General features: G+C 71.4%; 45 protein-coding genes and 2 pseudogenes (2 of these 47 running past the window's edge). 26 read left to right on the top strand and 21 right to left on the bottom strand.

Annotated elements, in window-relative coordinates:
• The 3 genes from AC3CH1_RS05650 to AC3CH1_RS05640 form a co-directional block, all read right to left on the bottom strand.
• A protein-coding gene (locus AC3CH1_RS05650) for an endonuclease/exonuclease/phosphatase family protein (RefSeq protein ID WP_488461847.1) crosses the window boundary here: on the bottom strand, window positions 1–1068 show its beginning. It extends 1341 nt beyond the left edge of the window; only the first 1068 of its 2409 coding nucleotides appear in the window; its start codon is at window positions 1066–1068; its stop codon lies off the left edge, out of view.
• 189 nt (window positions 1069–1257) lie between these two features.
• Window positions 1258–2337, bottom strand: coding sequence for a glycoside hydrolase family 5 protein (locus AC3CH1_RS05645; RefSeq protein ID WP_488461846.1), 1080 nt, complete (start codon window positions 2335–2337; stop codon window positions 1258–1260).
• A gap of 203 nt (window positions 2338–2540) precedes the next feature.
• Entirely contained in the window at window positions 2541–2936 is a 396-nt protein-coding gene (locus AC3CH1_RS05640) for a VOC family protein (RefSeq protein ID WP_403755637.1), read from the bottom strand.
• A 128-nt stretch (window positions 2937–3064) separates the two neighbouring features.
• Between AC3CH1_RS05640 and AC3CH1_RS05635 the strand changes: the two genes are divergently transcribed.
• From AC3CH1_RS05635 to AC3CH1_RS05625, 3 genes are all read left to right on the top strand, one after another.
• Window positions 3065–4564, top strand: a complete 1500-nt coding sequence (locus tag AC3CH1_RS05635; RefSeq protein WP_488461845.1) for an MFS transporter — start codon at window positions 3065–3067, stop codon at window positions 4562–4564.
• Entirely contained in the window at window positions 4561–5598 is a 1038-nt protein-coding gene (locus AC3CH1_RS05630; protein WP_488461844.1) for a glutathione S-transferase family protein, read from the top strand. The genes AC3CH1_RS05635 and AC3CH1_RS05630 overlap by 4 nt, the downstream gene beginning before the upstream one ends.
• A 94-nt stretch (window positions 5599–5692) precedes the next feature.
• Window positions 5693–6829 carry a winged helix DNA-binding domain-containing protein gene (locus tag AC3CH1_RS05625; protein WP_488461843.1) on the top strand — a complete coding sequence of 379 codons (1137 nt, stop codon included), beginning with the start codon at window positions 5693–5695 and terminating at the stop codon, window positions 6827–6829.
• A 35-nt stretch (window positions 6830–6864) separates the two neighbouring features.
• Here AC3CH1_RS05625 and AC3CH1_RS05620 read toward each other — a convergent pair whose 3' ends face one another.
• Complete coding sequence (locus AC3CH1_RS05620) at window positions 6865–7707, bottom strand: response regulator transcription factor (protein WP_488461842.1); 843 nt, start codon at window positions 7705–7707, stop codon at window positions 6865–6867.
• 132 nt (window positions 7708–7839) lie between these two features.
• Here AC3CH1_RS05620 and AC3CH1_RS05615 point away from each other — a divergent pair, with 132 nt between their 5' ends.
• Both AC3CH1_RS05615 and AC3CH1_RS05610 read left to right on the top strand, forming a co-directional pair.
• Window positions 7840–9516, top strand: a complete 1677-nt coding sequence (locus AC3CH1_RS05615; RefSeq protein ID WP_488461841.1) for an AMP-binding protein — start codon at window positions 7840–7842, stop codon at window positions 9514–9516.
• Window positions 9513–11153 (top strand): AMP-binding protein, encoded by a 1641-nt coding sequence (locus AC3CH1_RS05610; protein ID WP_488461840.1) that lies wholly within the window; start codon window positions 9513–9515, stop codon window positions 11151–11153. Before AC3CH1_RS05615 ends, AC3CH1_RS05610 begins: the two co-directional genes overlap by 4 nt.
• 218 nt (window positions 11154–11371) lie before the next feature.
• On the opposite strand, the pseudogene AC3CH1_RS05605 reads toward AC3CH1_RS05610, so the two are convergent.
• The 4 genes and pseudogenes from AC3CH1_RS05605 to AC3CH1_RS05590 form a co-directional block, all read right to left on the bottom strand.
• Window positions 11372–13176 (bottom strand): annotated as a pseudogene (locus AC3CH1_RS05605) (ATP-binding SpoIIE family protein phosphatase).
• Between the two features lie 627 nt (window positions 13177–13803).
• Window positions 13804–14001, bottom strand: coding sequence for a hypothetical protein (locus AC3CH1_RS05600; protein ID WP_488461839.1), 198 nt, complete (start codon window positions 13999–14001; stop codon window positions 13804–13806).
• A gap of 9 nt (window positions 14002–14010) precedes the next feature.
• Window positions 14011–14640: a GNAT family N-acetyltransferase gene (locus AC3CH1_RS05595; protein WP_488461838.1), complete on the bottom strand. Its 630-nt coding sequence runs from the start codon at window positions 14638–14640 to the stop codon at window positions 14011–14013.
• A gap of 218 nt (window positions 14641–14858) precedes the next feature.
• Window positions 14859–15569: a hypothetical protein gene (locus tag AC3CH1_RS05590; RefSeq protein WP_488461837.1), complete on the bottom strand. Its 711-nt coding sequence runs from the start codon at window positions 15567–15569 to the stop codon at window positions 14859–14861.
• A gap of 262 nt (window positions 15570–15831) precedes the next feature.
• On the opposite strand from AC3CH1_RS05590, the gene gcl reads away from it, so the two are divergent.
• On the top strand, window positions 15832–17616 hold the full coding sequence (gcl, locus tag AC3CH1_RS05585; RefSeq protein ID WP_488461836.1) for a glyoxylate carboligase: 1785 nt from the start codon (window positions 15832–15834) through the stop codon (window positions 17614–17616).
• A 711-nt stretch (window positions 17617–18327) separates the two neighbouring features.
• Window positions 18328–19185 (top strand): choice-of-anchor K domain-containing protein, encoded by an 858-nt coding sequence (locus AC3CH1_RS05580; RefSeq protein ID WP_488461835.1) that lies wholly within the window; start codon window positions 18328–18330, stop codon window positions 19183–19185.
• 281 nt (window positions 19186–19466) lie between these two features.
• Here the strand turns inward: AC3CH1_RS05580 and AC3CH1_RS05575 are convergent, their stop codons facing one another.
• The 8 genes from AC3CH1_RS05575 to AC3CH1_RS05540 form a co-directional block, all read right to left on the bottom strand.
• Window positions 19467–20924, bottom strand: coding sequence for a catalase (locus AC3CH1_RS05575; RefSeq protein ID WP_488461834.1), 1458 nt, complete (start codon window positions 20922–20924; stop codon window positions 19467–19469).
• A gap of 226 nt (window positions 20925–21150) precedes the next feature.
• Complete coding sequence (locus tag AC3CH1_RS05570) at window positions 21151–22044, bottom strand: 2-hydroxy-3-oxopropionate reductase (RefSeq protein ID WP_488461833.1); 894 nt, start codon at window positions 22042–22044, stop codon at window positions 21151–21153.
• Window positions 22045–22123: 79 nt separating this feature from the next.
• Window positions 22124–22963, bottom strand: coding sequence for a TIM barrel protein (locus tag AC3CH1_RS05565; protein ID WP_488461832.1), 840 nt, complete (start codon window positions 22961–22963; stop codon window positions 22124–22126).
• Window positions 22964–23177: 214 nt separating this feature from the next.
• The gene (locus tag AC3CH1_RS05560; RefSeq protein ID WP_488461831.1) at window positions 23178–24614 is read right to left on the bottom strand and encodes a cellulose binding domain-containing protein; all 1437 of its coding nucleotides are present in this window, start codon (window positions 24612–24614) and stop codon (window positions 23178–23180) included.
• A gap of 37 nt (window positions 24615–24651) precedes the next feature.
• Window positions 24652–26268 carry a beta-N-acetylhexosaminidase gene (locus AC3CH1_RS05555; protein ID WP_488461830.1) on the bottom strand — a complete coding sequence of 539 codons (1617 nt, stop codon included), beginning with the start codon at window positions 26266–26268 and terminating at the stop codon, window positions 24652–24654.
• A gap of 54 nt (window positions 26269–26322) precedes the next feature.
• Window positions 26323–27171, bottom strand: coding sequence for a carbohydrate ABC transporter permease (locus AC3CH1_RS05550; protein ID WP_488461829.1), 849 nt, complete (start codon window positions 27169–27171; stop codon window positions 26323–26325).
• Window positions 27168–28151, bottom strand: a complete 984-nt coding sequence (locus tag AC3CH1_RS05545; RefSeq protein WP_488461828.1) for a carbohydrate ABC transporter permease — start codon at window positions 28149–28151, stop codon at window positions 27168–27170. The genes AC3CH1_RS05550 and AC3CH1_RS05545 overlap by 4 nt, the downstream gene beginning before the upstream one ends.
• Window positions 28152–28227: 76 nt before the next feature.
• Complete coding sequence (locus AC3CH1_RS05540) at window positions 28228–29496, bottom strand: extracellular solute-binding protein (protein ID WP_488461827.1); 1269 nt, start codon at window positions 29494–29496, stop codon at window positions 28228–28230.
• A 281-nt stretch (window positions 29497–29777) separates the two neighbouring features.
• Between AC3CH1_RS05540 and AC3CH1_RS05535 the strand changes: the two genes are divergently transcribed.
• The 15 genes and pseudogenes from AC3CH1_RS05535 (at window position 29778) to AC3CH1_RS05465 (ending at window position 48791) form a co-directional block, all read left to right on the top strand.
• On the top strand, window positions 29778–30617 hold the full coding sequence (locus tag AC3CH1_RS05535; protein WP_488461826.1) for a GntR family transcriptional regulator: 840 nt from the start codon (window positions 29778–29780) through the stop codon (window positions 30615–30617).
• A gap of 124 nt (window positions 30618–30741) precedes the next feature.
• Window positions 30742–32028, top strand: coding sequence for a lactonase family protein (locus tag AC3CH1_RS05530; RefSeq protein WP_488461825.1), 1287 nt, complete (start codon window positions 30742–30744; stop codon window positions 32026–32028).
• Window positions 32029–32136: 108 nt separating this feature from the next.
• Entirely contained in the window at window positions 32137–32388 is a 252-nt protein-coding gene (locus tag AC3CH1_RS05525; protein ID WP_215110004.1) for a YkoF family thiamine-binding protein, read from the top strand.
• Between the two features lie 113 nt (window positions 32389–32501).
• On the top strand, window positions 32502–32822 hold the full coding sequence (locus AC3CH1_RS05520) for a helix-turn-helix domain-containing protein (protein WP_488462155.1): 321 nt from the start codon (window positions 32502–32504) through the stop codon (window positions 32820–32822).
• Window positions 32823–32986: 164 nt separating this feature from the next.
• Window positions 32987–33523 carry a 2-oxo-4-hydroxy-4-carboxy-5-ureidoimidazoline decarboxylase gene (uraD, locus tag AC3CH1_RS05515; RefSeq protein WP_488461824.1) on the top strand — a complete coding sequence of 179 codons (537 nt, stop codon included), beginning with the start codon at window positions 32987–32989 and terminating at the stop codon, window positions 33521–33523.
• Window positions 33524–33543: 20 nt separating this feature from the next.
• Entirely contained in the window at window positions 33544–33933 is a 390-nt protein-coding gene (uraH, locus tag AC3CH1_RS05510; RefSeq protein WP_488461823.1) for a hydroxyisourate hydrolase, read from the top strand.
• A gap of 7 nt (window positions 33934–33940) precedes the next feature.
• A complete protein-coding gene (pucL, locus tag AC3CH1_RS05505) occupies window positions 33941–34864 on the top strand; it encodes a factor-independent urate hydroxylase (RefSeq protein ID WP_488461822.1) in 924 nt (307 codons plus the stop codon).
• A 68-nt stretch (window positions 34865–34932) separates the two neighbouring features.
• Window positions 34933–36336 carry a nucleobase:cation symporter-2 family protein gene (locus AC3CH1_RS05500; protein WP_488461821.1) on the top strand — a complete coding sequence of 468 codons (1404 nt, stop codon included), beginning with the start codon at window positions 34933–34935 and terminating at the stop codon, window positions 36334–36336.
• Window positions 36337–36381: 45 nt separating this feature from the next.
• Entirely contained in the window at window positions 36382–37770 is a 1389-nt protein-coding gene (locus AC3CH1_RS05495) for an 8-oxoguanine deaminase (protein ID WP_488461820.1), read from the top strand.
• A gap of 374 nt (window positions 37771–38144) precedes the next feature.
• Complete coding sequence (locus tag AC3CH1_RS05490) at window positions 38145–39602, top strand: nucleobase:cation symporter-2 family protein (RefSeq protein ID WP_488461819.1); 1458 nt, start codon at window positions 38145–38147, stop codon at window positions 39600–39602.
• 91 nt (window positions 39603–39693) lie between these two features.
• Window positions 39694–40377, top strand: coding sequence for an alpha/beta fold hydrolase (locus AC3CH1_RS05485; protein ID WP_488461818.1), 684 nt, complete (start codon window positions 39694–39696; stop codon window positions 40375–40377).
• A gap of 301 nt (window positions 40378–40678) precedes the next feature.
• A pseudogene (locus tag AC3CH1_RS05480) lies at window positions 40679–41670 on the top strand (fibronectin type III domain-containing protein).
• A gap of 91 nt (window positions 41671–41761) precedes the next feature.
• A complete protein-coding gene (locus AC3CH1_RS05475; RefSeq protein WP_488461817.1) occupies window positions 41762–42064 on the top strand; it encodes a hypothetical protein in 303 nt (100 codons plus the stop codon).
• Window positions 42061–43593, top strand: a complete 1533-nt coding sequence (locus AC3CH1_RS05470) for a YfcC family protein (protein ID WP_488461816.1) — start codon at window positions 42061–42063, stop codon at window positions 43591–43593. The genes AC3CH1_RS05475 and AC3CH1_RS05470 overlap by 4 nt, the downstream gene beginning before the upstream one ends.
• A gap of 227 nt (window positions 43594–43820) precedes the next feature.
• Entirely contained in the window at window positions 43821–48791 is a 4971-nt protein-coding gene (locus AC3CH1_RS05465) for a DUF3320 domain-containing protein (protein ID WP_488461815.1), read from the top strand.
• A gap of 216 nt (window positions 48792–49007) precedes the next feature.
• Here the strand turns inward: AC3CH1_RS05465 and aceB are convergent, their stop codons facing one another.
• Both aceB and AC3CH1_RS05455 read right to left on the bottom strand, forming a co-directional pair.
• Entirely contained in the window at window positions 49008–50627 is a 1620-nt protein-coding gene (gene aceB / locus AC3CH1_RS05460; protein WP_488461814.1) for a malate synthase A, read from the bottom strand.
• Between the two features lie 261 nt (window positions 50628–50888).
• Entirely contained in the window at window positions 50889–51494 is a 606-nt protein-coding gene (locus AC3CH1_RS05455) for a nucleotidyltransferase family protein (protein WP_488461813.1), read from the bottom strand.
• A gap of 249 nt (window positions 51495–51743) precedes the next feature.
• On the opposite strand from AC3CH1_RS05455, the gene AC3CH1_RS05450 reads away from it, so the two are divergent.
• Window positions 51744–52046 (top strand): DUF5955 family protein, encoded by a 303-nt coding sequence (locus tag AC3CH1_RS05450; RefSeq protein WP_488461812.1) that lies wholly within the window; start codon window positions 51744–51746, stop codon window positions 52044–52046.
• Window positions 52047–52187: 141 nt separating this feature from the next.
• Here AC3CH1_RS05450 and AC3CH1_RS05445 read toward each other — a convergent pair whose 3' ends face one another.
• Both AC3CH1_RS05445 and AC3CH1_RS05440 read right to left on the bottom strand, forming a co-directional pair.
• Complete coding sequence (locus AC3CH1_RS05445; RefSeq protein WP_488461811.1) at window positions 52188–52829, bottom strand: response regulator; 642 nt, start codon at window positions 52827–52829, stop codon at window positions 52188–52190.
• Window positions 52826–54025, bottom strand: coding sequence for a sensor histidine kinase (locus AC3CH1_RS05440; protein WP_488461810.1), 1200 nt, complete (start codon window positions 54023–54025; stop codon window positions 52826–52828). Before AC3CH1_RS05440 ends, AC3CH1_RS05445 begins: the two co-directional genes overlap by 4 nt.
• 110 nt (window positions 54026–54135) lie before the next feature.
• Between AC3CH1_RS05440 and AC3CH1_RS05435 the strand changes: the two genes are divergently transcribed.
• On the top strand, window positions 54136–55218 hold the full coding sequence (locus AC3CH1_RS05435; RefSeq protein ID WP_488461809.1) for an ABC transporter permease: 1083 nt from the start codon (window positions 54136–54138) through the stop codon (window positions 55216–55218).
• Window positions 55215–55895: an ABC transporter ATP-binding protein gene (locus tag AC3CH1_RS05430; protein ID WP_488461808.1), complete on the top strand. Its 681-nt coding sequence runs from the start codon at window positions 55215–55217 to the stop codon at window positions 55893–55895. Before AC3CH1_RS05435 ends, AC3CH1_RS05430 begins: the two co-directional genes overlap by 4 nt.
• 63 nt (window positions 55896–55958) lie before the next feature.
• Here the strand turns inward: AC3CH1_RS05430 and AC3CH1_RS05425 are convergent, their stop codons facing one another.
• The gene (locus AC3CH1_RS05425) at window positions 55959–56762 is read right to left on the bottom strand and encodes an IclR family transcriptional regulator (protein WP_488461807.1); all 804 of its coding nucleotides are present in this window, start codon (window positions 56760–56762) and stop codon (window positions 55959–55961) included.
• A 352-nt stretch (window positions 56763–57114) separates the two neighbouring features.
• Here AC3CH1_RS05425 and allB point away from each other — a divergent pair, with 352 nt between their 5' ends.
• Window positions 57115–57671: the beginning of an allantoinase AllB gene (gene allB, locus AC3CH1_RS05420; protein WP_488461806.1), read on the top strand. Its footprint extends 787 nt past the window's final position; 557 of the gene's 1344 nt are visible here — the first part of the coding sequence; its start codon is at window positions 57115–57117; the stop codon falls past the right edge of the window.

Below are 57671 nucleotides of genomic sequence, written 5' to 3'. Positions count from 1 at the left end.
CGCCGAGGGCACGTAACGGCCGGGCACCGAACGGGCGTCGAGGACGACCGGGGCGGGCAGCGCGTTGCCGGAGGACAGGACGGTGGTGCGGGGCGCGGTGATCTGGGTGAGGGACTGGGTGCCGGTGCCCGGGTAGTACTCGGCCACCTTTCCGCTGACCAGGACCGCGTCGCCGGCCTTCACGGCCGGCGCGGTGGACCCGGTGTAGACGAACAGGCCCTCGCCGGTGCGCGGGTCGCCGTCGGGGGCCGCGTCCTGGATCCAGAAGCCCCGCGAGCCACTGGCCCGCACTCCGGTGACGATGCCCGGGACGCCGGTCACCGCCTTGCCGTCGAGCGGGGAGACCCGGGTGGTGCCCTGGATGTCGTGGATCCGTACGTCGCCGGGCTCGGTGGGGCCGGGTTCCTCCGGCTCCTGCCCGCCGCCGGACGTCTCGCCCTTGGCGTTGACCGGCGTCGGGGCGCCCGCGGCGAGGTCGGCCGCGTTGTCGTCGGTGTCGGCGAGCGAGGCGGCCCGCGCGACGGACGCGGTGGCCGACGCGCCGGAGACCGGGCCGCCGCCCTCCCGGACGACCGCGGAACCGTAACCGACCAGGTCGACGATCCGGGCGTCCGCCGCACAGTCCGCCGCCGACGTGCAGGTGAGCGGGGCCGTTCCGGAGACCAGGGCGACGGTGCCGCTCCCCGCCGCCATGGCCACCGTGCCGGTGGCGTCGGCGGTGGGCAGCGCGACGGTTCCGCCGGTGCCCGCGGCCTGGGCGACCAGGTAGCGGCCGCGGGGCGCGATCGACCCGGACAGCTCGGAGACCTGCCACCGCGAGCCGGCCGACGGGCTGCCCGGCAGGTACTGGACGCTGAGGCCGCCGACCTCGAAGGGCGTGGAGCCGGCGTTGGCCAGCTCGACGAAGTCCCGGGTCAGCGTCGCGCCGGAGTTGCCCCCGCCGCCGTACACCTCGGAGATGACGGCGGTGGCCGACGGGGCCGCCTGGGCGGCGGGCAGGGCGGTCACCGCGAGAGCGACGGCGACGGCGCCGGTCAGCAGGACGGAACCGGATCTGTGTAGCTGCACGGGAGGTGCCCCCAACTGAACTGAGTAGGAGGGGCAAAAGCTATGCGCGTAGAACAAGCATGACAAGGCGTGGGAGGTTAATTTCGGGCGTATCCGGGGTGAGCGCCGCGAACTGGCGCCCGGTGCGGTCCGGGTGAGGACCGCACCGGGCGGGTCATGAGCGTGTGCGTCCCGGCCGGGCGGCGGGGGTCACTGGCGGATGCGGTCGCGGATCCAGACGCCGGCCTCCTTGAGGACCCCGGTCCCCGTCCAGTTGGTCCCGTCGCAGGTGCCGGTCTTGAAGACGGCTCCGGAACGGTGGTCGTCGGAGTAGTTCCAGTTGGTCCACGAGATCTTCTTGCGCTTCATCAGATCCAGGTAGCGCTGCGACATGGTGAAGTCGTTGGCGCCCTCGCCCGCGTAGTTCTGCGTGCCGAACTCGGTGACGAACACGGGCAGTTTGTTGGAGGCCCGGTCGAGCGCGCTCAGATACTCCTCGCGGTGCGAGGCCGCGTAGAAGTGGAAGGTGTACATGATGTTCGAGGCGCGGACGGGGTTGTTCACGACCTCCGACTCGCCTGAGCCCTCGGATACGCCGAAGGACGACCAGGCGCGCGTCCCGACCAGGACCACCGCGTCGGGGTCCTGGGCCCGGATCACCGGGATGATCTGCTCGGCGTACGACTTGATGCCCGACCAGCTCACCCCCGAGGGCTCGTTGGCGATCTCGTAGAGCACCCCCGGGTGGTTCTTGTACTTCTTCGCCATCGCCGTGAAGAAGGTCTTCGCCCGCGCCAGGTTCGCGTTCGGGTCGCCCGGGGAGAGCATGTGCCAGTCGATGACCGCGTACATGCCGCGAGCGTGCGCCGCGTCGACGAACTTCTGCGCACGGGCGGTGAATCCGGCGGGGTCGGTCTCGTACCCGCCTTCCTGCACGTAGGTGGAGACGCGCAGCACGTCGGCGCGCCAGTCCTGGGCCAGGGCGTCGAGCGATCCGTTGGTGACGCACTGGGCGTACCACTGGGTGCCGTGCGTGCTCATCCCGTTGAGGGCGATGGCCTGGCCGGAGGCGTTGCAGAGCTGTCGGCCGCAGACGGAGAGCTGTCCGTTGGCGGCGAGCGGGGTGGCGGCGGTGGGGGAGACGGGAGCCGGGGCGGCTCCCGCCCGGACGGGAGCCATCAGCGCGGTGACGACACCGAGCGCGGACGCGGCGAGCAGGGCCTTGCGGGCCATTCCGCGTCGGCCGGTCGTGGGGGTGGAACCGGTGGGGGGCGTGGTGCGCTGGTGCATGGTGGTGCTCCCTTCGGAGGGGGGTGGGAGACGCCATGTCGGCAGAACTGAAAGTAAAGCTTCCTTCCAATTGCCGTCAACAGCGTTGGGAAACTTTCCTGCCTATTAACGCGCTCGGCGGAAGGGCCTGTTGGGACCCTTCCGCCGAGCGCGCTCCCTTGTGCGCCGTTATACCCGTGTCCCGCCCGGCCCTCCCGGGGCGCTCAGCCCTGTGGCAGCGGATAGACCGCCAGCGAGAACGAGTGGCCCGCCGGGTCCCCGTACACCCTCACGTCCCGGGGGCCGCTGTTGCTGTCGCCGGTGTCGACGGGCCGGGCCCCCAGCCCGATCGCCTCCCGCTCGGCCTCGTCGATGTTCTCCGGGCCGACCAGGATCCGCAGATGCGCCTGCTGCGAGTCCTCCGGGCGCGGCCAGCTCGGCGGCGCGTAGCCGTGATCGCGGCGGATCGCCAGCCGGACTCCGTCGTTGCCGACGATCTCGACGAAATCCGGGTCGGAGCCGATCCGTATCTCCGCGTCGAGCAGAGCGGCGTAGAACTCGGCCAGCTCGATGGGTTCGGCGCAGTCCAGGACGAGGACGCTCGTTTTCTCCACAGTCATGCGGGAACCAGTACCCCCACCGGGCGCTGCCACGCCGCCACGGGCCCGTCCGGGAATCCGGAATCCGGGCCACCGGCGCGGACGCGTCCCGGGTGAGGAAACATCCCACGCGACCTAAGGTGCGAACCATGGCACGGAGCGCGGAGCATCCCGGGCCGGCCGGGGGCGACGCCACCCCGGACGGACCCGACCCCCGGCGTTGGCGGGCCCTGGCCGTCTGCCTGGTGGCGGGCTTCATGACCCTGCTGGACGTCTCCATCGTCAACGTGGCCCTTCCCTCGATCCGGGAGGGCCTGAACACCCCCGAGTCCGACCTCCAATGGGTGCTCTCCGGCTACGCCCTCGCCTTCGGGCTCTTCCTCATCCCCGCCGGACGCCTGGGCGACGCGCGGGGCCGCCGGGCGGTCTTCATGGCGGGGCTGGCCCTCTTCACCCTGGCCTCCGCCGCCTGCGGGGCCGCCCAGTCCAGCCTGTGGCTGGTCGTCGCCCGCCTGGTGCAGGGCATCGCGGGCGGTCTGATCTCCCCGCAGATCTCCGCCCTGATCCAGCAGATGTTCTCCGGGCGCGAGCGCGGCCGGGCCTTCGGCATGTTCGGCACCGTCGTCGGCATCTCCACCGCCGTGGGCCCGCTGCTCGGCGGCCTGCTCATCCAGGCCGCCGGACCGGAACACGGCTGGCGCTGGGTCTTCTACGTCAACCTCCCGCTCGGCGCCGTCTGCCTCCTGCTCGCCCACCGGCTGCTCCCGGACACCCCGTCGGCCGGCCGGGTGAGGCCACGCGACCTGGACCCGGTGGGCGTCGCCCTGCTCGGGGCCGGCGTGCTCGCGCTGCTGCTGCCGTTCGTCCAGGCCCAGCAGTGGCCCGGAAACGGAAAATGGCTCCTGCTCCTCCTGGCCGGGGCCCTGTTCGCCGCGTTCACGGCCTGGGAGTCGCGGTGCACGGGCGGACGCACCCACCCGGTCCTGGACCTGTCGCTGTTCCGGCTGCGCTCCTACTGGCTGGGCTGCCTGCTGATCCTGCTCTACTTCGCCGGGTTCACCTCGATCTTCTTCGTCACGACCCTCTACCTCCAGTCCGGCCTGGGCTACTCCGCCCTCCTGGCCGGGCTCGCCATCACCCCCTTCGCCCTCGGCTCCGGCGTCGCCGCGTCCATCGGCGGCCGGCTCGTCGGGCGCTTCGGCCGCCCCCTCGTGGCGGCGGGCCTGGCCATGGTCGCGCTCGGCCTCGCCGGCACCGCCCTCGCCGTCCACCTGGTCCCGGGCACCGGCGCGGGCTGGGCGATGGCCGCCCCGCTGCTCCTGGCCGGCCTCGGCAGCGGCCTGGTCATCGCCCCGAACCAGACGCTGACCCTCGCGGAGGTCCCGGTGAACCGGGCCGGCAGCGCCGGGGGCACCCTCCAGACCGGCCAACGGGTCGGCTCCGCGATCGGGATCGCCGCCGTCGGCGCGGTGTTCTTCGCCCAGGTCGGCCCGGACGGCTGGGCCGACGCCTACGACCACGGGCTCGTCGTCTCCGTCGCCTTCGTCCTCGCCGCCCTGATCGTGGCGCTGGCGGAGGTCGGAGCCGACCGACGGGGCAGACGACGCACAGCACACGAACCGAACGAGGCATCGAGGAGCGCGGCATGAGCGACACGACAACGGACAGCGCCGGGAGCGACGGCAACACCTCCTACGGCCACAAGCCCTTCAAGCGGTCCCGGAGCCACTTCGCCGACCGGATCACCGCCGACGGGCGCGATGGATGGCCCGTGGAGCCGGGCCGCTACCGGCTCGTCGTCAGCCGCGCCTGCCCCTGGGCGAGCCGCGCCCTGGTCTCCCGGCGGCTCCTCGGCCTGGAGGACGCGCTGTCGCTCGCCGTCGCCGACCCGATCCAGGACGACCGCAGCTGGCGCTTCACCCTCGACCCGGGCGGCCAGGACCCGGTCCTCGGCATCCGCTATCTCAGCGAGGCCTACGACGCCCGGGAGGACGGCTACCCCGGAGGCGTCAGCGTGCCCGCGATCGTGGACGTACCGAGCGGGAAACTGGTCACCAACGACTACCAGCGAATCACCCTCGACCTCGCCACCGAATGGACCGCCCTGCACCGGCCCGGCGCCCCCGACCTCTACCCCGAACCGCTGCGCGACGAGATCGACGAGGTCATGGAGGGCATCTACCGGGACGTCAACAACGGCGTGTACCGCGCGGGGTTCGCCAGCTCCCAGGAGGAGTACGAGGAGGCGTACGCCGCCCTGTTCCGCCGCCTCGACCTGGTCTCCGCCCGCCTCGCGGACCGTCGCTACCTGGTCGGCGACACCATCACCGAGGCCGACATCCGGCTCTTCACCACCCTGGTCCGCTTCGACGCCGTCTACCACGGCCACTTCAAGTGCAACCGGAACAAACTGACCGAGGACCGCGTCCTGTGGGGTTACGTCCGCGACCTCTTCCAGACACCCGGATTCGGCGACACGGTCGACTTCGACCACATCAAGCGGCACTACTACCAGGTGCACACGGGCATCAACCCCACCGGCATCGTCCCCGTCGGCCCCGACCTCTCCGGCTGGAGTGCTCCGCACCACCGCGAACAACTCGGCGGTCGCCCGTTCGGCGACGGCACACCCCCGGGCCCCGTGCCCCCGGGCGAGCGGGTCACCCCCGTGCCTCCCGCCTGACCGGGCGCGCGGCGCACGGGCCCGGTGGGCGTGACGCGCGCCCGCCGCTCCTTGCGGACCGTAACTGTCCGCAAGCCCCGGTACCGTGCGGACCATGGCAGCGAAGACGCACCGCACCGCCGCACAGCCCGCCGTCCTCTCCGCGCGGGCGCTGAACCGGGCGACCCTGGACCGACAGCTCCTGCTGCACCGGTCGCCGATGTCCGCGAAGGACGCCGTCGCCCACCTCCTCGGGCTCCAGGCCCAGAACACCAAGCCACCGTACTTCCAGCTGTACGCCCGCCTCGCGGACTTCGACCCCGAAGAGCTGTCCGCCCTGATGGCGTCCCGCGAGGTGGTCCGGATCGTCACCCTCCGCTCCACCCTCCACACCCATACGGCGGACGACGCGCTCACCCTGCGCCCCCTGGTGCAGGCGGCGCGCGAGCGGGAGCTGAAGACCTTCCGGCGCGGACTGGAGGGCGTGGACCTGGACCGGCTCGCCGCGGTGGCCGAGGAGCTGGTCGTGGAGCGCCCGCGCCCGGTGAAGGAGTTGCGGGAGGAGCTCCTCGCCCGCTGGCCGGACGCCGACCCCCTCGCGCTCACCGTCGCCGCCCGCTGTCTGCTGCCCCTGGTCCAGGTCACCCCGCGTGGACTGTGGGGACGCGGCGGACAGGTCGCCCTGACCACCGTGGAGCACTGGCTGGGCCGGCCCGCCGAACCGGTGCCCGCACCCGACGCCACCGTGCTGCGCTACCTGGGGGCGTTCGGCCCCGCCTCGGTGATGGACTTCCAGTCATGGGCGGGACTCACCCGCACGAAGGAGGTCTTCGAACGGCTCAGGCCCCGGCTGCTCACCTTCCGGGACGAGAGGGGCGTCGAGCTCTTCGACCTCCCGGACGCCCCGCGCCCCGACCCCGACACCCCGGCCCCGCCGCGCTTCCTGCCCGAGTTCGACAACCTCCTCCTCGGCCACGCCGACCGCACCCGCGTGATCGCCCCGGTGAACAAGGGGCGCAACGGGGTGGGCAACCAGGCGTACGGGTCCGTGCTGATCGACGGATTCTTCGACGCGGTCTGGCGCGTCGAACGCGAGGGCGCAACCGCGATCCTGACCGTCCAACCGCTGCGGAGCCTGGTCCGCGCCGAGCGCGCGGAGATCACCGAGGAGGCGGCGCGGATGCTGACCGTGATGATGGACGCGACGGACCACGACGTCCGGTTCGGCACGTTCCTGGACTACGGCGACTGAGACCCCCGCGGGTCCCGTGGCCCGCAGGCCAGGGATCAGGGCAGCAGCCCCGCCCGGCGGGCCGCCACCACGGCCTCCAGCCGCGTGTGCGCCCCCAACTTCCTCATCGCGGACCGCAGATACCCCTTCACCGTCTCCGGCCGCAGCCCCAGCCGCTCGGCGGCCGCCGCGTTCGTCGCGCCCGCCGCCACACACGCCACCACGTCCACCTCGCGCGGCGCGAGGCGGACCTCCCGGGCCGCGGGCGCCTTGGCCCCCGCCGCCGAGGCCAACCGCCCGCAGACGTCCAGCAACTCGGCACGCAGGGCCGGGTCCAGGACCCTAGGGACCAGCGCGCGCAGTTCGCGGTGGGCCTCGCGCACGTCCTCCCAGGCGCCGGGCGCCGTGTCCGGATCGGTCACCTGCTCCCGGCCCGCCGCCAACAACCGCCGCACCTCGTCCCGCACCGCGAGCGACTGCTCCACGTCACGGGCCGCCGCCACCATCGCGTCGAACGTCCGGTCGCCCAGCGAGACCGGCGTACGCAGCGCCCCGTACAGCACGCCCCGCACCGCGCGCCGTACGACGACGGGGACCGCGACGACCGAGCGCAGCCCCTCCGCCGCCACCGCCGCGTCGTACTCGTGGCTGATGTGGCGCGAAGAGGCGTAGTCCGTCACGGCACAGGGCCGGGCCAGCGCGATGGCCTTGCCGCCCAAACCGCTCCCGGCGGAGACGACGAGCCCCCGCAGCGCACTGGTCTGCGCCCCGTTCAGCTCGGCGATCCGGGCATGGCGTGCGTCGGACAGCAGGCCGCCGAAGACCACGGGAAGCCCGCTCGTGCGGCGCAGCCTCAACAGCGCGGCCTGCATCTCGACCGCGTCGACCGGTTCCGGCACTCCGATGTCCTCCCACCCGGCCCGTGCCGCTCCCCCTCTCATGGGGGAGCGGACCACCCCCGTCCGGGGGTGGTATGACCTGGGTCACTGTTTACATGATGGCAGGCGACCGGTCCGTAATGAGGAGGGCACATGTCGGCAACCAGTGCTACCGAGAGGTTCCGGGCGGCCCGGGACTTCCTGCTGGAGCACCGCGAGGACTACGAGCGGGCCTACGCCGGCTTCCGCTGGCCCCGGCCGGACCACTTCAACTGGGCCCTTGACTGGTTCGACGTCATCGCCGAGAACAACGACCGCACCGCCCTGCACATCGTGGAGGAGGACGGGCGGCGCACCGAGGTGTCCTTCGCGGCGATGTCGGAGCGCTCCGACCGGGCCGCCAACTGGCTGAAGGCACAGGGCGTACGGGCGGGCGACCGCGTCCTCGTGATGCTCGGCAACCAGGTCGAGCTGTGGGAGACCGCCCTCGCCGCGATGAAGCTGCGCGCCGTCGTCATCCCCGCCACCCCGCTCCTCGGCCCCGCCGACCTGCGCGACCGGGTGGAGCGCGGCCGGGTGCGCCATGTGCTGGCGCGGGACGCGGACACCGCGAAGTTCGACGAGGTCCCCGGGGACTACACCCGGATCGCGGTCGGCGAGGAGGTGGCGGGCTGGTTGCCGTACGCGGGGGCGGCCGAGGCGTCCGCCGCGTTCACACCGGGCCGGGAGACGGACGCGGACGAGCCGCTGATGCTCTACTTCACCTCCGGCACCACCGCCAGCCCCAAGCTGGTCGAGCACACCCATGTGTCCTACCCCGTGGGCCACCTGTCGACGATGTACTGGATCGGACTGAGGCCGGGCGACGTCCATCTGAACATCTCCTCGCCCGGCTGGGCCAAGCACGCCTGGTCCAACCTCTTCGCCCCGTGGACGGCCGAGGCCACCGTCTTCATCTTCAACTACTCCCGCTTCGACGCGGGCCGCCTGATGGCCGAGATGGACCGCTCGGGCATCACGAGCTTCTGCGCCCCGCCGACCGTCTGGCGCATGCTCATCCAGGCCGACCTGAGCCAGCTGAAGGTCCCGCCGCGCGAGGTCGTCGCGGCCGGTGAGCCGCTGAACCCGGAGGTCATCGAGACGGTCCGGCGGGAGTGGGGCGTCACCATCCGCGACGGGTTCGGCCAGACGGAGACCGCTGTCCAGGTCGCCAACACCCCCGGTCAGCTCCTCAAGACCGGCTCCATGGGACGGCCGAGCCCCGGCTTCACCGTCGAACTGCTCGACCCGGTCAGCGGACAGCCCGGGGCGGCCGAGGGCGAGATCTCCCTCGATCTGGCCGACCGCCCCGTCGGCCTGATGACCGGCTACCACGGCGACCCGGACCGCACCGCCGAGGCGATGGCGGGCGGCTACTACCGCACCGGGGACATCGGCGCCCGTGACGCGGACGGCTACATCACCTATGTGGGCCGCGCCGACGACGTGTTCAAGGCCTCCGACTACAAGATCTCCCCGTTCGAGCTGGAGAGCGCCCTGCTGGAGCACGAGGCGGTCGCCGAGGCCGCCGTCGTACCCGCCCCCGACCCGCTCCGCCTCTCTGTCCCCAAGGCGTACGTCGTCCTCGCGGAGGGCTGGGAGCCGGGACCGGACACCGCGAAGGTCCTCTTCGAGCACTCCCGGGCGGTCCTCGCCCCGTACAAACGCGTCCGCAGGCTGGAGTTCGCGGAGCTGCCCAAGACCGTGTCGGGCAAGATCCGCCGCATCGAACTGCGGGAACGCACCGCCCTGGGCTCCGGCGCCGAGTTCGACGAGGGGGACCTCACGTGAGCACCCAGTCGTACGCGCACGGCGTCGGCTCCACCGCGCTGCTCGGCGACACCATCGGCCGCGACCTCGACCGGACGGCCGCGGCACATGGCGACCGGGAGGCGCTGGTCGACATGGCCTCGGGCCGACGCTGGACGTACACCCAATTCGTTTCGGACGTCCACGTGTTGGCCCGCGCCCTGATGGCGTCGGGGGTGGCGAAGGGCGACCGGGTCGGCATCTGGGCGGTCAATTGCCCGGAGTGGGTGCTCGTGCAGTACGCCACGGCCCGGATCGGGGCCGTCATGGTCACCATCAACCCCGCCTACCGCGCCCACGAGGTGGAATTCGTCCTCCAGCAGGCCGGCGTCTCCTTGCTGGTCGCTTCCCTCTCCCACCGCACCAGCGACTACCGCGCCCTCGTGGAACAGGTCCGCTCCACCTGCCCCGACCTGCGCGCCGTCCACTACATCGGCGACCCGTCCTGGGACGAGCTGACCGCGGCCGCGCCCGCCGTCACCCGGGCGCAACTGGCAGCCCGTGAGGCGGAGTTGTCATGCGACGACCCGATCAACATCCAGTACACCTCCGGCACCACGGGCTTCCCCAAAGGGGCGACGCTTTCCCACCACAACATCCTCAACAACGGGTATTTCGTCGGGGAGACGATCGCGTACACGGAGGCCGACCGGATCTGTCTCCCGGTCCCCTTCTACCACTGCTTCGGCATGGTGATGGGGAATCTCGCCAGCACCTCGCATGGTGCCTGCATCGTGATCCCCGGGCCGTCCTTCGAGCCCGCAGCCGTGCTGACCGCCGTCCAGCAGGAGCGCTGCACCTCGCTGTACGGCGTGCCCACCATGTTCATCGCCGAGCTGAATCTGCCGGACTTCGCCGGGTACGACCTCTCCTCGCTGCGCACCGGGATCATGGCCGGTTCGCCCTGTCCGGCCGAGGTGATGAAGCGGGTCGTCGCCGAGATGCACATGGCCGAGGTGTCCATCTGCTACGGGATGACGGAGACGTCCCCGGTCTCCACCCAGACCCGCCGCGAGGACGACCTCGATCGCCGCACCGGCACGGTGGGCCGCGCGCTGCCGCACATCGAGGTCAAGGTCGTCGACCCGGCCACTGGTGTCACGCTGCCGCGCGGCACCGCCGGCGAGCTGCGCACCCGCGGCTACAGCGTGATGCTCGGCTACTGGGACCAGCCCGACCGTACCGCTGAAGTCGTCGACGCCGGGCGGTGGATGCACACGGGGGACCTTGCGGTGATGCGCGAGGACGGATACGTCCAGGTTGTCGGCCGGATCAAGGACATGATCATCCGGGGCGGCGAGAACGTGTACCCGCGGGAGATCGAGGAGTTCCTGTACGGCCATCCAAAGGTCGCCGACGTCCAGGTGGTCGGGGTGCCGCACGAGCGCTACGGCGAGGAGATCCTGGCCTGCGTCATCCCCCGGGACCCCGCCGACCCGCCCACCCTCGAGGAGATCGCCGCATACTGCCGGGAGCGGCTCGCGCACTACAAGATTCCGCGCGGGCTGCGGATCCCGGAGGCCTTCCCGATGACGGTGAGCGGAAAGGTCCGCAAGATCGAACTGCGCGAGGCGTACGCGGACTGGGAACCCGGGTCCGATCCTGGTGCGTCATGCTGACCCCATGACGAGTAGGGGGTGGGCCGTAGCAGCCATGGCCTGGAGCGTGATGACGATGCTGTTCGTGGGGGTAACGTCTAAGCGGTGCTCAGCTCAACCACGTGGACGTCCAGCATCACCCTGAGACACCTCGGGGAGCACACCGCGGCCCCGCCCGGCATCCCGCCCCGCCTAAGCAGAACCGGGCCCTACACCGACTTCGACGCTGGGGCTCCGGCCTATGAGCTGCGGTCCAAGACCGAGGACGGCATGTTCTGTTCCGCCCAGACCACCTTGCCGGTGACCGTGCGGGACGAACCCCAGCGGCGGCACAGCATGTTGATGAGCTGAAGGCCCCGTCCGCCCTCGTCGCTGAGGCCCGCGTGCTGGATCTGGGGCAGGTCGGGGCCGGTGTCCGACACCTCGACGACGAAGCGTTCCCCGCGCAGCAGCCGCAGCTCGCCGGGGCCGTTCCCGTAGCGCAGTGCGTTGCCGACCAGTTCGGAGACGACGAGCTCGGAGACGTCGGCGAGTTCATCGAGCCCCCATGCGGCGAGCTGGCCCGTGACGAGACCACGGGCGACCGAGGCGGCCCGGCCGTCCTGCGGCAGCTCCCACACCCGCAGGTCCCCGGCCGGGAGTGCGGCGCTCGTGGTGACGAGGAGCACCGCCTCGTCGAACCGGGCGGCGGCGGCCGGGGCGCGCTCCACCAAGCCGCCCTTCTCCAGCGACCCGGGCGGCAGGCTCAGCGCCGCCGCACGCAGCCGGTCCAACTGGGCGTCCACGTCCTCGTCCCGGGACTTGATCAGGCCGTCCGTGTACATGACCAGGTGGGCGCCGTCCGGGACGCGCAGCCGCAGGGGTCGTACGGGATCACGCCCGCTCCCAGCGGCGCGCCGGTCGGCACCGGGACGAGGTCGGCGGCGCCCTGCCCGTCGAGGAGCAGCGGCGGCAGGTGCCCGGCGCTCGCCAGCGTGTAGGAGGAGTCGGCGGGGTCGTAGACCGCGCACAGGCAGGTGGAGACCTGCTCGTCCTCCAGGTCGCGGGTGGCCAGGTCGAGCCGCGCGAGGATCCGCTCGGGGGCCATGTCCAGGGTCATCAGCGTGCGGGCCACCGTCCGCAGGCGCCCCATGGTGGCGGCGGCGGGCAGCCCGTGCCCCATCACGTCGCCCACCATCAGGGCCGTCCGTCCGCCGGGCAGGGCCATCACGTCGTACCAGTCCCCGCCCACGCCTTGATGCGCCGCCGCGGGCGCGTACTCGGAGTGCACCCGCAGGCCCGGCGTCGCCGGGGTGCCGCGCGGTAGCAGGGAGCGCTGCAAGGAGACGACGTGCTCGCGCTCCCGCCCGTACAGACGTGCGTTGTCGATGAAGACCGCCGCCTTGGAGGCGAGCTGCTCCGCCAGCGCCAGGTCGGTGGTGGAGAACGGCGGGGTTCCGCGGCCGCGCACGAAGTCGGCGCTGCCGAGCAGCAGCCCCCGGGCGATCAGGGGCACGGCCAGGTAGCTGTGCACGCCGGCGGCACGCAACTGCGCGGCGGCGCTCGCGGTGGGTGCGACGTGGATGAAGTCGTCGTCGCGCATCCTGCTCAGCAGCACCGGCTTGCCCTGCCGGAGGACGTACCGGTGGAGCAGCGTCTCGTGCGGCTGCTTGGCGTGCACGAAGATCTCGCCCACCGGGGTCGGCTCCAGGTTGGAGAGCTCCTCGATGGCGCACAGCGCCGTGGCCCGCATCTGTGGGATGCCGCGTTCGGTCCTTCGGGAGCCCTCGTCGCCCCGCAGGACGCTCTCGAGGATGTCCACGGCCGCCCCGTCGGCGAAGCCGGGCACGGTGAACTCGGCGAGTTCTTGTGCGGTGCGCTCCAGGTCCAGGGTCGTGCCGATGCGGGAATCGGCGGAATTCAGCCAGGCGAGACGGCTGCGCGTGGTGAACCGGTCCGGCGGCAGGACGCCTCTGCCCCGGCGGAACCGCACGTTCGCGCCGACCGCGCGTCGCCCGGCGGAGCCCCGGCCGGGCAGGCGCCGTCTACCACTGCCGGCGTTCACTCTTCCGCCTCCAAAGAGGATTCGACGCCTCTTGGAGCCCAGTGTGCACCGGAAACGGCTGCGGCACCTCCGGGTATCCCTGATGTGGCTCACCTGTGCGGGGACCGTGACCCGGCGCCTGTTGCTGGCCCCCCCTTATCTGGCTCCCGGATTCGACTTCCACGACGAGATGATGAGCGGTGGCGACCGACCACAACGGTCACGATCCGTACAACGGCACATCGGAGGCGGCCACGCATGCGGACCGTGCCGTGGGGGACCTGCTCTTCTTCTGCCCCGCAGAGACCGGGGCGGTCGACGACCTCCTCGCGGCAGCCCTGCCGCGCCGGTCGGGCAGGCGTTCGCGGCGTACCTGTTCATGCTCGGCCCGAAGCCGACGGACGCCGCAGCGGCACGGCGGCCCTTCACGGACTTCGCCGCCGGTCTCGACCCGAGGGGGCCACCGCCGCGGGAGCGCCCGCACACCGCCGCCCCGCGTCGCGCGGGTACGCGATGGCTATCGACTGGTCCTCAGCACTCTCAACTGGACCAACTCCTGACCTGCGGAAGATGGAGGACAGTACGGTCCTTCTCCTGGGGTCGCAGGTCGTAGAAGAAGCTGCGCGGGGGAGCGTGGCGGGGGGCGGGTCAGGCGGCTTCGATGATGTCGGGGCCGCCCCGGGTCGCCGTCGCCCACTCGATGAGCAGCACTTCGTAGGTCGCCGCCTCCACCTCGGACCAGTCCTGTCCGGAGGCGTCGACGAGGGCGCGGATGGCCTCGTTGGCGTGCTCGGCGGCGGGCGCGGGGCGGTCTGCGGGGTGGGAGCTGTCCGGGAGTAAAGCCATGCGCACAGCTTACGTGCCACCACTGACAGCCACGGCTTCCGAAGCCTCCGGGGACCCCGAGGCGTTCGGCACACGCGGGATCCTCCCGGCCCCCGCGGCGCCCGACGGCCGGGCGGTGGAGGTCAGTTCGCGGCGCATGCAGACCCGGGGCCAGCGGTCCAGGCCGTGCTGGGCCTCCTCGGCGCGGATCGCGCGCAGTCCGTCGGTGAGTTCCCGCTCGGCCAGGACGTGGAAGCCGATACGGGCGTAGTACGGCGCGTTCCACGGCACATCGGTGAACGTGGTCAGGGTGAGGGCCGCCATGCCCCGGGCCGCGGCCAGGGCGGCGAGGTGGGCGATCAGCTCCCGGCCGATGCCCCGGCGGGCGGCGGCGGGGTCGACCGAGACCTGCTCGATGTGCAGGGCGTCGTCGACGGGGTCGGCGAGCACGTAGCCGAGCGGCCGGTCGCCGGTGGCGGAGAGGGGATCGGAGGCCACCCAGCAGCGGCCTGCCAGCCGGTAGCTCTCCAGCAGGTCGAGCGGGGGCGGATCGTCGTCGGCCACGAAGGCCATGCCCAGGTCCCGGAACGGTTCCCCTGCGGCGCGCTCGATGTCCTGGAGCAGCGGGAGATCCGAGCGTCTGGCGGAGCGGATACGCATGTACTCAGTGTGCCGCGCCGGGCGGCGGACCGGTACGCCGTGGCCGGATATGGATGTCCGGCCGACAGCACCCGGGCACGAGCGTGCTCCCCGGAGCTCCTTACGGAGTCGCACCCCGAGCTCCTTACGGAGTCGCACCCCGAGCTCCTTACGGAGTCGCACCCCGGGATCCTCGCGTTCGGCACCGCGCCACCCGGCCCTTCGCCGTTGCCGCCGCATCACGCGCCCGTGCTCACCAGCTCGTCCGCGGGGCAGTTCACCGGCTGCGGGGTCCCGGTGAGGTCCATGACGAAGAGCGGGAGGCCGACGCCGTCCGCGCGGTCCCGAGCCTCGGCCCCGTATCCCGCGAGGGAGAAGAACACGCCGGTCACCGACGCGCCCAGCGCGTTGAGCCAGAGGGTCTCGACCGCGCGCAGCCTCGTCGGCCGGGTGCTGGAGTCGACCCGCGCGATCAGCCCGTCGGCCCGCAGGTCGATGCCGGAGGCCGGGCCCGCCCCGGGCCGGCCGACGTCGCGGTAGCCCAGCCAGGTCAGATAGAGGCCGGCCGCGCTCACCGCGTCGTGGCCCGTGCGGATCGTCATCGGCCGGAAGGCCGGGCGCGGGTGCGCGGCAGTGCGCGGGAGAGGGATGTGAGCGGGGGAGACCGGCGGGGCCGGGGCCGGCGCGGCGGCCACCGGGCGCACCGGTATCCGCAGGACGGTCCCGCACGGACAGCACAGCTCGGGCTGGGGCCACTGATTCTCCCGGGCGCAGGACGCGCAGCGGACGGTCACCCACGCGTCGTTCCAGCTGCGGTGGGTGACCAGGACCGCCGGGGCGTCCCGCAGCAGCGGCGGTGCGCCGGGCGTCCCGCACGGGCAGGGGTAGGCCGGTGTGCTGTACGCGTGGTCCCGGCCGCAGACAGGGCACCGTACCGGCACGAACTCCACGATCGTCTCCCTCCGGCACGGACGGCGCGGCCGACTGCGCTCCGTGCCTCCCTCGTTACGCCATCGTCCCCCAGTAGCGAGGCCCTGGGGAGGGGGTTTGCGGACTTCCATGGGGGCGGGCGGCCGTCCGCGCCCTTGACGGGGGTCGCCGCACGTTTTAGATTGCTTCCGTATAGCAGAACTGAATTTCCGTAATGCGGAATTGGTGCTCTCAGGTGGCGCGACAGAGCCCGACTCCACCAATCCCGAGCAGGAGCACTCAATGCCTCGTATGACCGCTGCCCGAGCGGCAGTTGAGATCCTCAAGCGCGAAGGCGTCAGCAACGCGTTCGGTGTGCCGGGTGCGGCGATCAACCCCTTCTACGCGGCCCTCAAGGCCTCCGGCGGGGTGCAGCACACACTGGCCCGGCACGTCGAGGGCGCCTCCCACATGGCCGAGGGCTACACCCGGGCCAAGGCCGGCAACATCGGCGTCTGCATCGGCACATCGGGCCCGGCGGGCACCGACATGATCACCGGTCTGTACTCCGCCATCGCCGACTCCATCCCGATCCTCTGCATCACCGGCCAGGCCCCGACCGCCGTGCTGCACAAGGAGGACTTCCAGGCCGTCGACATCGCGTCGATCGCCAAGCCGGTCACCAAGGCGGCGACGACCGTCCTGGAGGCCGCGCAGGTCCCCGGCGTCTTCCAGCAGGCCTTCCACCTGATGCGCACCGGCCGGCCCGGCCCGGTCCTCATCGACCTGCCGATCGACGTCCAGCTCACGGAGATCGAGTTCGACCCCGAGCTGTACGAACCCCTCCCGGTCCACAAGCCCGCGGCCTCCCGCAAGCAGATCGAGCGGGCGATCCAGATGCTGAACGCCTCGGAGCGCCCGGTGCTCGTCGCGGGCGGCGGCATCATCAACGCCGACGCCTCCGAACTCCTGGTGGAGTTCGCCGAGTTGACCGGCGTCCCGGTCATCCCGACGCTGATGGGCTGGGGCATCCTCCCCGACGACCACGATCTGAACGCCGGCATGGTGGGCCTCCAGACCTCGCACCGCTACGGCAACGCGAATTTCCTGGAGTCCGACTTCGTCCTCGGCATCGGCAACCGCTGGGCCAACCGCCACACCGGCAAGCTGGACGTCTACACCCAGGGCCGCACCTTCGTGCACGTCGACATCGAGCCCACCCAGCTCGGCAGGATCTTCGCCCCGGACCTCGGCATCGCCTCGGACGCCAAGGCCGCGCTGACGCTCTTCGTCGAGGTGGCGCGCGAGCTGAAGGCCGCGGGCGAGCTGAAGGACCGCTCGGCGTGGGCCGCCTCCACGCAGGAGCGCAGGGCGACCCTCCAGCGCCGGACCCACTTCGACAACGTGCCGCTCAAGCCGCAGCGCGTGTACGAGGAGATGAACCGGGCGTTCGGCCCCGAGACCCGTTACGTCACCACGATCGGGCTCTCCCAGATCGCCGGCGCGCAGATGCTGCACGTCTACAAGCCGCGTCACTGGATCAACTGCGGCCAGGCGGGCCCCCTCGGCTGGACGATCCCGGCCGCGCTGGGCGTCGCCACCGCGGACCCGGACGGCACGGTCGTCGCGCTCTCCGGCGACTACGACTTCCAGTTCATGCTGGAGGAGCTGGCCGTCGGCGCGCAGCACCGCATCCCGTACGTCCACGTCCTGGTGAACAACTCCTACCTGGGGCTCATCCGCCAGGCGCAGCGCAACTTCGACATCGACTTCCAGGTCAACCTGGAGTTCGAGAACCTCAACTCCCCGGAGCTGGGCGTCTACGGCGTCGACCACGTCAAGGTCGTCGAGGGACTCGGCTGCAAGGCGATCCGGGTCACCGAGCCGGACCAGCTGCTGCCGGCCTTCGAGGAGGCGAAGAAGCTCGCCGCGGAATTCCGGGTGCCGGTGGTCGTGGAGGCGATCCTGGAGCGGGTCACGAACATCGCGATGAGCGGCAGTGACATCGCGTCGGTCAACGAGTTCGAGGACATCGCCACGGACGCGTCCCACGCGCCCACCGCGATCCGCCCCCTGACGGCGTCCTGACGGACCCGTCCCCCGACGAGGGCCCCTGCCCCGGAGCGAACCTCCGGGGCAGGGGCCCCAAGGGCTGTCCCCCAATTCCCGGCGGGCGCGCGACGACAGCTACGGCACCTCGCCGCGTTGTCGGAACATCCGCATACATCCAGTATGCGGACGTCCCTCCGCCTTGCGATGCACCGCATCTGACGCCGCGCGCTGATCCACCGGGAATTGAGGGACAGCCCTTGGCCATGTCCCGGGCCTTCCGACAACCCACCCGGCGGCATGATGACCCGGGCCAGGACTTCGGCCCTCCACGTCCTTCCCTCCACCGCAGAGCGCCCTATCACTCGAACGAGGGACGCAACATCGGGCCATGCTCGCGCGGTAGCGGAGGTGGCCTACGAGCCACCCTCCGTGCGGGCACTCCGCTACTCCGGACGAACGGCAGCGGTCACCTGCCGGGGGGATCCGCCGGCGCCGGGCCGAGGACCGCGCGATTCAGGCCTGCTGCGGCCTCCTCGCACGTGACCGGATTACGGCGCCCGTGCGGCGGGACGCGGTGTCCTGGTCAGGAACGCGGATTCTCCGCGGGAACCGCTGGGGAGGGTGTCGGACGCGGTCGGGCGGAGGCAGCTCCCGGAGTCGGCCCGACGCCACCCGTCGACCCCCGACGCGTCCCAGGCGCCCGCCCAACGGGCGGCGACGCACAACCGAAGAAGGAGATGTCCAAGCATGTCCACAGTCACGACGTCCGGAACCTGGACCGCTGTCAGCCCTGCCCCGCCCAACCTCTCGGGTCTCAGCACCGACCATGTCCAGTGGGGTGTTCCCGTCGGCGGAGGCAAGAGCGGCTACGTGTTCGCCGGCGGGACGATCGAGGTGAAGGCCGACGGCTCCGAGTTCACGCTGGGCACCTTCACCCACCAGAACTTCCCCATCCAGGGCGGGGCGAACAACCAGTTCGACGTCGATCTCGCGGTGCGCGTCCGGTTCGAGGAGGACGACACCGACCGCGACTTCAGCTTCCGTTTCCACCACTTCGAGACGCCCAACGACGGCCCCACCCCCGACGACGAGGTCGACCTGCCCACCAGGGTCTCCCCGGAGAGCGTGACCATCGACGGCGAGGAGTACGCCGTCGTGATCACGGGCTTCAAGCAGAACGGCCAGATCGTCAACAAGTTCATCAGCCCGGAGAACGGCGCCAACAGCGCCCACATCGTCGCCGCGCTCTCTCGGGTGGGTGCCCCGGACGTGGTCATCTCCGACATCCACTACAAGGGTGCGGTCAAGCGCACGCAGGCCGACGAGTACGTCGAGATCGTCAACCGGGGCACGGCCGCCGCGGACATCTCCGGCTGGACCCTCTTCGCCGATGACCCCGGCCAGAACTTCGCCTTCCCGCCGAACACCGTGCTCCAGCCCGGCCAGCGGATCCGCATCTACACCAACGAAGTGCACCCGGAGTGGGGTGGTTACGTCTACGGCAGTGGACGCCCCCTCTGGAACGACAAGGGCGACACCGCCCGCCTCCGCGACACCGACGACACGGTCGTCTCCGACTACAGCTACGGCGCCGGGGCCCCCTGATCCCGGGGCTCGGGCCCATACGCGCGAAAGGGCGCGGAGTACGGGACCGTATCCGTACTCCGCGCCCTCGTTCGGGGAGCGACAGAGGTGTCGCCGGGTGACAGGGACCGCGGCGGCGGCGATCGGCCCGGGGGAGGGCGTCTCCTTCAGGTCAGGAGACGGTCCCCGGGTCCTTCACCACCGCACTGGCATCGCTCGACCGCCGCGGCCTCGTCGTCCTGCCCGTGCCGCGCGGCACCCCTCATCCGGGTGCGCGGTACGGGCAGGGTCCAGGGGGAAGCTCAGTCCTCGCGCAGCGCGCGGACGGCCTCCTCGACACGCTTGCCGTAGTCGGCGTCGGCGGCGTGGAAGTGGGCGAGGTTCTTCTCGATCACGTCGTCGCGGGTGACCTGCGAGAGGCCTCCGGCGATGTTCGCGACCAGGCGGCCCTTCTCGTCCTCCGACATGAGCCGGAAGAGTTCGCCCGCCTGGAAGAAGTCGTCGTCCTTGGTGTGAGCGGGCGCCTCGTGCGTGCCCGTCCAGCCGTGGATCGCCAGCGGGGCGGCGAGCGCCGCGTCGGTCTGCGCCGGACCGGCGTACGAGTTGGGCTCGTAGTTCTTGTCGTGGCGCGAGCCGTTGCGGGTCGCGTGGACGCCGTCGCGGCCGTAGTTGTCGACGACGGCGGTGCGCGGCGCGTTCACCGGCAGGTGGGTGTGGTTGACGCCCAGGCGGTAGCGGTGCGCGTCCGCGTAGGCGAACAGCCGGCCCTGGAGCATCTTGTCCGGGGACGGGCCGATGCCGGGCACGAAGTTGTTCGGGGAGAACGCGGCCTGCTCGACCTCGGCGAAGACGTTGTCCGGGTTGCGGTCCAGGACCAGGCGGCCGACCCGCTGAAGCGGGTAGTCGCCGTGCGGCCACACCTTGGTGAGGTCGAACGGGTTGAACCGGTAGTCGGCGGCGTCGGCGGCCGGCATCACCTGGACGTGCAGCGTCCAGGAGGGGTTGACGCCGCGCTCGATGGCCTGGAGCAGGTCCGTCTGGTGGGAGTTGGCGTCCTTGCCGACGAGCTCGGCGGCCTGCTCGCTGGAGAGGGAGCGCACGCCCTGGTTCGTCTTGAAGTGGTACTTGACGAAGAAGGCCTCGCCCGCGGCGTTCGTCCACTGGTAGGTGTGCGACCCGAAGCCGTTCATGTGACGGTACGAGGCGGGGATGCCGCGGTCGCCCATCAGCCAGGTGACCTGGTGGGTGGCTTCGGGGGAGTGGCCCCAGAAGTCCCAGACGTTGTCCGGCTCCTGCTTGCCCGTGAACGGGTCGCGCTTCTGCGAGTGGATGAAGTCGGGGAACTTGATGGGGTCCTTGATGAAGAACACCGGGGTGTTGTTCCCGACCAGGTCGTAATTGCCCTCGTCCGTATAGAACTTGAGGGCGAAACCGCGCGGGTCGCGGACCGCGTCCGCGCCGCCGAGCGAGTCGGCGACGGTCGAGAAGCGGATGAACGTCTCGGTGCGCTTGCCCACCTCGGAGAGGAAGTCGGCGCGGGTGAAGCCCGTGACGTCGTCGGTGACCTCGAAGTAGCCGTACGCGCCGGAACCGCGGGCGTGCACCACGCGCTCCGGGATGCGCTCACGGTTGAAACGGGCGAGCTTCTCCAGGAGGTGCTGGTCCTGGAGGAGGATCGGTCCACCCGCACCGGCGGTGGCGGAGTTCTGGTTGTCGGCGACCGGGGCGCCTGACTCGGTCGTGAGCACACGCTTAGCCATGTGGCGGGATGACCTTTCGTACGAGCTGCTGACGGCTTGAGGAGCGTAGATTCGCCGCGAGACAACGTCAACAGTTTGTTGAAAACGAAGTGTGTGGTTCCGGGCCGCGGCAGCGCCTGGGCGCGACAGGACAGGTGTCAGCGCCACCGCGGCCCGGAGATCAGGGGGCCCGTCGTGCGGGCCGTGGCCCCGTACGAGGCCAGGGGCTCCTCGCGGAGCGAGGTGGTCAGACCTGGGAGCCGGACAGCCGCTCGACCGAGCGCAGCAGCGCCGAGTGGTCCAGGCCGCCGTCGCCCTGGGCGCGCAGCGAGGCGACCAGCTGGGCGACCACGCCGCCGACGGGCAGGGCCGCGCCGACGTTGCGGGCGGCGTCCGTGACGATGCCCATGTCCTTGTGGTGCAGGTCGATCCGGAAGCCGGGGGCGAAGTCCCGCTTCAGGAAGTTGTCCTTCTTGCGGGTCAGCACGGTCGAGCCGGCGAGGCCGCCGTTGAGGACGTCCAGGGCGGCGGCGAGGTCGACGCCGGACTTCTCCAGGAAGACCACGGCCTCGGCGCAGGCCTGGATGTTGACCGCGACGATCAGCTGGTTGGCCGCCTTCACCGTCTGGCCGGACCCGTGCGGGCCGCAGAGCACGATGGTCTTGCCCAGTGCCTCCAGCAGCGGCTTCGCGGCGTCGAAGTCCGCCTGCTCACCGCCGACCATGATGGACAGGACCGCCTCGATGGCGCCGGCCTCGCCGCCGGAGACCGGCGCGTCCAGGACCCGGATGCCCTTCTCGGCCGCGTTCTTGGCGAGGTCCACGGAGGTCTGCGGGGTGATGGAGGACATGTCCACCAGCAGGGCGCCGCGCTTGGCGTTCTCCAGGATGCCGTCGGGGCCGTAGGCGATGGCCTCGACCTGCGGGGAGGCGGGCACCATCGTGATGACGACGTCCGCGTCCTTGACCGCGTCCGCGATCGAGGAGGCGCCGTTGCCGCCGGCCGCGACCAGGCGGTCGACCTTGTCCTGCTCCAGGGTGTATCCGGTGACGTCGTAACCGGCCTTGACCAGGTTCTCGGACATGGGGGAGCCCATGATGCCGAGGCCGATCCACGCAACCTTGGGGAGGTTGTTGCTCATGAGGGTGCCTTCCTGAAAAACGTGTTTACGTAAGGGGGTTGGGCGCGACGCAGGGTCGGCCCGGCCCGCCCGCGACCGGTCAGCGGGCCGCTCGGGCCGACGCCGGGAGCCAGTCGAAGGACTCCGCGCTCGGCCGGTCGCCGGGCTTGTACTCCAGGCCGACCCAGCCCGCGTACCCGGCGTCCTTCAGCTCGTCGAGGAGCTGCTCCAGCGGCAGCGAGCCGGTGCCCGGCGCGCCGCGGCCAGGGTTGTCGGCGATCTGGACGTGGCCGGTCTTCGCGGCATACGCCTTGACGACCTGGCTCAGGGCCTCGCCGTTCATCGAGAGGTGGTACAGGTCCAGCAGGAACTTGGCGTTCCCGAGACCCGTCGCGGCGTTCACCTTGTCGACGACTTCGATCGCGGCCGGTGCGCTGACCAGCGGATAGAGCGGCGACTCCGGCTTGTTGAGGGTCTCGACGAGGAGGATCGCCCCGATCCGGTCCGCCGCGCGGGCGGCCAGCACCAGGTTCTCCAGGGCGAGCGCGTCCTGCACCTGCGGGTCCGCGCCCTCGACGCGGTTGCCGTACAGCGCGTTGAGCGCCGTGCAGCCGACCGAGGCGGCGAAGTCGGCCGCCACCTCGATGTTGGCCCGGAAGCGGTCCGACTCCGTGCCGGGCACGGAGAGCGCCCCGCGGTCGGGGCCGGGCAGCTGTCCGGCGTAGAAGTTCAGCCCCACCAGCTGGGTGCCGGCGTCGTCGAGCGCCTTCTTGAGGGCGTCGAGCTCAGCCTGCGGAGGGGTGGGGGTCTCGATCCAGGGCCACCACAGCTCGACCGCCGTGAAGCCCGCCGCGGCGGCTGCCGCGGGTCGCTCCAGGAGCGGGAGTTCCGTGAAGAGGATCGAAAGGTTCACATCGAAGCGCTGGTCCGGGTATCCCATGAGGATGTCGGCGCTCCTTCCGTATTGCGGAAGTTAGTTTCTGCTTAACGGAAGATTGCCCGGAGGGTGGCGGGGCTGTCAAGGGGTGCCGGAAAATTCGCCCCGGCCGACGGCGTACGGAATCGGTGGCGCGGGTGCCTTTGGGCATACGAAAGCGGGGCGGGGGCCGCCCTCGACCCCCGCCCCGCCCGGCTCTCACGCCGTACGGCCCCCGCTATCCGGCCGGAACCGTGTCCTCGAAGCTTGTCCCCGCACCCCGGTACGCCCCGACCATCGCGTTGACCTGTGCCGGAGTGAGCACCTGGTCCTTCACGTGCAGGACGTAGTCCACCTGCTGGTCGTAGGCGCGGGGCGTGGTGCTCGGCTGCCCCTGCAGGTCGATCAGCCACTGGTTGAAGTTGATCGACATCGGCCGCTCGGGCAGGTAGGCCGCCCCGTGCGTCCCGAAGTGCTGCCCGTCGACGTAGTACGTGATCCGGTCGTCGTCGATGGTCACCACCAGGTCGTGCCAGCCCGCGTACGACTGCCGGACCTCGCTGTGCGCGTTGACCGCCTCCCACGGGTCGGGCCGGTAGGTCTCCCACGACGTCGCGTAGAAGATGTTCGCGGGCTCGCCCCAGCCGCCGTTGGGCAGATACTCGAAGTCGTACTCCGCGTAGTCGTCCGCCATCGGCGCCTTCAGATCGTTGATCGTGAAGAACGTCTGCACGATCCGGTCGCCGTCCGGACCCGAGCGCGGCGCGTCACTGAACTTCACCCGGGACGCGTACGTCCCGTTCTTGAACTTCATCGACTTGGTCAGGATCTCGGTGTGCTTCGTCGAGGCCCCCGTGCCGGCCGTCGATGTCTCCAGGTTCATCACCGAGTTTCCGCCCTGGTCGGCGAAGGTCACGTTCTCCGGGGCCCAGGTCGCGCCCGGAACCCCGGGGCCGCCGGAGTTGGACCGGACGCTCCAGCCGTTCGCGTTGATCTCGGGGTCGGTGTGGGAGCCGTAGTCGAAGTCGTCGAACAGCGTCGGCGCGTCGCCCGGCGGGTCCGTCGGGTCCGGCGGGTCGGTCGGGCCGTTGCCCCCGGGAGCCTCGCCCCACACGGTCGCCCCGGAGACATGGGCGGTCACTCTGGACCAGTCTCCGTACGCCGTCCTGTCCGCGCCGAAGGAGTAGTCGTCGGACTGGACGAGCGAGGCCCAGGAGCTCTGGTGGAAGCGGAGCTGCATGTCTCCGGTGTCCGCCCCCGGCGCCAGCGAACCGGCCCCGGCGGTGAAACCGATCTCCAGATAGCGGTCCGCGGTGGAGGTCGGCTTCGCGAGCGTCCCGAACGTGCCGGTGATGTTCGCGCACCCCTTCACCGCCCAGGAGCAGGCGAAGCGGTAGGCGGCGGAGGCCGCGTCGGCCTTGAAGTAGTAGCGCACCTTGACGCTGCTCAGCGGTACGGAGGTGGAGCCGGTGTTACGGACCTTCAGCCACGGCTCGCTCTGGTCGGCGCTCGCGCCGGACGCGCTGGTGCGGTACTGGACGACGATCCCGTCCGCCGCGGCGTTGGCCGAGGACGGCAGCGCGGCCAGACCGGTGGCGGCCAGGGCCACGGCGGCGGCCGAGGCGGCGGCGGTGCGCAGTCTGGACCCGCGCGGATTCCTGCGTGATGTGTTCACGGGTGTGTTCCTCTCCGGAACGGTGGTGGGGGAGTGGCTACGAGTGGGGTCGCGCTGTTCCTGAGGACGGGGACGGGGACGCGTACGCGGCTGTCGCGAGCGACCGCGCGTCCAGCGGGCGGTAGGGGACGCCCAGGGCGTCCAGCCGGGCGGTGTGGTGGCGCAGCCGCTCGACGAACCCAGGCCAGTCGCCGCGCCCGCCGGACCAGGACCGGTCGGCCAGCGCGCAGAGCCGTGGGTAGCTGAGGTACTCGATCTCCTCGGGGGTGCGGGCGTACTCGGTCCACAACTGGGCCTGCGTCCCGAGCACCCGCGCCCGGTCCGCCTCCGGCCAGTCCAGCGGCGCCGGTTCGTAGTCGTGGACCGTGCGCAGCGGGACCGGCGACCCGGGCTGGGCCACCGGCTCGGACGGGTCGCCGGACTGGGCGTAGTCGAGGTAGGTCGCCCGGTGGTGCGCGGCGATCACCTGATGGCCCCGGTGGGCGGCGGCCCGGGCGTGCGAGGAGTCGCGCCAGGTCATCACCGTGAATTCCGGAGGGAGTTCGGCGCCGTTCTCGACCCAGCCGAGCGGAATCCGGCCGCGCTCCACGAGGAACGCCCCGACCCGCCCCATGAACCAGCCGTGCAACGCCGCCGGGTCCGCGAGCCCCAGCGCCGCCGCGCGTTTCCGGGCGGCCGGGCTCTCCTCCCACTCGGTGGTCGGGCACTCCTCGCCCCCGATGTGGAGGTACGGAGACGGGAAGACGTCCATCACCTCCTCCAGCACGGCCCGGCAGAAGGCGAAGACCTCCTCGTGCACGCCGAGGATCGTGTCGCACACCCCCCAGCGGGTCCACACGTCCAGCTCACGCCCGGGGTGGTTGCCCAGCTCCGGGTAGGCGGCGAGCGCCGCCCGCACATGGCCGGGCATCTCGATCTCCGGTACGACGGTGACCCCGCGCTCCGCCGCGTACCGCACCAGGCCCCGCAACTCCGCCTTGGTGTACGACCCTTCGTGCGGCACCGCGTCGAAGTGCGCCCCGTCCGGGCCGGTCGGGCCCTTCTGCGACCGGGCCCGCCGGGAGCCGACCGAGATCAGCCGGGGGTAGGCGTCGACCGGCATCCGCCAGCCCTGGTCGTCGGTGAGGTGGAGGTGCAGGACGTTCAGCTTGTGCAGCGCCAGCAGGTCCACGTACCGGCGCAGATAGCCGACCGGCTGGAAGCGCCGCGCCACGTCCAGCATCGCCCCGCGCCACGGCCGGTCCGGCACGTCGGTGATCTCGACGCACGGCAGCTCCCAGGACCCGGCCCCCGACGCACCGCCCGACAGGGCCTCGGCGGGCAGGAGCTGGCGGATCGTCTGGACGCCCCGGAGCAGCCCGGTGAGATGGGCCGCGCGCAGTTGGAGGGCCTGCGGGGCGACCGTCAGCCCGTACCCCTCCTCGCCGAGGCCGCCGAGCCGCTCGTCCAGGGCGAGGACGACCCGGCCGTCCGACGCCGGGGCGAGAGGGAGTCCGGCCGCGCGGCCGACCAGGGAGCGCAGCAGGTCCGCCGCCGGCTCCGCGCCCGGCAGCGCCCGGACGGTGGTGTCCCGGTCGAGGGTGAGCCGGCCGCCGAGCGAGGAGACCTTGGTGGGCCGGGGAAGGAGGGCGAGGTCGGGGCGCGATGCGGGCACGGCGGTCTCCGGATTCGGTTCGCGGACGGGAGGGGGGTGGGCGTCTTCCGCTGCTCAGCCCTTGACGGCGCCGGCGGCGAAGCCGGACGTGACATGGCGCTGGAGCAGCAGGAAGATCACCAGGGCGGGCAGCGCGAAGAGGGTGGAGGCGGCCATCGTGGCGCCCCAGTCGGTCCCGAAGGTGTTCTGGAAGGACGACAGCCACACCGGCAGCGTCCGGTTGTCCTGCTGCTTGATGATCAGGAAGTTGGCGTAGGCGAACTCGTTCCAGGCGGTGATGAAGCCGAACAGCGAGGTCGCCATGAGCCCCGGCGTCAGCAGCGGCATCGCCACCCGCCAGAACGCCCCGGTCCGCGTACACCCGTCGACCTGCGCGGCCTCCTCCAGCTCGGGTGGGATCGTCCCGATGAAGCCGCGCAGCACCACGACGGTGAACGGCAGCGTGATCATGAAGTAGATCAACGTCAGGGTCGGCAGCCGGTCGAGCATGTCGGTGTCCCGGGAGATGATGTAGATCGGGATGATCAGCGACTCCCAGGGCGCCATCTGCGCGATGAAGATCATCAGCATGAACTGCCGCCGGCCCTTCCACCGCATCCGCGCCACGGCGTACGCCGCGCCCAGCGCCACCAGCAGCGCCAGCAGCACCGCCCCCAGCGTGACCAGGATGCTGTTGCGCCAGAACAGCGCGAACCCGTCGGCCTCCACCGCCCGTCGGAAGTGGTCGAGCGTCCAGGTGTGCGGGAAGAGCCGCGGGTCGGGGGACCGGATGTCCTTGGACGGCTTGAAGGCCGTGGAGATCATCCAGTAGACGGGGAAGAGGCAGACGACGACGGTCACGGCGGCGGCGATGTTCAGCGGAAGGCGCCGGAGCCGACGGCGTACGGCAGGTGGGTTGTTCATCGGGTCTCGTCCTCCTGGCGGAGCATCTGGCGGAAGTACAGGACGAGCACCCCGGACATCAGGACCACGGTGACCATCGAGGCCGCGGAACCCAGGTCGTACCGCTGACTGGAGAGCGCCGTCTGGACCGCGTAGACGGGCAGGATCGTCGTGGCGTCACCCGGGCCGCCCCGTGTCATCACCCAGATCTGGACGAACGCCTTGAAGGTCCAGATCACCTCCAGCGAGACGACCAGCAGGAAGATCGGCCGCAGTATCGGGAAGGTGACCGAACGGAAGATCCGCGCCGCGCCCGCCCCGTCCAGCCGCGCCGACTCGTACAGCTCCAGGGGCACGGTGGTCAGCGCCGAGTACAGGGTGATCGCGGCGAACGGCACCGACTGCCAGACGATCAGCGTCACCAGGATGGCGAAGGCGGCCGTGCCGTTCGCGAACCACGGGTAGCGGTCGAAGGACTCGAGGCCGAGCGAGGTCAGCGACTGGTTGACGATGCCGAACTCCGAGTGGAACAGCCACTGGAAGACCGTGGTCGCCGCCACCACCGGCATCGCCCAGGCCAGCACCAGCGAACACAGCACCACCGTCCGCCCGATCCGGCCCAGCCGCTCCACCATCAGGGCGACCAGGGTGGCGATCACCATGATCAGGACGACGTTGAGCGCCATGAAGAGGAAGGTGCGGCGCACCACCTCCCAGAACCGGGGATCCGCCAGCAGCGTCCGGTAGTTCCGCAGCCCGACGAACTCCGCGTCTCCGGTGATCAGTTGGCGTAGCCGGAAGTCCTGGAACGAGATCAGGACGGCCCGCACCAGCGGGTAGACCAGCAGATACAGCATGCCGCCGACGGCGGGGGCGATCAGTGCGTACGGCCAGAGGCTCTGCGCCCTGCCCCGCGGGGACGGGCTCTTGCGCCCGGCGAGGCGCGGGACGGGACGCCGCCGGGGTGTGCGGGGTGCGGTCCGTTGGTCGACGACCGGCACGGCACGCCTCCTTCCGTGCTGCTGTGGTGGCTCGCGCTGTCGTGGTGGCGCGAGCAACGGCGGTGGCGGATCGAGGTCAGGAGCCGGCGTTCATGGCCCGGGTGATGTCGGCCGAGGCCTTCGCCGCTTCCTTCGCCGCATCGCCCCCGGTGAGCACGGCCGTCATGTAGTCCTTGATCGGGTTCTCGGCCTCGACCGCCGCCCAGCCCGGGGTGTTGGGCGTCGCGTGCCCGTTGGCCGCGCCGACCGCCATCGCGGAGGCGCCCGGGTCGTCGGCCACGGCGGAGGCCAGCGAGGTCCGGTTCGGCACGTAGCTCATGGCGACGGCGAGCTTCTTCTGCCAGGTGTCCCCGGTCAGCTCCTTGATGAAGGCGACCGCCTCGTCGGGGTGGGCCGCCGCGGCCGGCACGACGAGGTCGGAGCCGCCGGTGAAGACCGCGCCCGGGGTCTCCGCGGTCTTGCCCGGGATCGGGAAGAAGGCCAGCTTGCCCGCAAGTTGGGGGTTCTGCTCCGCGATGACCTTGGCCCCGCCGGGGGTCTGGATGACCTGCGCCACCTGCCCCTGGGCCATCACCTCGGCCTGCGGCGGGTCGTCCTCGTCGGAGTCCTTGGGGCCCTTGCCGAGCGCCTGGAGCTCCTTGTAGAACGCCATGCCGCGCAGCGCCTCGGGGGTGTCCAGCGCGCCGGACCACTTCCCGTCGGACTCCGCGGCGAGGTCGCCGCCCTCGTCCCAGATGAACCCGGCCAGCGCGTACCACAGCTGTCCGGGCAGGTAGATGCCCTGCGTGCCGCCCTTGTTGAGCTTGGTGGTGGCGTCGATCCACTGCTCACGGGTCTTGATCGCCGTGGCGTCGACACCCGCCTTCTCGAAGAGGTCGGTGCGGTAGACGACCACCCGGTTCGCCGCGTAGTACGGGATGCCGTACTGCTTGCCCTCGTAGGATCCCGGCTCGGCCAGGCCGCTCAGCCAGTCCCCGCCGTTCAGCTCCTCGGTGCGGTCGCTGAGGTCGAGCAGTCCGCCGCTCTCCGCGAACTGCGCCACCTGGGTGTTGCCCGCCTCGATGACGTCCGGGGCGTCATTGCTGGCCAGGGCGGCGGTGATCTTCTCGCCGATCCCGTCCCACTCCTGGATCTGGACCTTCACGTCGATCGTCGGGTGGCGCTTCTCGAAGTCGGCGGCGAACTCCTTCTGGAACCGGTCCGAGACGCTGTCGCGCATCAGCCAGACGTCCACCGTCGTCCGGCCGCCCCCGTTTCCGGAGTCCGTTCCGGACGACGGACTACAGGCGCTGAGCACGGCGGTCAGGACGAGCACGGACCCACTGGCGAGCAAGCGGTACTTCATGGGTTCACCTCGGAAGCGGAAGGGATCGGACGTACCTGACGAGGCCTGACCACCTGACCAGTTGCGTCCACTGGACAGCTCACCTCTCGATGGGGGTTGAAGGTGGCATAGACCAATGAGCACGTCAACCCCCTCTGTACTAGGGGGGTTTGATGATCTGCGTGCCGCCGACTCGCTGATGTCGCGCACGGATGGCGCTACACTTCGCCTGACCAGCAGACCAGTTGGGCCGTAGTGGTTGTCAACTAGTAAGAGAATTCGACCCGTCGGGAGGGGAACGCGTGGACGAGGGCGTGCCGGGGACGGTGCTCAAACGGGAGCGGACCCGCGATGCCGTGCTGGAGCTGATCGAGTCGCGCAGCCCCGGGGACGCCATCCCCTCGGAGCGCGCCCTGTGTGCCCTGCTCGGCGTGTCGCGGCCCACCGTGCGTGCGGCGGTCGACGAGCTGGTCGCCGCCGGGCTCCTGGTGCGCGAGCACGGCCGGGGCATGTTCGTCGCCCCCGCCAAGATCACCCAGGAACTGGTCGCCGGGGACCGTGCGTTGAGCGTGCCGCAGGCGGCGGGCGCCTGGTCGAGCCGACTGCTGGAGTTCACCACGCTCCAGGCGGGGGCCCGCGTCGGCCGCAAGCTGCGGATGTCGCCCGCCGCCGAGATCGTCTACGTGGCGCGGCTGCGGCTGGTCGACGGTGCGCCGATGGCCATCGAGCACCTGCACATCCGGGCCGAGCTGGTGCCGGGCCTCAGCGCGCGGGAGCTGGAGAGCGGCGACCTGTACGAGCATCTGCGCTCCACGCACGGGGTGCACGTCCACGAGGCCGTCCAGGCCATCGAGCCCACCGTCGTCACCCGCGCCGAGGCCGGGCTCCTCGACGTGCCGGAGCTGTCGCCTGCGCTGCTCTTCGAGCGACTGACCTCCGACACGTCGGGCCGCCCGGTGGAGTACGTCCACTCGCTGTACCGGGGCGACCGCTATCGGATCGTCTCCCGGCTCGCGCTCGGCCCGGCGGCCGAGGTCGCCCCCGACCGGGAGGGTCACCACCCGGGCATCCCGCCGGGGGACTTCGCCCACGGCGACGCCATCGCCTCCTCGACCAGGGGGGACATCCAGGCAGGCGGCTGACCGCCGACCTCCGATCGCGTTGCGCAGCGCGCAACCGCGGTTGCACCTCTTGTCGAAAGGCCGCCGACGGGCCAGGGTGGCGGACGCATCCGAAGCAGCCGAACCCCCACACGAGGTGCCTCGCATGAACCCAGCCCTCCACCCGAGCCCCGACCCCGACCGTTCCGCACACGGTGGCCGCGCCGCCTCCGCATCGGCGTCCCCGTCCGCGCCCGCCTCCGGCCTCCCCAGCCGCCGAGGCCTCCTGGGCGGTCTGCTGGCCGGAGCCGCCCTGGCCGCCGCCGCCCCCGCCCACGCCGCCCCCGCCCACGCCGCGCCGGCCCGAGCCGGGGCCCGCCCGGCCGCCATGCCCGCCCCGCCCGCCGGCCCGCGCGCCACCCGCCCGCTGCTCCTCGGCACGTACACCTCCGAGGCAGGAGGTGGCGCGGGCATCGGCACCGCCGCGTACGACACCGGCACCGGCGCGATCACTCCCGGCCCGGTGATCACCGGCGTCGAGAACCCCTCCTACCTGGCCCCGCACCCCTCCGGCGCCACCGTCTACGCGGTCGCCGAGCAGGGCGCGGGCGCGGTCACCGCCGTGGCGATCGCGCCGGACGGGACGTACGAGGTGCTCGGCAGCCGCCCCACCGGCGGCTCCGGCCCCACCCACCTCTCCGTCCACCCCTCCGGACGCTGGCTGTTGAGCGCCAACTACACCTCCGGCAGCGTCGCCGTCCACCCGATCGCCGGGGACGGCTCCCTGGGGGAGCGGACGGACCTGGTCACCCACGGCTCGCCGCCGCCGGGACCCGGTCAGGGTGGACCGCACGCCCACCAGATCGTCACCTCGCCCGACGGTGGTCACGTCCTCGCCGTCGACCTGGGTACCGACACCGTGTACACGTACGCGCTCGACGAGTCGGCAGGGACGCTCACCGAGGTCTCCCGGGCCGCTCTGGCTCCCGGCTCCGGCCCCCGCCACCTGGCCTTCCATCCCGGCGGGCGCTTCGCGTACCTGGCCTGCGAGCTGGACGACACCATGGTCGTCTGCGGGTACGACCCCGCCACCGGCGCTCTCACCCCGGGGCCCGGGCAGTCCACCGGCACGGGATCCGGCACCAGCTACCCCGCCCAGCCGGTGGTCACCGGGGACGGGGCGTACGTCTACCTCGCCAACCGGGGTCACAACAGCCTCACCCGTTACGCCGTGGAGAGCGACGGGGCGGTCCTGCGACTGCTCGACACCGTGCCCGTCGGCGGCGACTGGCCCCGACAGCTGGCCCTGTCCCCGGACAGTTCCCTGCTCTTCGCCGCCAACCAGCGCTCCTCGACCGTCACCGTGTTCGGGATCGGCCCCGACGGCTCCCTGACCGGTGCGGGCGGCCCCTTCCCGGCTCCGGTCGCGGTCTGCGTCCTGCCGCTTCCGTAACCACCGCGGCCGGGGCCCCGCGCGCACCGGAGCGGGGCCCCGTCCAGCGGTTACAGTCGTGGCCGAGCCGCGCGCCCGCACCCGCGGCGAGGACATCAAGGAGGCACAGTGCGCTTGAGGGTGGAATTCACCACCGAGCCGTTCGATCTCGACGAGGCGCCCGCCCACGCGGTGGTCGCCCGCGAGGTGATCCAGGGCGCCGGGCTCGACGCCGTCGACGTCGGCCCCTTCGGCAACACCGCGGAGGGGGGCGCGGACGAGGTGCTCACCGCCGTGGACTCCCTGCTGCGGCGGGCCCTGGCCTCGGGCGCCACCCGGGTCTCGCTCCAGGTGAACGTGATCGAGGGGGACGCGTCATGACCGGATCCGTCGATCACCCCCCTGCTGCCGCCGAGATCCCCGCCGGGTCCGACAACCCTTCGGCAACGCTCGACCACCCCCTGGTCTCCGCGGTCAAGCCGCTCGTCGACGCGATGGGCGCGGAGCTGCTGGGTCCCGAGCAGGCCCAGCAGGACGACGTCGTGCTCGCCTGGGAGGGCCAGGACGTCATAGCCGTACGCCTTCCACAGCTCTCCGACTCGCTGGACCACATCCTCGCCGCGATGGAACGACGGCACGGGATGCCGCTCGCCGACCTGGACCGCAAGGCCAAGCAGAGCGTCGTCCGGACGCTGGAGGCACGCGGTGCCTTCTCCGTACGGCACGGGGTGGAGACGGTGGCCGGCGCCCTGGGCGTCTCCCGGTTCACCGTGTACAACTACCTCAACAGGGAACATGCGGCCAAGGGTGAGTAGTTGACCGAACACGCCGAACACACGGGAAAGCCGCCGTCCGTATGCCGGGACGGCGGCTTTCTTCGTTCGCGAGATTTCAACAAAGTGTTGACGTCGTGTTGCGGAGGGCGTTAGCTATCCGCAGCCCGAACAACGCACAGCGAAAAACAGCCACGGAGGCTCCCGTGACTTCGAGCTCCACACCGGGCCTCACCCGGTTCAACACCCTGGCGGACGGCGAGGCCACTCCCGCACTGCACGAGGTGTGTGCCAGTGCGGCCTGGGGAAACACCATCCTCGCCGGGCGTCCGTACGCCACCGAAGAAGCCCTGCTCTCCGCGAGCGACGCCGCCACGGCGGAGCTCACCGCGGAGGACCTGGCCGAGGCGATGGCGGGCCACCCGCCGATCGGCCGGCCGAAGCCGGGCGACCCGACCTCCTCCCGCGAACAGCGGGGGATGGCCGGCGCCTCCGAGGAGCTCAAGACCGAGATGCTCGAACTGAACCTGGCCTACCAGGATCGGTTCGGACATGTCTTCCTGATCTGTGCCACCGGCGCCACCGGTGAGCAGATGCGCGACGCGGTGAAGTCCCGGATCGGGAACTCGCCCGAGCAGGAGCAGGAGATCGTGCGCACCGAACTGGGCAAGATCAACCGCATCCGGCTGACCCGTCTCGTGACGGAGACCCTCGCAGAGGGCGCTTCCGCACAGGACTCTTGAGATCTAGGAGAGTGACGGTCTTGAGTACCGACACGACCGCATCGGTGTCCACCCACATCCTGGACACCAGCATCGGCCGCCCCGCCGCGTCCGTCGCCGTCTCGCTCGCCGCCCGCAGCGGAAGCGACGCGCCGTACGTGACGCTCGGAGCGTCCGCGACCGATGCGGACGGGCGCTGCAAGGACCTCCCGGCCCTGCCGGAGGGAACAAGCCATGTGCGTCTCGCATTCGACACCGAGACGTACTTTTCCAAGAAGCAAGCCGAGGCGCAGCAGGACGCCCCCCGCGTAAGGGACAGCGGCGCGTTCTTCCCGGAGGTGACCATCGCGTTCGCGGTCGCCCCGGGCGAGCACTATCACGTACCGCTGCTGCTCAACCCGTTCGGCTACTCCGTTTACCGAGGGAGCTAGCACCGACATGCCCACGATTCTCGGCCAGAACCAGTACGGCAAAGCAGAGAACCGCGTCGTCAAGATCGTGCGGGACGGCGACACCCACCACATCAAGGACCTGAACGTCTCGGTCGCCCTCTCCGGCGACATGGACGACGTCCACTACTCCGGCTCCAACGCCAACGTCCTGCCGACCGACACCACCAAGAACACGGTGTTCGCGTTCGCCAAGGAGCACGGGATCGAGTCCGCCGAGCAGTTCGGCATCCACCTCGCCCGGCACTTCGTCTCCTCCCAGGAACCGATCCACCGCGCCCGGATCCGGATCGAGGAGTACAGCTGGGAGCGCATCGCGACCTCCGACGGCAACTCCAGGTTCATCGGCGCCGACGAGGTCAAGCACTCCTTCGTCCGCAAGGGCCAGGAGACCCGCGTCTCCCAGATCACCTACGACGGTGAGAACTGGGAGGTCATCTCGGGCCTCAAGGACCTGACGGTGATGAACTCGACCAACTCCGAGTTCTGGGGCTACGTCAAGGACCGGTACACGACGCTGAAGGAGGCGTACGACCGCATCCTGGCGACGGACGTCTCCGCGCGCTGGCGCTACAACTGGACCAGCGACGAGCAGCGGATGCCGAACTGGGAGAAGTCCTACGAGCAGGCGCGCAAGCACATGCTCCACGCCTTCGCCGAGACGTACTCCCTCTCGCTCCAGCAGACCCTGTACCAGATGGGTTCGCGCATCATCAACAGCCGCAGCGAGATCGACGAGATCCGCTTCTCGCTGCCGAACAACCACCACTTCCTGGTGGACCTCGAACCGTTCGGCCTCAAGAACGACAATGAGGTCTACTTCGCGGCCGACCGTCCCTACGGTCTGATCGAGGCCACCGTGCTCCGGGACGGCGTCGAGCCGCAGATCCCGGTCGACATGACCAACCTCTGACGCGGCACTGAACCGGCCCCCGGCCGCCCACAGACGGGCGGGGGCCGGTCATCCCGGAGGGAACACCCATGGCACAGCCTGCAACGGGGCCGGCAGAAGGCCCATGCACGACCTCACCGACCACCGCCTCCGACCCGGCGGTCCACCCGGTCGACGAGAAGCTTCCTCCCGCGCGGCTGGTCCCCGCCGCGCTCCAGCACATCGCCGCCATGTACGCGGGCGTCGTCACCCCTCCGCTGATCATCGGCCAGGCCGTCGGCCTGGACACCGCCGGGATGACCCGGCTCATCGCGGCGAGCCTCCTGATCGCCGGGCTCGCCACCATCGTGCAGACCGTCGGTCTCGGCTGCTTCGCCGGCAACCGGCTACCCTTCGTCAACGCCGCCTCCTCCGCCGGGATCGCGCCGATGCTCGCCATCGCCGAGACCAGCGCACCCGGCCGCCAACTCCCCGCGATCTACGGGGCGGTGCTCGTCGCCGGAGTCTTCTGCCTGGCCGTCGGCCCCTTCTTCGGCAGACTGCTGCGCTTCTTCCCGCCGCTCGTCACCGGCGTGGTCATCACCCTCATCGGCGTCACCCTGATGCCGGTCCCGGTCGCCTGGGCGCAGGGCGGCGACGCCACCGCCGCCGACTTCGGCGCCATGAAGTACCTGGCGCTGGCCGCCTTCACGCTTGTCGTCATCCTGCTCATCCAGCGCTTCGGCCGCGGCTTTCTCAAGCAAGTGGCCCTGCTCATGGGCATGTTCGTCGGCACGCTGGCCGCGATCCCGTTCGGACTCGCCGACTTCTCCGCGCTGAAGTCCGCACCGCTCGCCGCCCTGCCGACCCCCTTCGCCTTCGGCGTGCCGGAGTTCCAGCCCGCCGCGATCCTCTCCCTCTGCATTGTCATGCTCGTCCTGATGACGGAGTCCTCCGCCGGGATGCTCGCCCTCGGCGAGATCTGTGACCGCCGCACCGACGGCCGCACGATCACCCGGGGCCTGCGTACGGACGGCATCGCCACCCTCCTCGGCCCGGTCTTCGGCGGATTTCCCACCAGCGCCTTCGCCCAGAACGTCGGCGTCGTCTCCCTGACCCGCGTACGCAGCCGGTACGTCGTCGCGGCCGCCGGCGGAGCGCTCCTGGTCCTCGGAGCCTTCCCGGTCCTCGGCGCGGTCGTCTCGCTCGTCCCGATGCCCGTCCTCGGCGGCGCCGGCATCGTCCTCTTCGGCTCCATCGCGGTCAGCGGCATCCGCACGCTCTCCGAGGCGGGCCTGGACGACAGCTCCAACATCATCCTGGTCGCCGTCGCGCTCGGCGCGGGCATCATCCCGCTCGCCGCGCCCACCTTCTACGCCGGATTCCCGGCCTGGGCGCAGACCGTCCTCGGCTCCGGGATCAGCGCGGGAGCACTTGTCGCGGTCGTGCTCAATCTGTTCTTCCACCATCTCGGCACCCACAGCCGCACCGCTGTGGCACTCAAATCCTCCTAGGGTCCTGCCGTGCCCACATCGCCACAGAGAGAAGAAGGAAGCGCCATGGCAGCTTCGGCAGACCCTCAGCGCATCATCATCGAAAACTGTTCGATCGCCACCGTCGACGCCCACGACACGGAGTACGCGTCCGGGTACATCGTCGTGGCGGGCAACCGCATCGAGTCCATCGGCGCCGGCAAGGCTCCGGAGGGCCTGACCGGAGTCGTCCGGCGGATCGACGGCGCCGGACACCTCGCGACACCCGGCCTGGTCAACACCCACCACCACTTCTACCAGTGGATCACCCGGGGCCTGGCCACCGACCACAACCTCTTCAACTGGCTGGTCGCCCTCTACCCGACCTGGGCGCGCATCGACGAGCCGATGGCCCGCGCCGCCGCGCAGGGCTCGCTCGCCATGATGGCCCGCGGCGGTGTCACCACCGCCATGGACCACCACTACGTCTTCCCGAAGGGCTCCGGCGACCTCTCCGGCGCGATCATCGGCGCAGCCCGTGAGATGGGCGTACGGTTCACCCTCGCCCGGGGCTCCATGGACCGCAGCGAGAAGGACGGCGGCCTGCCCCCGGACTTCGCCGTCGAGACCCTCGAAGGCGCGCTCGCCGCCACCGAGGCGACGATCGACGCCCACCACGACGCCTCCTTCGACGCCATGACCCAGGTCGCCGTCGCGCCCTGCTCGCCGTTCTCCGTGTCCACCGAACTGATGCGCCAGGGTGCCGAGTTGGCCCGCCGCAAGGGCGTACGGCTGCACACCCACGGTTCGGAGACCGTCGAGGAGGAGCAGTTCTGCAAGGAGCTGTTCGGGAGGGGCCCGACCGAGTACTTCGAGTCGACCGGCTGGCTCGGCGACGACGTGTGGATGGCCCACTGCGTCCACATGAACGACTCGGACATCGCCGCCTTCGCCCGTACGGGAACCGGCGTCGCCCACTGCCCGTCCTCCAACGCGCGCTTGGCCGCGGGCATCGCCCGGGTCCCCGACATGCTCGCCGCCGGCGTCCCCGTCGGCCTCGGCGTGGACGGCACCGCCTCCAACGAGTCCGGCGAACTCCACACCGAGCTGCGCAACGCGCTCCTCATCAACCGCCTCGGCGCCCACCGCGAGGCCGCCCTGAACGCCCGTCAGGCCCTGCGCCTCGGGACCTTCGGCGGGGCCCAGGTGCTGGGCCGCGCCGACCAGATCGGCTCCCTGGAGGCCGGCAAGCTCGCCGACCTCGTCCTGTGGAAGCTGGACACCCTGGCCCACTCCTCGATCGCCGACCCGGTGACCGCCCTCATCTTCGGCGCGGCCGCCCCGGTGACCCTGTCCCTCGTCGACGGCAAGCCGGTCGTCGAGGGCAACCACCTCACCACGGTGGACGAGGACGCCATCGCCCGCGTCACCCGCGACGAGGCCCGCCGCCTCGCGCAGATCGCCGCCGGAGCCTGATTCCGAGCGGTACCCCGCCGGAGTCCGACTCCGTGCGGCATCCCCGCGGAGCCCGGCTCCGCGCGGTATCCCCGACCGGCCGGTCGAGGGGGACGGCCCGAGACCGGCCGCCGTGGACCCGAGCGGGGTCCACGGCAGCCGGTCCGGCGGACGCGCGCATGGTGCGCGCCCGCCGGACCGGTGATGAACGCTGCCCGCACACACCCCCGTGCGCGCCCTTCCGCACCCCCCTCCGCACGACCTGCACCACCTGCACGACCTGCACGACCTGCACGACCTGCACCACCTGAGAGAGCCGCACCGCCGCACCACTTACGCACCACCTCCCTGAATCCCACGTCGCCGACGACGTGTAACCGACCGGAGGAACCGCCGTGGCCGCCAAGCCCAGGTTTCGCAAAGACGCAGATGCAGCCGCCCCCGACACGACGGCCGACAACGCCGCGGAAACGGGAGACGACCGGAAACACCCGGTCGACGAGACCCTCCCCCCACTGAAGATGTTCACCAGCGGCCTCCAGCACGTGGCCGCCATGTACGCGGGCGTGGTGGCCCCGCCGCTGATCGTGGGGCCCGCCGTCGGCCTCACCGCCAAGGAGACCGCCTTCCTGATGGGGGCGAGCCTCTTCACCGCGGGGATCGCCACCCTGCTCCAGACCATCGGCTTCTGGAAGGTCGGCGCCCGGCTGCCCTTCGTCAACGGCGTCTCGTTCGCCGGGGTCGCCCCGATGATCGCGATAGGCAAGGACCGGGGACACGACGGGATAGCCGTCATATTCGGCGCGATCATCGTCGCGAGCCTTCTCGGGTTCGTCCTCGCCCCGTACTTCTGCAAACTGGTGCGCTTCTTCCCACCCGTCGTCACCGGCACCGTGATCACCCTGATCGGCGTCTCGCTCCTCCCGGTCGCCTTCAACTGGTCCCAGGGCGGCAACGCCACGGCCGACGACTACGGTTCGATGACCAACATCACCATGGCCGCGGTGACCCTGGTCATCGTGCTGGCCCTGCGCAAGCTCCTGCGCGGCTTCCTCCAGCAGATCGCGATCCTGCTCGGTCTGGTCATCGGCACCCTGATCGCCATCCCGGCCGGCATCACCGACTTCGGCGCCATCAAGGAGGCCGACGTGGTCGGCTTCCCGACGCCGTTCGCCTTCGGCGCCCCGCAGTTCGAGATCGCCGCCATCATCTCCATGTGCATCGTGATGCTGGTCTGCATGACCGAGTCCACCGCGGACATGCTGGCCCTCGGCAAGATCGTCGGCCGCCCGGCAGACGAGAAGATCATCGAGGGCGGGCTGCGCGCCGACACCCTCGGCAGCGCCATCAGCCCCCTCTTCAACGGGTTCATGTGCAGCGCCTTCGCCCAGAACGTCGGCCTCGTCGCCATGACGAAGATCCGCAGTCGCTTCGTCGTCGCCGCTGGCGGCGGCATCCTCATCGTGCTCGGCCTGGTCCCCGTCGCGGCCTCCGTCATCGCCCTCGTACCGCTGCCGGTGCTCGGCGGCGCGGGCATCGTCCTCTTCGGCACGGTCGCGGCCAGCGGTATCCAGACCCTGGCCACCGCGGCCATGGAGAAGGGCGAGAACGCGCTGATCGTGGCGGCGGCCCTCGGCATCGGCCTGATCCCGATCGCGGCGCCGCAGTTCTACCACGCCTTCCCCGAGAGCCTGCTGGTCGTCCTCGACTCGGGCATCTCCACCGGCTGCGTGGTGGCGATCGTGCTGAACCTCGCCTTCAACCACTTCGGCCGCAAGGCCGACGCGGCGGACGAGGAGCAGGCACCGGGCGAGCACGTCGTGCCGGCCGCGGCCGGGGTCGGCGTCCACTGACCCCTGCGGATTCGGACCGGAGCATCCGGGGCCCCGCGCGACGCGGGGCCCCGGCGGCCGTCCGGCGCCCGTCGGCTGTAGCGTCAGGGGCATGGAAGATCAGTCTGTTGTGGATGTCGGCGATGTGCGCCTCGCGTACCGGACCTGGGGCGACGCGTTCGGCTCGCCCGTCGTGCTGCTGCACGGCCTCGGCGGTTCGGCCGCGAACTGGGAGGCGGCCGGCCCCCTGCTGGGCCAGGAGTGGCGGGTCTTCGCCCTGGACCTGCGCGGCCACGGCGAGAGCGACTGGCCCGACGACTACGCCCTGGAGCTGATGGCCGAGGACGTCATGGGCTTCCTCGACGAACTGGAGCTGGACCGGGTCGGCCTCGTCGGCCACGGCATGGGCGGGGTCGTCGCCCGCCTGGTGGCCCAGGAGCACTCCGACCGGGTGGAGCGGCTGGTGCTGGTGGAGACCCCGGCCCCGTTCCCCGGTGACCCGGGCCCGGCGGGCCGGGGCGAGGGCCCGGTGGACTACGACGAGAACGCGGTGCCCGTCGTACGCGACCAGCTCGCCGACCCCGGCCCGGACGCCGACGAGGCCCTCGGCGACATCGTCTCCCCGACGCTGATCATCATGGGCGGCCCGGAGAGCACGATGGAACAGCACCGCCAGGCCGACGTGGCCTCCCTGATCCCGGACTGCCGGCTGATCACGGTCCCGGGCGGCCACCGCATGCACGAGACCCGGGCGGACCAGGTGGCCGCGCACATCACGGAGTTCTTCACCAGCTGAGCCGCTGCCCGCTCGCCGCTCAGCCGCCCGGCCGCCAGTCCGGACGGCGGCCGCCGAGAGAGATCACCCGGCCCAGCAGCGGGGCACGGGGTTCTTCTGTGCGTCCCTCCAGGGAAGATCCTTCGACCACCGAGCAATCATCGGCCGGTGACGCGCGGTCCGAGTCCCGAGAAGCTGCCCCGCGCCCCGCCCGGACCGCGGTTCGGGCGGCGCACACCGTCACATAGCGGAAGGTTCCTCGCCGTCCTCTTGTCGGCGACCCCCGCGCCATGGCATACAGGTCTGGACCATTGCTGTCCGGATGGAAGGCACCACCGTGCAACGCCCCCACATCTCTGCCGCGTTGACCTGTTCCGCCCTGCTTCTCGCACCCCTCCTCTCCGCCTGCGGTGGCACCGCCGAAGCCGACACGCAGCCTCCCGCCACCCCCGAGGGCGTGACCGCCCAGGCCAGCAGCTCCACCTCGGTGCACGTCATGTGGAAAGGCGCCCTGGACAACGAGAAGGTCGCCGGATACGAGATCTACCGTGGAAAGGCCAAGGTCAAGAGCGTCCCGGCGACCAAGACCATGATCGACGTCAACGGGTTGACCGCCTCGACGGACTACACCTTCAGCGTCCGGACCAAGGACACGGCGGGGAATCTCTCCGCGCCCAGCAAGCGCGTCCCCGTCACCACCCAGGCCACCCCGCCCAAGGACGACACGCCCCCCACCGTCCCGGCGAAGCTGACGGGCAGCGCCGACGGGAAACGTGCCGCCACCCTCACCTGGGGCGCGTCCAAGGACGACGTCGGCGTCACCTCGTACGACATCTACCAGGAGGACTCCCGGATCCACAGCGTCCCGGCCTCCGAGACCACGGCGAAGCTCACGGGTCTGCGCCCGGGGACCGTCTACACCTTCACCGTCCGGGCCCGGGACGCCTCCGACAAGTCCTCGGCCGACAGCAACACGTTCGACCTCACCACCGAGTCCGCCCCCGACGCCCCGCGAGCACCGCCCCCACCGGCCTGAGCGCCGAGATCGGCAAGGAGGGCGCCGCCTCCACCCTCGACCTGTCCTGGGACCAGCCCGAGACGGGCGGAGTCATCCCCGCCTACGAGCTCCATCTGAACGGCAAGCTGACCACCACCATCGTCTGGGGCGGCACGCCCCCCAAGGGGCGCGCCACCTACCGGCTGGACCTCTCCGACCCGGTGGGCACCCGCTATTCGGTCAAGCTCAGGGCCAAGCTTCCGGACGGCAAGTGGGGTGACTTCTCGGCCCAGCGGACGGTCGTCCTGACGGACTGAGGCCCGAGGGACCGCCGTTTCCCAGGAGTGCGGCGCGCCGCCCCCCATGGTCCATTGGTCCGGAAGGCCAGTGGACCGAAGGGGCTGAACCATGGATCCGGGAGACGACCCGAGCACCCGGGTCGACGCGCTGCTGGACGGACTCGTCGCCGACCCGGAACGGCTGACGGCCACCCCGTCCATCGCGTTCCCCGGCTTCCCGCCCGAGCCCGTGCGCAAGGCCCACGACCTCCTCGTGGCCCTGGTGCGCGGCACGGGCGTGGAGCGGGTGGAGAGGCGGGAGGAGGAGTTCCGCCCCCTCGCCGGGGCCCAGGACCTCCTGGTCACCCATCTGGAGTCCTGGCGTCCGTTCGGTTCCCCGCAGGGGACCGCGACGGGCGGGAGCACGGCATGAGCAGCGCGGCCGACACGAAACCGGCCCCGGAGGAAGAGCCCCCGGCCAAGAAGGGGTTCGCCTTCCCCAGCGCCCTCACGATCCTCGCGGTCGTCACGCTGGCCGTCTGGGGGCTGGCCTTCCTGATCCCGCCCGGGGCCTACGACCGCGACGAGGCGGGGGCCCCGGTCCAGGGCACGTACCACCGGGTCGACTCCGACCAGAGCTTCGTGGACCGCCTGAACGACCTCTTCCTCTCCCCGGTCAACGGCCTCTACGGCGTCCAGGACACGAGGACGGGCGAGGTCGGCCCGGACCTGGCCGGCGAACTGTACGGCAGTGCGGGCGTGTTCCTCTTCGTGCTCGCCATCGGCGCGTTCATCACCGTGGTGTTCGCCACCGGCGCCCTGGACCGGGGCATCGGCCGCCTCGCGCACCGGCTGCGCGACCGGGGAGCGCTGCTCATCGCCGGAGTGATGCTGGTCTTCTCCCTCCTCGGCACCGTCGAGGGATTCGCGGAGGAGACGCTCGGCTTCTACGGCCTGATCATCCCGCTGATGCTGGCCCTCGGCTACGACCGCATGGTGGCCACCGGCACGATCATCCTCGGCGCGGGCATCGGCGTGCTCTGCTCCACCGTGAACCCCTTCGCCACCGGAGTCGCGTCCTCCGCCGCCGGCATCTCGCTCGGCGACGGCATCGTGCTGCGCGCGATCATGTGGGTGGTCCTGACGGCGGTGACGATCGGCTACGTCATCCGGTACGCGGGCCGCGTCCGCGAGAACCCCGACCGCTCGCTCTCCGGCTTCCTGCCCGGCGACCGCGAGCATGACGCGGCGGACGCGGGGGAGCCCCCGGAGCTGACCGGGCTCCACCGGGCCGTGCTCGTCCTGGTCGCCCTGGTCTTCAGCTTCATGATCTTCTCGGTCGTCCCGTGGTCCAGCGCCCTCACGGGCGACGCCGACGCCACCCCGTACGGCTTCGAACTCGGCTGGTCCTTTCCCCAGCTGGCCGCCCTGTTCCTGGTCGCGGCGGTCCTGGTGGGCGTCGTCGCCCGGTTCGGCGAGCAGAAGCTCAGCGCGACGATCATCCGGGGCGCGGCGGACTTCATCTCCCCGGCGCTGGTCATCGTCCTCGCGCGCGGTGTCACGGTCATCATGAACAACTCCCGGATCACCGACACCGTGCTGCACTCCATCGAGGGCGTGGTCTCGGGCACCTCGTCGGCGCTGTTCGCGGTCTTCGTCTTCGTCGTCAACCTGCCGCTCGCCTTCCTCATCCCCTCCACCTCCGGCCACGCCACGCTGGCGATGCCGATCCTGGCCCCGCTCGCCGACTTCGCGGGCGTCTCCCGCGCCGTGGTCGTCACGGCGTGGCAGGCGGCGAGCGGCTGGATGAACCTCTGGGTCCCGACGACGGCGGTCACCATCGGCGGGGTGGCCCTGGCGAAGGTCGGCTACGACAAGTACCTGCGGTTCGTCTGGCCGCTGCTGGCGATCCTGTTCGCCCTCGTCTGCGGGTTCGTGGCGCTGGGGGCGGTGTGGACGTGAGTGCCGAGCCCGTCGGGTAGCAGGGGGCGGCCGAGAGCACGCAGCGGCGGCTCACTCAGGCCAGGAGCTGACCATTTCCCGCCATTCACCTGGGTCTTCACAACAAACACATACCATGTGGTTGATCCGTGGCGTGTCAGTGGTCGCGGGCTGATAAGTACATATTTCCAGGGGGGACCTGTGAGCGTGGATACCCCTGTGCGCCGTGCTCAGGAGGTTCTCGCCCCATGCCCCGACCGCCCCGTTCCCAGCCTTCGGTAGTCCATGACCCCGGTCTCGACAGGCTGAAAGCCGTACTGGACGGCTGGCGGTCCTCGCTGCTGGACATGGGCGGGCGCAACCGCCTGCTGAACTTCCGCCACACCCGTACGTCGACGCTGGAGATCACCTCCCCGGAGACCGGCCCTCTGCTCGCCGAGCTGGCCAGGGGCTGGGAGTTCGCCCCGGTGGCGGAGGCCCCGGAAGGCGAGGAGGTCCGGACGGTCCCCGCTCCCCGCGGCCGTCCGGGACTGGTCACGCAGAAGGCCACGCAGGCGACACTGGACCGGGCCCTCTACCAGCTCCGCCAGAAGTCCGGCCAGATGTTCAACGACTACGGTCTGTGGGTGCTCTGGCTGGGCGTCGGCATGCTCGACTGGCGTGAGGAGGGGGCGCACGAGACCAGTTCGGCACCGCTGCTTCTCGTCCCGGTGGAACTCCGGCGGCAGAGCGGCCGCCGCTACCGCCTCCACCCGGCCGACGGCCAGGACCGCGTGCACAACCCGGCTCTCGCGGTGAAGGCGGAGCGTCTGGGGGCCGACTGGTCCCCGGTCACCGGCACCGACGTCGGCGATCTGCCGGCGTTGATGGCGGCAGCCCGCGCCGTCGCGGCCGGACAGCAGGGCTGGACGGTCGACGATCGCGCCGTGCTCGGTCTGTTCGCCTCGCACCGGGAGGCCATGTACAAGGACTTGGAGCAGAACGAGGACCGCATCCTCGCCCATCCTCTGGTGCGCGCCGTCGCCCTGGGGCCGGACGCGGGTCTGCCGGACGACCTCATCGGGTTCGAGCCCCCCGAACTGGACCGGATCGACGAGGTCCAGCTGCCTGAGCGGACGCCGCTCGTGCTGGACGCGGACGCCTCCCAGCGCCAGTGCATCGCGGCGGCCCTGGAGCACCGCTCCTTCGTGATGAGCGGCCCGCCCGGCACCGGCAAGAGTCAGACCATCACCAACCTGATCGCGGCTCTGATGCACGCGGGTCGCAGTGTGCTGTTCGTCAGTGAGAAGGCCGCGGCGCTCGACGTCGTGCGCAACCGGCTGCGCGGGGTCGGGCTCGGCGATTTCGTGCTGGCCCTGCACAGCGGTGATACGAGCAAGAAGGCCGTCGCCACCGAGCTCGCCCGGGTACTGACCACGGTCGCCCGGGTCAACGGAGCCGCGGAACACGAACGCGAGCGCGCCCGGCAGCTGCGTGAGGAACTCTCCGCCTACGCGGCGGGCATGAACCAGGTCAGGGAGCCTCTCGGACGGACTCTGCACGACGTCCTCGGGCGCCTGGTCCAACTCGATCAGGCGGGAACACCGCAACTCTCCCTGTCCGCCGAGAACGCGAAGACCGTCCGGACCCTGAGCGCCGGGGCGTTGCTGGACCTCACCGTGGCGGCCAAAGCGGTAAGCCGGGCGTGGCGCCCCGTGGCGGAGGGCAACTCCTTTCCCTGGCACGGGCTCGTGGGCGCCTCCGCGCACCAGGCGGCCACCGAGGCGTCCGACGCCCTCGACGCCCTGCGCGCGGCGACCGCCCGCCGTCCGTTCGCCGGTACCCAGGGCGAGCCCCGGTCCGTCCGCGAGCTTCACCAGACCGTACGCTCCCTGCGAGCCGGCCTGCCCGACGGCTTCGGCTCCCCGGACGCGGCTCTGCAGGAAGACGCCTCCGGTCAACTGGCCCAGCTCGCCGACCTGTTCGGTATGCCCAAGCCGACCGATGGCGAGGCGGCCGCAGCCCTGTGCGCACTCGCCGACCTCACGGCGGCCGCGAACCCCCCGCTGGCCGCCTGGTTCGACGATGCGGAGCTTCGTGGAGCACATCAGGCCGCACAGGCGCTGCGGGAAGCCCTGACCGCGGAGGCCGAAGCGCGTGCGGCGGCCGCGGACGTGTTCGGCGAGCAGGCGGTCGAACGGACGGACCTGCCCGATCTGGTCGCCCGTTTCGAGGGCCCGCACGCCAAGCTGATGGCCCGCTTCTCGGCCCAGTACAAGGCCGACCGTACGGCTGTCGAGGCACTCACTCATGACGGCACCTGGACCAAGTCGCTGGCCGGGCGTCTGGGCGATGCCCTTCGGTGGCAACGGGCCGCCGGCGAAGTGCGCAGGCTCTCCGGGGAGCACACCGCGCTGCTCGGCCGGTACACGCCCCGCACCCAGGGGGACGTACCCGCCCTCACCGACGCTCTCGCGACCGCCGACCGCATCATCGAACTGGCCGGTGAGCTGGGCCGGCGCGATCTGCTGGCCGACCAGCTGGCCGACGCCGCCGACACCGACCGCCTCCCCGCCCTGTTGGCGGAGAACGCGCGACGTTCCCTCGGTGACTGGTGTGCCGTCGCCGAGCGCCGGGCCGAGCGCTGGTCCACGTCCGTGACGGCTCTGCTCGGCCTCTTCGGCGCGGAGCGCCAGGTACAGCTCTCCGCCCTGCTGATGGGGCCCCTGGACCAAGCGGGGCAAGCCGTCGGAGAGCTGCTCGCCGACCCGCGGGGCCCCGAGGAGTGGTACGCGTACCGGGACGGCGTCGCCGTCCTCGCCCGCCAGGGCGCCGACGCGCTCGTGGCGGGCGCGGCCGAGCGCGGCATCGAGCCGGAGCGGTTGCCGGAGATCGTCGAACGGTCCGTGCTCACCTCCTGGGCGGACGGGATCCTCGCCACCGACAGCCGGCTGCGCACGACCCGTTCGGACGACCTCGACGCCAGGGTGGCCGACTACCGGGAAGCCGACCGCCGCTTGATCGCCGCCGCGGGCGGTGCCGTGATCGAGGCCTGCAACAACCGGCGCCCCAGAGGCATCGGCGGTGGAGGAGCGGCGGTGATCATCCGGGAGGCGGAGAAGAAGACCCGGCACATGCCCGTCAGGGAACTGCTCGGTCGCACCCGTGAAGTCGTGCAGTCCGTCAAGCCGTGCTTCATGATGAGTCCCCTGACGGTAAGCCAGATGCTGCCGAGCGACTATCACTTCGACGTCGTGGTGTTCGACGAGGCCTCACAGGTCCGGCCCAGTGACGCGATCAACTGCATCTACCGGGGGCAGACGCTCATCGTCGCCGGCGACGACAAGCAGCTGCCGCCCACCTCGTTCTTCGACTCCGCCGGGGAGGAGGAGGGTGACGAGTACGAGGCGGACATCCCCGATTCCTTCGAATCGCTGCTGCACGCCTGCAAGGCGGGCGCCATGCGGGAGCTGCCGTTGCGCTGGCACTACCGGAGCCGGCACGAGGACCTGATCACCTTCAGCAACAGGTCGTTCTACCGGAACTCCATGGTGACCTTCCCCGGCGCGTTCGACGAGGGCAACGACGTGGGCGTCGCCTTCCTGGAAGCCGACGGCACGTACGACCGCGGCGGTCGCCGGGACAACCGGGCGGAGGCGGAGTACGTCGCCAACCGTGTCATCCACCACTTCGACACCCGCCCCGGCCGGTCCCTCGGCGTGGTGGCCCTCTCCCAGGCGCAGGCTTCGGCCATCGATCTCGCGGTGCAGCAGGTCCGGCTGGACCGGCCCGACCTCGACCACTGCTTCACCGAGGACCGTCTGGACGGCTTCTTCGTCAAGAACCTCGAATCGGTGCAGGGCGACGAGCGTGACGTCATGATCATGTCCGTCGGCTACGGACCCGACGAACACGGAAAGCTCGGGCTCAACTTCGGTCCCATCAACAAGAACGGCGGCTGGCGACGTCTGAACGTGGCGGTCACCCGGGCGCGCTACCGGATGGAGGTCGTCGCCTCGTTCCGTGGCACGAGCCTGCCCGACAGCGCCAACGAGAGCGTCCAGCACCTGAAGCGCTACTTGGAGTACGCGGAGAACGGGCCGGCGGTACTGGCCCGCGACGTCGTCCAGTCGGACGCGGAGCCGGACAGCCCCTTCGAGGAGTCGGTGCTCGCCGTCCTGGACGGCTGGGGCCACACGGTGCAGCCGCAGGTCGGCGTCGCCGGATACCGCATCGACCTGGGGCTGCGTCACCCGCAGCACCCTGGCGCGTACGCACTGGGGATCGAGTGCGACGGTGCGATGTACCACTCCTCCAAAGCGGCCCGGGACCGCGACCGGCTGCGGGAGCAGGTGCTGAACGGGCTCGGCTGGCGCCTCTACCGGATCTGGGGCACCGACTGGTACCGGGGGCGTGCGGCAGCCGAACAGCGGCTGAAGGAAGCCGTCGAGCAGGCCATCGCCCAGGGCCCGCTCACGGCGGAGACGGCTCGGCCTCCGGCCCCTGTCGAGCCGGACCCCGGGCCGCCCCCGGCCGCCCCGTCGCCCGCCGTCGACGAGGGAGCGTACGGCACAGCGTCCGGAGATCAGGCTGCCGTCCACGTGCCGGCCCAGGCGACGGAGCCGCCCGGGACCACGTACGCGAGGGTGCCGGTCGACGCCGCGCCGCGCCGCGAGTGGAGCGCGCCCTACCGTGCCTGCCGGATCGCGGTCCATTCGTCTCACGAGCTCCACACGCCGGAGGCCCGGAGGGAACTGGCACAGGCCCTCGACCGGATCGTCGCCGTCGAGGGACCCGTCCACGAGGAGCTGCTGGTGCAGCGGGCCCGTGAGGCATGGGGCGTCGCACGGGCCGGGAACCGCATCCGTGACAACGTTCGTACGGTGGCACAGCAACTCGTCCGCTCGGGAGAACTCGCCTGCGAGGACGGCTTCTACCGGGCCGGCGGGCGGACCGCCGACACGGCACGGACGCCGGAGGCCGGGGAGACCCCGCGCAAGGTCACGCTCATCGCTCCCGCCGAGCGGCAGCTCGCCCTGAGTGAGCTCGCGGCGGAATGCCCCGGCATGTCCCAGGACGAATTGATCAGGCAGGCCTGCGAGTTCTTCGGATGGCGCAGGACGGGTGCGGACATCCGCACCGCCCTGGAGAGCGACATCGCGGACCTGTACCGGCGGGGCCGCCTCCAGGGAGGGCCGGACCGCATCAGCGTCGTGCGCGGAGGCGCCCCGAGCGGTTGAGCCCGTCGGCGCCACGGCACAGGGGTGAGCCCGCGGCGTCGGCGGACGTACGGTGGAGGGGCCAGGCGTCGTGGTCACCGACCGACGAACAGGCTCCCCGCGCACGGCCGTTGCCGTCGCAGTCGGCCAGGGAGCGAACCGCGCGGACCCAGGAGGACACCACCGCCCCCGGCGCTGTGCGGTGCCGGGGGCGGTGACGGTGCTCGCGCCGTGGGGTCAGCGCAGCTGCTCGTACGCGGGCAGCGTCAGGAAGTCCGCGTAGTCCTGGTCCAGGGAGACCTGGAGCAGGAGGTCATGGGCCTGCTGCCACTTGCCGGCGGTGAAGGTCTCCTCGCCGATCTCCTCGCGGATCGCGGCCAGTTCCTCGGCGGCGACCTTGCGGGCCAGCTCCGCCGTGGCGTGTTCGCCGTTCTCGAAGACCACGTCCGCGTTGATCCACTGCCAGATCTGCGAGCGGGAGATCTCCGCGGTGGCGGCGTCCTCCATCAGGTTGAAGATGGCGACCGCGCCCAGGCCGCGCAGCCAGGCCTCGATGTAGCGGATGCCGACCGCGACAGCGTTGCGCAGGCCGTCGTAGGTCGGGCTGGCGTCGAGGGTGTCGATGGCGATCAGGTCGCCCGGGGCCACCGAGACGTCCTCCCGCAGCCGGTCCTTCTGGTGGGGCTTCTCGCCGAGGACCGCGTCGAAGGAGGCCAGGGCGATGGGGACCAGGTCGGGGTGGGCGACCCAGGAGCCGTCGAAGCCGTCGTGCGCCTCGCGGTCCTTGTCCGCCTTGACCTTCTCGAAGGCCACCTTGTTGACCTCGGCGTCGCGGCGCGAGGGGATGAAGGCCGCCATGCCGCCGATCGCGTGCGCGCCGCGCTTGTGGCAGGTGCGGACGAGGAGTTCGGTGTACGCCCGCATGAACGGGGCGGTCATCGTCACCGCGTTGCGGTCCGGGAGGACGAACTTGGACCCGCCGTCACGGAAGTTCTTGACGATGGAGAAGAGGTAGTCCCAGCGGCCGGCGTTGAGCCCGGAGGCATGGTCGCGCAGCTCGTAGAGGATCTCCTCCATCTCGTAGGCGGCGGTGATCGTCTCGATCAGCACCGTCGCGCGGACCGTGCCCTGCGGGATGCCGACATAGTCCTGGGCGAAGACGAAGACGTCGTTCCAGAGGCGGGCCTCCAGGTGCGACTCCGTCTTCGGCAGGTAGAAGTACGGTCCCTTGCCGAGGTCGATCAGGCGCTGCGCGTTGTGGAAGAAGTAGAGACCGAAGTCGACGAGCGCACCCGGCACGGAGACGCCGTCCAGCTGGAGGTGGCGCTCCTCCAGGTGCCAGCCGCGGGGGCGCATGACGACCGTGGCGAGTTCGTCCGCGGACTTCAGCGCGTACGACTTGCCCGACCTCGGGTCGGTGAAGTCGATGCGGCGCTCGTAGGCGTCGGTGAGGTTGAGCTGGCCGAGGACGACGTTCTCCCACGTGGGGGCGGACGCGTCCTCGAAGTCGGCGAGCCAGACCTTGGCGCCCGAGTTCAGGGCGTTGATGGTCATCTTGCGGTCGGTCGGACCGGTGATCTCCACCCGGCGGTCGTTCAGAGCGGCCGGAGCCGGTGCGACCTTCCAGGAGTCGTCCGCGCGGACCGCCGCCGTCCCGGGGAGGAAGTCCAGCGTGGAGGTGCGGGCGATCTCGGCGCGGCGCTCACCGCGCCGGGCGAGCAGCTCATCGCGGCGCGGGGTGAACTGCCGGTGCAGTTCCGCCACGAACGCGAGGGCCGCGTCGGTCAGGACCTCTTCCTGCCGGGGCAGGGGCTCGGCATCGACGATGGCCAGCGTGGACGGCGCTGGTGCGGACATGAGCTGTCACTCCTTCAGCGGGCGGCGGCGTCTCATGGCCGCCGGGTCGCCTGACACGGCACGGCGTGCCATGGCTCCGAGATACGGCCGTGGGTGCCGTCTGAGGTTCAGAGGGCTTCTGACCAGTGGATAGTAGTTTCCTCATGGTGGAAGTTCAATGGTTTGTTGATGTCGAGATTCTCCGGGTCGACAGAAACGGTTGGCTCGCGGCGCAGCGTGCCGGAGCGGCCACGCACGGTGGACGGCGGCGGATCCGCACGGTCACTCCAGGTGCTTCAGATCCTGCGAGGTGTCGATGTCGTACGCCTCGGCCACATCCGAACACTCCACGAGCGTGATCGCATCGCGGTGCTCCCGCAGATACGCCCGCGCGCCCCGGTCGCCCACCGCCCCCGCCGCGATGTCCGCCCACCGGTCCGCCCCGAACAGCACCGGATGGCCCCGCTCCCCGCCGTACGAGGCGGCCGCCAGACTCGCCCGCGAGCGGTACGCGAGACGCACCCGCGCCACCGCCTCCGCGCCGATCCCCGGCTGATCGACCAGAAGGACGAGTGCCGCGTCCGCGTCCGTCGTGCCCAGGGCGGCCAGTCCCCGCCGGAGCGAGGAGCCCATGCCTTCCTCCCAGTCCGGGTTCACCGTCACCGCGCACCCCGCGAGATCCGCGCGGGCCCGCACCTCGTCCGCCGCCGCGCCCAGCACCACGTGCAGCGGGCCGCAACCACCGTCGCGCAGCGAGCGCACCGCGTGTTCGATCAGCGGGCGGCCCCGGTGCTCCAGCAGCGCCTTCGGCCGGCCGCCGAGCCGGCGGCCCCCTCCGGCGGCCAGCAGTACCCCCGCGACCTCGGGGTTCCTCGCGGCGGAAGTCATGTCCGCGGTCCTCTCCGTAACCGTGCCTGTCGTCGTGTCCGTGACCATGAGGCCTGGATATCACTGAGCGTTTCGCACACGCGACACGCATGTCACCCTCAGGGGTCACCCCGATTTCTTTCCGTGGGCTGGCGCGTACTGCCTGTCATGGCGTTAACTTGCGGACACGTCCGGGGACTTGGCCACAGCCCGGGTTCGGGGGTCACACCGGCACAAGGACGTGCGAGGGGGAGTGCTGTGTTGCGAAGCGTGGGGCAGAAGCAGCTGACCGGCAGCGCCGAGGACCCGAGGGTGGCCGAGCTGCGGATGGCCGTCTCCCGGCTCCGCCGCGCACTGGCCGGTCTCCGGACCGAATTCCCCGACCGGCCGATCGCCGAGGACGAGCTGGCGGCCCTGGACGCGATGGCCGTCAGCGGCGTGCCGGAGATCCCCCGCATGCGCCGCTCCCTGCTGCTGATCGCGGGGGCCATCGGCTCGGTGAGCGCGGTGGCCGTGGCCCTGCGCGAGGTGCGCAACGCGGTCGACCTCTTCGGGGAGCCCCCGCGCGGCTGAACCGGCGGCGCGCGAGCCCGAGGGCGGCTGACCGACGACGCACGGGCCCCCGTACGCCCGGCCCACGACGCACGGGCCCCCGTACGCCCGGCCCACGACGCACGAGCCCCTTACGCCCGGCCCGGAACGCGCGACCCGGCTTCAGCGGCGGATGAGCCTGCGGGCCGTGGCCGCCGCGACCGCCGACGTACGGGAGTCGACGCCCAGCTTGGCGTAGATGTGCACCAGGTGGGACTTCACCGTCGCCTGGCTCAGGAACAGCCGCTTGCTGATCAGCAGGTTCGACAGGCCCTCGCCGACCAGCTGGAGCACCTCCAGCTCCCGCCGGGTCAGCGCCTCGGCCGGCGTCCGCATCCGGTCCATCAGCCGGTGCGCCACCGACGGCGCGAGCGCCGAGCGGCCCGCCGCCGCCGTGCGCACCGCCGCCGCCAGCTCCTGCGGCGGCGCGTCCTTGAGCAGATAGCCGCTCGCCCCCGCCTCGACCGCCGCCAGGATGTCCGCGTCGGAGTCGTAGGTGGTCAGGATCAGGACCCGGGGGCCGCCCGGGGCTGCGGTGATCGTCGCCGTGGCCTCCGAGCCGTGCAGGCCCGCACCGAACTGGAGGTCCATCAGGACCACGTCGAAGCCGCCCGCCGCGGCCAGGGCGACGGCCTCCTCCGCGGTGGCGGCCTCGCCGGCGACGCGGAAATCCGGCTCGGTGTCCAGGACCGCGCGCAGCCCCGCCCGGACGACCGGATGGTCGTCCGCCAGCAGCAGCCGGATCGCGTCCCCGCTCCCGCTCATGCCGCACGCTCCGCTTCCGCGACGGGCAGCGGCAGCGTGACCGCCACCGCCGTGCCTTGTCCCGGCGCCGACTCCACGCTCAGCGCACCGCCGAGCGACCCGGCGCGCGCCCGCATCGCCGGCAGCCCGAAGCCGCCGTCGCCGCGCTCGTGGACCGGCGCCCCCGACGGGTCGAAGCCCTGCCCGTCGTCCACGACGTCCAGCGCCACCGAGGTGTCCATGAAGCTCAGGGTGATCTCCACCCGTCCGGCCCGCGCATGGCGCACCGTGTTGGCCAGCGCCGACTGCGCGGTCCGCAGCAGCGCCACCTCGTACGGCGTCGGCAGCTCCACCGGCGTGCCGCTCACCGCGAACCGCACGGTCAGCTCCGGCGCGGTCGTACGGGCGCGGAGCCGCTCCAGCGCGGCGGCCAGCGAACCGTGCTCCAGGTCCGGCGGCGTCAGCGCGCGGACGAAGGACCGGGCCTCGGCGAGATTGGCCTGCGTGGCCTCGCGGGCGGCCCGTACATGCGCGCCGGCCGGTGCGTCCTCGGGCAGTGAGCGCTCGGCGGCGCGCAGCAGCAGCTGGATGCTGGACAGGCCCTGGGCCAGCGTGTCGTGGATCTCCCGGGCGAGGCGCTCACGCTCGGCGAGGGTCCCGGCCGTGCGTTCCGCCTCGGCCAGGTCCGCACGGGTGGCGACCAGCTCCACGATCAACTCGCGCCGCCGCTCGCTCTCCCGGAACAGCGCGTCGTACCCGAGGACGGTGGCGACGGCGACCGCCGCGCCGATCAGCGGCCCGATGAACGCACCGGGCTCGATCTCCTGCCGGTGCACGACGAAGCTGGTGATCGCGGCGGCGGCGGAGACCACGACGGCGGGCAGCGCCCACCGCATCGGCAGGATGTGGAGCTGGAGGAAGTAGAGCGGAAAGGCCACCCACAGGGCGTCCGGCGACAGGACCAGCAGCGCGGCCCACAGGGCGCCGAGACCCGCCAGCCACACGGCCCCCGCCCGGCTTCCCGGCTGTACGGAGGAGGCGAGCGGCCCCGCCGCGTACAGGGCCGCCATCAGCACCGCCACCACCACGACAGCCGCGGTGTGCGACGCGTCCTCGCTCGCCGCGCGGACGACCACCAGGCCCAGCAGCCCCATCAGCAGGGCGTGCAGACAGAGCCGCAGGGCTGCCGTGACGTGGGTGTGCGAACGCGAATCCATGGTCCGTCCAGCGTAGCCGCGGCCTCCCCTGACCCGGTCAATCGAAAGGTTGACCCCGGGCCCGTCCGCCGCGCGATGTTCTCCCGACAGCGCCGCACGACGCTGGAGCCATGTTCGTCGCATGGAGAGACCTTCGCTTCGCCAGGGGCCGGTTCGCGCTCATGGGCTCGGTCGTGGTGCTGATCACGCTGCTCGTGGGCCTGCTGTCCGGCCTGACCGCCGGCCTGGCCCGGGAGAACATCTCGGCCGTCACCGGTCTGGACGCCGACCATCTGGCCTTCGCCGCGCCCCCCGACGGGCAGGCGGAGTCGTTCACCGACTCGACCGTCCGGGAGGACGACTGGCGGACCTGGGCCGGTCGGCCCGGGGTCGAGGCCGCCCAGCCGGTCGGCATCCGGACCCTGAACGCCACCGCCGCAGGTGAGCGGTCCGCCGCCGTCTCGGTCTTCGGCGTCGAACCGGACGGCACCCTCGGGCCGGACGGGATCGGCCCGGGGCGGGTCGTGCTCTCCGAGAAGGCGGCCGAGGAGCTCGACGCCACGGCGGGCGAGAGGATCGCGCTCGGCGGGGCGGAGCGCGAAGTCGCCGCCGTCGCCACGGACGCCTCGTACAGCCACACCCCCGTCGTCTGGACCTCGCTCGACGACTGGCAGCAGATCGGCCACGACGGCGCCGGCCCCGCCGAACAGGCGACCGTGATCGCCCTGACCACCACCGGAGGCGTCGACCTCGCGGCGGGGGACGCGGCGGTGGGCACCAGCACGCTCACGCTCGACGACTCCCTCACGGCCATCGGCTCCTACCAGTCGGAGAACGGGTCGCTGCAACTGATGCGCGGCTTCCTCTTCGCCATCTCCGCGCTCGTCATCGGAGCGTTCTTCACCGTCTGGACGATCCAGCGCAGCGGCGACGTCGCCGTGCTGAAGGCGCTCGGGGCGTCGACCCCGTACCTCCTGCGCGACGCGCTGGGACAGGCCGTCGTGATGCTCGCCCTCGGTACGGGACTGGGCACCGCCCTGGCCGCCGGGGCCGGAGCCCTGATCGGCCGAGGAGCCGTGCCGTTCGTCCTGGACGCGGCGACCGTCCTCGTCCCGGCCGCCGTGCTGATCGCGCTCGGCGCGCTCGGGGCCGCCCTGTCCATCCGGCGGATCACCGCCGTCGACCCGCTCACCGCACTCGGGAGTGCCCGATGACGCTCACCCTGACCGACGTCACCCTCACCTACCCGGACGGCGAGGGGCGGCTCACCGCTCTGGACCGGGTCTCGCTGGACGTGCCCCCGGGCACGCTCACCGCGGTCGTCGGGCCGTCCGGCTCGGGCAAGTCGAGCCTCCTCGCGGCCGCCGCCACCCTGGTCACCCCGGACTCCGGCGAGGTGGTGGTGGCCGGGACGCCGACGGCCGGACTCGGCCGGGCCGGGCGGGCGGCCCTGCGCCGGGAGCACATCGGCATCGTCTTCCAGCAGCCCAGTCTGCTTCCCTCGCTGACCGCCGCCGAACAGCTCCAGGCGATGCGTCACCTCTCCGGCGGGTCCGCTCGCGGTGCCCGCCGCCGGGCCCTGGAGCTGCTGGACGCGGTCGGTCTGGCCGACCGCGCCGACCGGCGTCCGCACCAGCTCTCCGGCGGTCAGCGCCAGCGGATCAACATCGCGCGGGCCCTGATGAACGAGCCGGCGGTCCTGCTCGTCGACGAGCCGACCAGCGCGCTCGACCACGAGCGCGGCGCGGCCGTGCTCGACCTGCTGGTCACTCTGACCCGGGAGCGCGCCACCGCCACGGTGCTGGTCACCCACGACCTGGCGCACCTGGAGCGGATGGACCGCACGGTGACGATGGACGACGGGCGGCTGACCGTCCCGGCCGGGGTCTGAGTCGACGTCCGAAACGACGAGCGGCGGGGCCCGGAGACGGCGGAGCCCCGCCGCTCCCCGTTCTCAGCCGCCGTTCGTGCCGCTGCTCGCCAGCGCGTCGGACAGCTCTCCCGCGACCTGCTGGAGGATCGGCACGATCCGCTCCGTCGCCGCTTCCGTCACCCGCCCCGCCGGGCCCGAGATGGAGATCGCCGCCGAGGTGGGGGAGTTCGGCACGGAGACCGCGAGACACCGCACCCCGATCTCCTGCTCGTTGTCGTCCACCGCGTACCCGGCGCGGCGCACCAGCTCCAGGGCGTCGAGGAAGCCCTCCGGGGTGGTGATCGTCTTCTCCGTCGCGGCGGGCATGCCGGTACGGGCCAGGAGCGCGCGGACCTCGTCGGCGGGGGTGTGCGCGAGGAGGGCCTTGCCCACACCGGTGGAGTGGGGCAGGACCCGGCGGCCGACCTCGGTGAACATCCGCATGGAGTGCTTGGACGGCACCTGGGCGACGTACACGATCTCGTCCCCGTCCAGCAGCGCCATGTTCGCCGTCTCGCCGGTCTCCTCCACCAGTCGGCTGAGGTAGGGGCGGGCCCAGGTGCCCAGCAGCCGGGAGGCGGACTCACCGAGCCGGATCAGCCGGGGGCCCAGTGCGTAGCGGCGGTTGGGCTGCTGGCGCACGTATCCGCAGCCGACCAGGGTGCGCATCAGCCGGTGGATGGTCGGCAGGGGCAGACCGCTGCTCGCGGAGAGCTCGCTCAGCCCGACCTCGCCCCCGGCGTCGGCCATCCGCTCCAGCAGATCGAAGGCGCGCTCGAGGGACTGCACCCCACCGCTGGAACCGGAGGGCTTGGAGTCGGCTGTGCTGGCGTGGGACGGCGGCACGTCAACGGTCCTTTCGAAGCGGAGGGCAAGGCAGCAGCCTACCGGGCGGTTCCCGATCGGCCCACAGCTCCGCGGTCGGCGTCCGTGCCGGTCAGGGGCTGTTTTGTCCGGGTGCCGACGGTCGGTGCGGGCGGCTCTGCGCCACCCTTCCTGGCCCATGCTACGTTCCGCAGTTCGAAATATGACTTTTACTTTGTGGAAACCTCCAGTCGGGCGGCAGGGGTGGTCCGGTGGGCCCCCGTGGCGGAAGGTGGGGTCTTGACGAGGGCGATTCCCGAGTGAAGACTCCATCGAAAGCTTCAACAGTTCGTTGAATTCCCGTTGTGATCATTGCTGGAGTGAAGGAGCACAGGTGTCCGGTCCGGACGTGAACCTGATACTGCGCTCGACGCGCGTCGTCACCCCCGAGGGGACCCGTCCGGCGGCGGTCGCCGTCGCGGGCGGGACGATCGACGCGGTCCTGCCGTACGACACCGCCACGCCTGCGGGCGCCCGCCTGGAGGACTTCGGCGACGACGTCCTGCTGCCCGGCCTGGTCGACACCCACGTCCATGTGAACGACCCCGGCCGCACCGCGTGGGAAGGCTTCTACACCGCCACCCGCGCGGCCGCCGCCGGCGGGATCACCACGCTCCTGGACATGCCCCTCAACTCCCTCCCGCCGACCACCACCGTCGAGCACCTGCGGGTCAAGCAGCAGGTCGCGGCCCCCAAGGCGCACGTCGACACCGGCTTCTGGGGCGGCGCGATCCCGTCCAACGTCAAGGACCTGCGCCCGCTGTACGAGGCCGGGGTCTTCGGCTTCAAGTGCTTCCTGTCGCCCTCCGGCGTGGAGGAGTTCCCGGAGCTGGACCAGGAGCAGTTGGCCCGCTCCATGGCGGAGATCGCCGGATTCGGCGGGCTCCTCAT

It is taken from the genome of Streptomyces sp. MGP-P1 (assembly GCF_057766565.1).
Note: the sequence above shows the minus strand (reverse complement) of the source record. Positions and strands in the feature narration are given on the sequence as shown.

Bases quoted from the DNA above. Each gene is read 5' to 3' on its own strand.
- AC3CH1_RS05645 (WP_488461846.1), bottom strand. From the start codon at position 2,337: ATGCACCAGCGCACCACGCCCCCCACCGGTTCCACCCCCACGACCGGC.
- AC3CH1_RS05640 (WP_403755637.1), bottom strand. From the start codon at position 2,936: ATGACTGTGGAGAAAACGAGCGTCCTCGTCCTGGACTGCGCCGAACCC.
- AC3CH1_RS05635 (WP_488461845.1), top strand. From the start codon at position 3,065: ATGGCACGGAGCGCGGAGCATCCCGGGCCGGCCGGGGGCGACGCCACC.
- AC3CH1_RS05630 (WP_488461844.1), top strand. From the start codon at position 4,561: ATGAGCGACACGACAACGGACAGCGCCGGGAGCGACGGCAACACCTCC.
- AC3CH1_RS05625 (WP_488461843.1), top strand. From the start codon at position 5,693: ATGGCAGCGAAGACGCACCGCACCGCCGCACAGCCCGCCGTCCTCTCC.
- AC3CH1_RS05615 (WP_488461841.1), top strand. From the start codon at position 7,840: ATGTCGGCAACCAGTGCTACCGAGAGGTTCCGGGCGGCCCGGGACTTC.
- AC3CH1_RS05600 (WP_488461839.1), bottom strand. From the start codon at position 14,001: ATGGCTTTACTCCCGGACAGCTCCCACCCCGCAGACCGCCCCGCGCCC.
- AC3CH1_RS05595 (WP_488461838.1), bottom strand. From the start codon at position 14,640: ATGCGTATCCGCTCCGCCAGACGCTCGGATCTCCCGCTGCTCCAGGAC.
- gcl (WP_488461836.1), top strand. From the start codon at position 15,832: ATGCCTCGTATGACCGCTGCCCGAGCGGCAGTTGAGATCCTCAAGCGC.
- AC3CH1_RS05580 (WP_488461835.1), top strand. From the start codon at position 18,328: ATGTCCACAGTCACGACGTCCGGAACCTGGACCGCTGTCAGCCCTGCC.
- AC3CH1_RS05575 (WP_488461834.1), bottom strand. From the start codon at position 20,924: ATGGCTAAGCGTGTGCTCACGACCGAGTCAGGCGCCCCGGTCGCCGAC.
- AC3CH1_RS05570 (WP_488461833.1), bottom strand. From the start codon at position 22,044: ATGAGCAACAACCTCCCCAAGGTTGCGTGGATCGGCCTCGGCATCATG.
- AC3CH1_RS05565 (WP_488461832.1), bottom strand. From the start codon at position 22,963: ATGGGATACCCGGACCAGCGCTTCGATGTGAACCTTTCGATCCTCTTC.
- AC3CH1_RS05550 (WP_488461829.1), bottom strand. From the start codon at position 27,171: ATGAACAACCCACCTGCCGTACGCCGTCGGCTCCGGCGCCTTCCGCTG.
- AC3CH1_RS05540 (WP_488461827.1), bottom strand. From the start codon at position 29,496: ATGAAGTACCGCTTGCTCGCCAGTGGGTCCGTGCTCGTCCTGACCGCC.
- AC3CH1_RS05530 (WP_488461825.1), top strand. From the start codon at position 30,742: ATGAACCCAGCCCTCCACCCGAGCCCCGACCCCGACCGTTCCGCACAC.
- AC3CH1_RS05520 (WP_488462155.1), top strand. From the start codon at position 32,502: ATGGGCGCGGAGCTGCTGGGTCCCGAGCAGGCCCAGCAGGACGACGTC.
- pucL (WP_488461822.1), top strand. From the start codon at position 33,941: ATGCCCACGATTCTCGGCCAGAACCAGTACGGCAAAGCAGAGAACCGC.
- AC3CH1_RS05500 (WP_488461821.1), top strand. From the start codon at position 34,933: ATGGCACAGCCTGCAACGGGGCCGGCAGAAGGCCCATGCACGACCTCA.
- AC3CH1_RS05495 (WP_488461820.1), top strand. From the start codon at position 36,382: ATGGCAGCTTCGGCAGACCCTCAGCGCATCATCATCGAAAACTGTTCG.
- AC3CH1_RS05485 (WP_488461818.1), top strand. From the start codon at position 39,694: ATGGAAGATCAGTCTGTTGTGGATGTCGGCGATGTGCGCCTCGCGTAC.
- AC3CH1_RS05475 (WP_488461817.1), top strand. From the start codon at position 41,762: ATGGATCCGGGAGACGACCCGAGCACCCGGGTCGACGCGCTGCTGGAC.
- AC3CH1_RS05470 (WP_488461816.1), top strand. From the start codon at position 42,061: ATGAGCAGCGCGGCCGACACGAAACCGGCCCCGGAGGAAGAGCCCCCG.
- AC3CH1_RS05465 (WP_488461815.1), top strand. From the start codon at position 43,821: ATGCCCCGACCGCCCCGTTCCCAGCCTTCGGTAGTCCATGACCCCGGT.
- aceB (WP_488461814.1), bottom strand. From the start codon at position 50,627: ATGTCCGCACCAGCGCCGTCCACGCTGGCCATCGTCGATGCCGAGCCC.
- AC3CH1_RS05455 (WP_488461813.1), bottom strand. From the start codon at position 51,494: ATGACTTCCGCCGCGAGGAACCCCGAGGTCGCGGGGGTACTGCTGGCC.
- AC3CH1_RS05445 (WP_488461811.1), bottom strand. From the start codon at position 52,829: ATGAGCGGGAGCGGGGACGCGATCCGGCTGCTGCTGGCGGACGACCAT.
- AC3CH1_RS05440 (WP_488461810.1), bottom strand. From the start codon at position 54,025: ATGGATTCGCGTTCGCACACCCACGTCACGGCAGCCCTGCGGCTCTGT.
- AC3CH1_RS05435 (WP_488461809.1), top strand. From the start codon at position 54,136: ATGTTCGTCGCATGGAGAGACCTTCGCTTCGCCAGGGGCCGGTTCGCG.
- AC3CH1_RS05430 (WP_488461808.1), top strand. From the start codon at position 55,215: ATGACGCTCACCCTGACCGACGTCACCCTCACCTACCCGGACGGCGAG.